The following is a 48,884-nucleotide window of genomic DNA, read 5'->3' as shown; positions in this document are numbered from 1 at the left end:
ATCGACTGCCCGACGACGGGCACGAACGAGCCTCAGCCGGCCCGCTCGTGCCATCCGCGTGCCAGATCACTCCCCGGCACGGCCGTTCCGCCATGCCGGCAGCGTGTCGGCCGTCAGGTCGAGGGCACGAGAGTCGTCAGACAGAACGGGTGCCCCGCCGGATCGAGCAGCACACGCCACCGGTCCGGGGATGGCTGCTCGTCGGCAAGTCGTGCGCCGATGGCAATCGCCTGAGTCTGTGCCGCGTCAAGATCCTCGACCGCGAACTCGATGTGCACCTGCTGCGGGATGCCGCCCGTGGGCCACGTCGGGGGTCGATGGTCCGGGACCCGTTGCGCTGTGATCCAGACGGCCGGCCCCTTGACCGCGACGAAGTCCGCACTGCTGAAGGCGATCTCGCCGCCGGTCAACTCGGCGTAGAACCGGGCCAACGGATGGGGCTCGGAGCAGTCCAGCGAAATCGCTGCCAAGCGTGCGACACCAGCCACCGTCTTTCTCCTCACCGATTGCGACAGGCCGTCGCGTTCAGTGCGACAGGTACGCAAACGCTATCATTAACCACCGACAGTTAACATCGACGGTGGCTGGCCGCCGGCTGGAGCCGGCCCACCCGGTGCGGATTCCGTTGGTGGTGCCGGTAACGTTCGCCTGTGAGCGCCATCCTCGTCGCCAAGGGCCTGGCCGCCGGATACGGCGGGCGGGCGCTGTTCAGCCAACTCGAGCTGGTCGTCAGCCCGGGTGATGTGATCGGGCTGGTCGGGGCGAACGGCGCGGGCAAGTCCACCCTGCTGCGCCTGCTTGCGGGCCTGGCCAGCCCCGAGCACGGTACGGTCGGGCTCACCCCGCCGGGCGCTTCGGTGGGGTACCTGGCGCAGGAACCCGACCGGCATCCCGACGAGAGTGTGCACGCCTTCCTCGCCCGGCGCACCGGCGTGACCGACGCCCAGGACCGGCTGGACGACGCATCCGTTGCCCTGTCCCGACAGGAGCCCGGTTCGGACGACAGCTACGCGACGGCGCTGGACCGCTGGCTGACCCTGGGGGCCGCCGACTTCGACGAGCGCGCGGCGGTGGTGGCGGCCGACATCGGGCTCGCGATCGACCTGACGGTGCCGACAACGGCGCTGTCCGGTGGCCAGGCGGCGCGGGCGGGGCTCGCCGCACTGCTGCTCAGCAGGTTCGACCTCTTCCTGCTCGACGAACCGACCAACGACCTCGACCTTGACGGACTAGCCCGTCTGGAGGAGTTCGTCACGGGGCTGCGGGCCGGAGCCGTGGTGGTCAGCCACGATCGGGAGTTCCTCGCCCGCACCGTCACCGGCGTACTGGAGCTGGATCTCGCACAGCAACAGGTCAGCTTCTTCGGCGGCGGGTATCAGGCATACCTCGACGAACGGGAGGTGGCCCGGCGGCACGCCCGGGACGCCTTTGAGCAGTACGCCGACCGCCGCGGCGCGCTGACCGAACGGGCCCAGACCCAACGGACCTGGATGGACAAGGGTGTGCGAAACGCCCGACGCAAGTCCACCGACAACGACAAGATCGGCCGAAACCTCCGCGGCGAAACGTCGGAGAAGCAGGCCGCCAAGGTCCGCCAGACCGAACGTATGATCGAGCGGCTCGATGCCGTCCCCGAGCCGCGCAAGGAATGGGACCTGCGGATGGAGATCGCGACGGCTCCGCGCTCCGGAGCCGTGGTCGCCGTGCTGATCGACGCGGTCGTGCGTCGCGGCGGCTTCACCCTGGGACCGGTGACCGCCCAGCTCGGCCGTGGCGACCGGGTGGCCATCACCGGACCCAACGGGTCCGGGAAGTCGACGCTGCTGGCCGCGCTGCTCGGCCGGTGCCCGGTTGACAGCGGCCGGGCGTCGCTCGGTTCCGGGGTGCTGGTCGGCGAGGTCGACCAGGCCCGTGGGCTGTTCGCGGTGGACGCTCCGGTTCTCGACGTCTTCGCCCGGTTGCTACCCGACCTGGTCACCGCCGACCTGCGCACCCTGTTGGCCAAGTTCGGCCTGCGGGCGGACCACGTGAAGCGAGCGGCCGCCACTCTGTCGCCCGGCGAACGTACGCGGGCGGCGCTGGCGCTGCTGCAGGCACGCGGGGTCAACCTGCTGGTACTGGACGAGCCGACGAACCATCTCGACCTCCCCGCGATCGAACAGCTGGAGGCTGCGCTGGCCAGCTACACCGGCACTCTGCTTCTGGTCACCCATGACCGCCGGATGCTCCAGGCGGTCCATACCACCCGCCGGTGGCAGGTCAAGGCCGGCCGGGTCATCGACGCGAGCGCCGGTCAGGTCATTGAACCGAACTGAGTGGCGAACTGAGTGGCAACCTGACGTCGCCAGCCGTCGCGCCCCCGACTGGCCGATCCGTCAGGCACCATCGGACCTACCATGACACTCGCCGACCAGCTGCCCGCAACGCCGGAGCCCGACGACATCTTCGACGCGTTCACCGCGTGGGCGCAAGGGCAGGGACTCACCCTGTACCCCGCCCAGTCCGAAGCACTCATCGAAGTCGTGTCCGGTTCCAACGTCATCGTGGCAACCCCGACCGGGTCCGGCAAGAGCCTCGTGGCCACCGGCGCCCATTTCGCGGCCATGGCCGGCAAGCAGCGCAGCTTCTACACCGCGCCCATCAAGGCGCTGGTGTCGGAGAAGTTCTTCGCCCTGTGTGCCACGCTAGGAGCAAGCCGGGTCGGGATGTTGACCGGGGACGCCGGGGTCAACGAGGGCGCGCCGGTCATCTGCTGCACCGCCGAGATCCTGGCGAACATCGCCCTGCGGGATGGAGCCGACGCCGACGTCGGCCAGGTCGTGATGGACGAGTTCCACTTCTACGCCGACCCCGACCGGGGCTGGGCGTGGCAGGTGCCGTTGCTGGAACTACCCCGCACGCAGTTCATCCTGATGTCGGCGACCCTGGGCGACGTGAGCCGGTTCGAAGCGGACCTCACCCGCCGGACCGGCCGTCCGACCGCGGTCGTCCGCTCCGCCGTACGTCCGGTGCCGCTTTATCACCATTACGTGCTCACCCCGCTGCACGAGACGCTCGAAGAGCTTCTCAACACCCATCAGGCACCCGTCTACGTCGTCCACTTCACCCAGGCGGCGGCGTTGGAACGGGCCCAGTCACTGATGAGCATCAACGTGTGCACCCGGGCGGAGAAGGATGCCATCGCCGAGATGATCGGCGGGTTCCGGTTCACGGCCGGGTTCGGTCGGACCCTGTCCCGCCTGGTCCGCCACGGCATCGGCGTCCACCACGCCGGGATGCTCCCCAAGTACCGGCGCCTGGTGGAGCTACTCGCCCAGGCCGGACTCCTGAAGATCATTTGTGGCACCGACACCCTCGGGGTCGGGATCAACGTGCCGATCCGCACGGTCGTGTTCACCGCGCTGTCCAAGTACGACGGAACCCGAACCCGGCACCTGAGTGCCCGGGAGTTCCACCAGATCGCCGGCCGGGCCGGCCGGGCCGGATATGACACGGTCGGCACCGTCGTCGTGCAGGCGCCCGAACACACGGTGGACAACGAGCGCGCCCTGGCCAAGGCCGGTGACGACCCCAAGAAGCGGCGAAAGATCGTCCGTAAGAAGCCGCCGGAGGGGTTCGTCTCCTGGGGTGTGCCGACGTTCGAGCGTCTGGTGGCCGCGGAGCCCGAACCGCTGACGTCGAGCTTCACTGTCAGCCACTCAATGCTACTCAACGTGATCAACCGACCGGGTGACGCTTTCACCGCCATGCGGCATCTGCTCACCGACAACCACGAGAGCCGCCCCGCGCAGCGCCGCCACATCCGCCGGGCCATCGCGATCTACCGGGCGTTGCTCGCCGCCGGCATCGTCGAGAGACTCGCCATCCCGGACGAGACCGGTCGCACCGTGCGGGTCACCGTCGACCTCCAGCTCGACTTCGCCCTCAACCAGCCGCTGTCGCCCTTTGCGCTCGCGTCTCTCGAACTACTCGACCGGGACTCGCCAAGCTATCCGCTGGACGTTCTGTCCATCATCGAGGCCACGCTGGACAACCCACGCCAGGTCCTCTCCGCGCAGCAGTTCAAGGCCCGCGGTGAGGCCGTCGCCCAGATGAAGGCGGACGGCGTCGACTACGAGCGGCGCCTTGAGCTGCTCGACACGGTCACCTACCCCAAGCCGCTGGACGAGCTCCTCGCGGCCGCGTTCGCGATATACCGACGCGGCCATCCCTGGGTCGACGACCACGAGCTCGCACCCAAATCGGTGGCCCGGGACATGTACGAGCGGGCCATGACCTTCGTCGAGTACGTCGGCTTCTACGGCCTGGCCCGATCCGAGGGTCTGCTGCTGCGCTACCTGGCCGACACCTTCAAGGCCCTACGGCAGACGGTGCCCGAGGATGCCCGGACCGAGGAGCTCACCGACCTGACCGAATGGCTCGGCGAACTGGTCCGGCAGGTCGACTCGAGCCTGTTCGACGAGTGGGAGAAGCTGCGCAATCCGACGCCGGAGGCGTCACCCGTTCGGATCGACGAGCGGCCGCCCGCCGTGACGGCCAACATCCGCGCATTCCGGGTACTCGTGCGCAACGCCCTGTTCCGCCGGGTGGAGCTGGCCGCGCTGCGTCGCTACGACGATCTCGGTGCTCTCGATGCCGACGCGGGCTGGGACGGCGACCGGTGGGCGGCGGCCCTGGAGCCGTACTTCGACCTGCACGGCGAGATCGGCACCGGCCCCGACGCCCGCGGACCGGGACTCCTCATCATCACCTCCGAGCCCGGACGCTGGCGGCTCCGGCAGATCTTCGATGATCCGGCCGGCGACCACGACTGGGGCATCAGCGCCGAAGTGGACCTCGTCGCCTCGGACGAAGCCGGGGCGGCCGTCCTGCACGTCACCGCAGTTGATCAAATGTAGGGCGGACTGTAGTACGGATTGTGCGGACTGTCGTACGGATTGCAGGGCGGGCGGATGACCGCGACCGGGCACACAGCGTGCCGGACACACTGATCGCCGACCGAACCGAGGAGCAGTTCGGCGAAGCCGCCATGACCACGGGCGCCCACCACGAGCAACTGCGACGTCGTGGACTCCAGCAACAGCGCGCGGGCGGCGGAGTCGACGACCACCTCGCTGCTGACACACAGTTGCGGTGGAGCGTCCCGCAGTCCCGTGGCCAACGCATCGTCGAGCACATCGTTTGCATGATCGACAAGGGTCCGGCCGACGGACGCGAGAAACTCCGGATAGGGCGTGGACGCGACCGCCAGCGCATGTACCACCCGCAGCGGCACATCGCGGTACGTCGCCTCACGAGCCGCCCACCTGAGTGCAGCCAACGACGATGGCGAACCATCCACCCCTACCGCCACCGGACGGCGATCACCGGGTACGCCGAAACCCCGGCCGCGGACGACGACAGCCGGTACCTCGCCGTGGTCGACGACCGCCCGGCCCACTGTCCCGTCGAGGGAGCGGTGCGCCAGACCGTGCTCGCGCGAGCCTACGACCAGCATCAACGCCTGCTTCGACGCCGCCAACAAGGCGAGCAACGCGGGCTCGTGGACCACCCGCCGGAGGATTCCCGGGGCCGGATCGCAGGCTGGGAGCCGATCAATTGCCGCGTCGAGAACCGCAGCCGCCGCCGCTGTCAACCCATCACGATCTGCAACGTGCGCCTGTCGGTGGACGATCCTGGGCTGGCCGTCCGCGGTCCAGGCCACCAGCGCGGTCACCGACCGTCGATGAATGGCTGCGGTATGCCAGGCCCACCGCAACGCCTCGGCGGAACCCGGCGAGCCGTCCACGCCGGCAACGATCCCTGGCAGCGCCAAGCTACTACCGTCTGTCATCGCCGTCATCCCTGCGTCCTTCCGCAAACCCGTTCTGAGCGCCACTCGTTTTGATCATGAGGCCGAGGGCGGCCGGGTGCCGGAAGCATCCGGACACAGTGACGGAGACGTCGGACGGAGACGTCGGACGGAGACGGGAACCCCTACCAGGGCTCGCGCGACCGGACTGTCGTGCTACCCGGGTGTCGTACTACCCGGTGGTGCTCGGGGTGGAGGCGCGCACCATCGCCCGGACCGCCATGAGCGCGAATCCGAGAAGATTGCGCCCCGGCCAAGCCGACGGAACCCGGGCCAGGGCGTCGTCGGCGGCCAGACCGATCCCCCATACCCGGTCCAATGGACTCGCCTCCACCAGCACCCGCTCGCCGGTGCCGAGCAGATAGTTACGCAACGCCGGATGCTGACTGAACTTCGCGACGTTGCCCTGGACCACGATGTCAAAGGAGCACTCGCTCCACACCGTCTCATCGAAGCCGCGCACCTGCCGGCCGTGCTTCTTCGCGGCGGCCGGCTCGGCGGTGGCGAGAACCGCCCGAGCCGCGGCCACGTCGCCGAACAGCCGGGCCTTGCGTTCCATCATGAAATGCTCAGCCGTCGGATAACGCAGGCCGTCAACAGTGAACGCGGAGGGCCACCACTGGCTCAGGCAGCCCACGCCGACGCCACGGCCGCCGCCACGCGGCGGATGGTGCCCCCAGAAGAACAGAAGATCCAGAGCGTGCCCAGCCTGTTCCAGCAGGACCAGATCCTCAACCGCAGAGGCGCTTGCCGGGATGCTCACGGCCTGATGGTCGCATGAGTTGCCTCACCTCCAACGGCATTCCCACCAGTGCCCCGGCGACTGCGGCCTCCGGGCGCGCGATCTGACGATCGTGGCGCGCCCTTTGGCCCACCAGCCGAACCATCCAGAGCGTCCCCGGGCTGGGACGGCGCTTCATCGGAGCGGACCCCTGGCCGACGATCACGTTGCGTCGCCGACCCTCGCGCCGGCCGTTCGGCGCGAGGGTGCGGTACCGACGGCAGGAACAGGGCCACGATCTGCAAATCACATGACAACTGCATTGATAAGACCTTTGTCAGAAAAACTCTTGCCCACTTGGACGATCTTCGCTGGAAGACCCGTCAGAACAGGTTCTTACGGACTTGTCACCGTGTTACAGCCGACGGGGCCGACGAGCACCGCCACCGCGACCGCCAACCCCGTGATCGGTAAGGACCGGATACGGTTGCGAGCCAAGGTCGGCCTCCCTCCGGGCGGTCGGCACATCGGGCGCAACAGGCACATCGGGTGCGCCGCCTACATCCACCGATACCTGCTGACGCTATCGCCCGTGCCGGCGCATCCGGGCCGACCACGCCGATCCACAACAGTCCGGTTGAGGACACCGCCCCAACCGGTGGGGCCCAGGGGCGGTGCAGTACTCGCTCGGCCGGCCCACACCCCCGGCTGGTGGGGCCGCCTGCTCGGTGTACCGGCTCGAACATGTCCGCTGCCATGTCCAGCCGTGGTGTGGCCTGGTCCGTGGGGGAACGGTCCCGGTGCGGGTCAGGAGGGTGGGATCGGTTCGGTGGTGATGTCCGCGCCGATGGAGCGGAGTTTCCCGACGGGGTCTTCGTAGCCGCGTTCGAGGAAGCGAGTGCCGCTGATGAGGCTGGCGCCCTGGGCGACGAGTGCGGCCATGATGTAGGCGAAACCGGCCCGCAGGTCGGGGATCTCCAGGTCTGCGGCGGCGAGCTGGGTGGGCCCGCTGACGACGGCGGAGTGCTCGAAGTCGCGGGCGGCGAAGCGGCAGCGTCGGCCACCGAGGCAGGCTGTGGACAGGGCGATGGTGGCGCCCATGTCGTTGAGCTGCCGGGTGTACCCGAACCGATCCTCGTAGATCGTCTCGTGGATGACCGATGCGCCGCTGGCCTGGGTGAGCAGCACGACGAGGGGCTGCTGCCAGTCGGTCATGTAGCCGGGGTGCACCCCGGTCTGCACGTGCGCGGCGGTGAGGTCCCGAGCCCGGTAGAAGGTGATGCCCCGGTCGGTGACGGTGAACTCGCCGCCGATTTTGCGGAGTTGGTTGAGGAAGGTGGTGACGTGCTCCTGGCGGGCGCCGAGCACTTCAACGCGTCCATCGGTGGCGACCGCCGCGGCGGCGAAGGAGGCGACCTCGATGCGGTCGGGGATGGGGGCGTGGACGGCGCCTCGCAGGGTGGGTACGCCCTGGATGACGATGGTGCGGTCGACCTCGACGTCGACGAGGGCGCCCATCTGCTGGAGAAACAGGATCAGATTGATGATCTCTGGTTCGACGGCGGCGTTGGAGATGATGGTCGTGCCGTGGGCGAGGACCGCGGCAAGGAGCAGGTTCTCCGTCGCTCCGACGCTGGGGAACGGCAGAGTGACATGGGTGCCGGTCAGTCCGAGGGTCTTGACCTCGACGGAGCGAATCTGTTCGATGATCTCCGCACCCATCGCGCGCAGCCCCGCAAGGTGGAAGTCCACGGGGCGTTTCCCGATCCGGCAGCCGCCGGGGAGAGGGACGACGGCCTGCCCGACGCGGTGCAGGAGCGGTCCCATCATGAGGATCGGGATGCGGTTCACCCCGGAGTACGCCTCGGAGAGCGCCCGGCTGGTGATCTCCGGGGTGGTGACGCGGACGGTGTGGGGGTCGAGCCACTCCACCCGGGTGCCGAGCTCCGCGAGCATGCCGAGCACGACATCGACCTCGACCATGCGGGGTACCCGCGTCAGGGTGCAGGGCTGGTCGGTGAGCAGGGTCGCGACGAGGAGTTTCGTGACCGCGTTCTTCGCTCCGGACACTTCCACGGTGCCGATGAGCGGCTGCCCGCCTGTGATGCGGTACCGCCACCGGTCGCGGGCCACGGGTGTGGCGATGCCAGGGTTCTCAGCCCGCACGAGGCCACCTCCTAGAGTAGTTGATGAGATGCATTGAGTGACGGACGGTCGGTTACTGATTCAACCAGACGCGGATGCGCTCACCCGGGCGGCGTCGGATATCGGCTCGAAGAGCGGATTGCCGCATACCCGGGTGAGATCGCCGGTGAGAAGCGCCCGGTAGAGGGCGATGCGGGCGTTGTCCTCGACGCGGTAGGCGTTGTCCACGGCCTCGTGGATCGTGCGGCCGATGGTCATCAGACCATGCCGGTAGATCAGGAAAGCCAGGCCGTGGCGGGTCAGTTCCTGCGCGCGGGGAAGCAGCGCGTCGAGGACCTGCGGCAGCAACGCCCTGTTGATGACATAGGGGGCGGGGTTGGCCACGATGCCGGCGGGGATCGGTAGCGGCAGGTCGTCGGGGGTGAGCCGCGCCTTGATCGCGGTGTCGTCCACGGCGACGACCGGGACGGCCCCGAGAACATCGTGGCGGTTGACCACGCTGGGCGGAGCGACGCCGAGGGAGGCGAACGTGGTGGCGTACGGGGAGTGTGCGTGGACGATGCCGCCACAGCGGGGCAGGTGGGCGTAGACGGCGAGGTGGAGGACCGTGCCGGCGGCACCGAGTCCACCGGTCTGCTCCACGATCTCTCCGGTCGGGGTGAGGACGATGAAATCCTCGACGGTGATGTGCCGCCACCCTCTGAACGCCAGACCCGTGGTGGACATCAGAATGGTGCCGTCCTCCAGCCGGACACTGAGCGCTCCACCACCGGATTCCAACACCCCGCGGTGGACCAGTTCACCGGCCTGCTCGACCAGCAGGCGTCGTTCGGTCGTAGACCGCATGATGATTCCTTTCGTTAATCGACAGGCCGGCCGGTCCGGATTCGGTCAGACATGGACGGTGGCGTGTGACATGGACAGCGGGCGTCGCGGTTCGATCTGGACACCGATCGCGGTGAGGGGCCGGACGACCGCGTGGGCGGGCAGGACGGTCTGCGATGCGGTCACGCCGCTGTAGAGGAGCGCGTCGGGGCCGATCAGTACACCGGGGCCGACCGCGGTGTTCACCCCGATCCGGACGCGGTCACCGATGACCGCGCCGAACTTCACCGCGCCGCAGTCGTAGCGGTGCCCGCCGGGCGCCCTTATCGTGATTTCCCGGTCGGGGCAGGCCATGTCGGCGTTCCACAGGTGCACCGACGCGACGATCACGCCGGCGGCCAGGTGTGCGTGGGCGCCGACGATGCTGTGCCCGATCACGACACGGTGGGTGAGTATCGCGTGCCACCCGACCAGAGTGTGGATCACTTCACAACCGTGGCCGACGACGGCATGACCCGATACCACCGAGCCGTCGCGGACGGTGGAGAACTCGTGCACGCGGGCGTGCGGGCCGATCAGCACGTCATCCCCGATGATCGCGGCGGGATGGATGATCGCGGTGGGATGGATCCGCTCGACGGTGTGCGTCAGCGCCTGGGCGTGAGCGGATCGGAACGCCGGGGCCAGTCCGGTGATCTCTACATCGGACAGGGTGTGCAACTGCCAGTTGACCGCGACGGGGTCCGCGGCGAGATCGACGAAGGTCCCCACGCGTGGGGAGGTCATCATCCACTCGCTCGCGTGAGCGTGGGCTGGGAGAGCAGTTCGTGGCAGAGCTGCAGGTACTGATCGGCGCAGCGAGCCGGGGTGAAGTAGCCCAGTGCCCGGGCGCGGGCGCACCAGCCCAGCGCCGCCAACTGGACCGGGTCCTCGTTAACGACCCGGTCCAGTACGTCCACCAGCCCGTCCGGGCTGCGCGGATCGAAGGTGAAACCGGTGATACCGTCCAGCACGATTTCCGTGCTTGCTCCGGCGCGGGGCACGACGGCAGGGACTCCCACGACTGCGGCGTCGAGAATCCCCCGGCCAAAGCCCTCCAACTCCGCCACGGAGACCAGGGCGTGCGCGCCGGCGATCCGTCGGGGCAGGTCCTCGACCCAACCGCGGAAGACCACCGGCGCCCCACATGCGGCGATCTGCGCTTCCACCACCGGCTGCGCGGAGCCGAACCCGCCGTAGATGTCCACCGTGACGCGGTCCCGCAGCCGGGGGTCGGCGACCGCGTCGACGAGACGGTCAAGGTTCTTCCAGGGCGCTGCCCGCGCGACCACGACGAGACGCGCCCTTCCCCCCGCCGTGGATGCGGGCGGGGGCGGCCGCCATTCGGGGATCGCGACACCGTTATGAATCATCTGGACGGGTAGCGCGACGGGCGCGCAGCCGCGGATCGACGCCGCGGACGCTTCGCTGATCCCCACCCATCGGGCCACGTCGTCGGCGAGCAGTTCCCACGGCAACCCGTCGGGAATGACATCGGCGAGTTCTCCGGTGGCGGGGTCGACCAGCCGGATCCGGTGGGTGGGATGCAGCACGCCGCGGACCACTGTCACGACCGGCACGGATGCGGCTACCTGCACGTCGACAAGGACGGTCCGATGACTCCCGATGATCACAGTGGCGTCGCTGGTGACACATGCGGTCAATGCGGTGGTATAGCCGGCGAGGTCGTCCACCACATGGGTCACGACCCCCTCCCCTACCGGTGGGCAGGATGGGCCGCCCGCGAGTGTCCACCAGATCAACGTCACGGGGACGTCCAGTTCGGCGGTGGTCTACGCCGCAAAGCAGTCGTCGGACAGCTCAACGAAGTAGTCGACCTCCTCCACGGCACCCACCCGCCCGACGTCCACACCGAGCTGTACCGGGTCACTGCGGATCTCGCCGAAACCGCCGGAAACGTGCTGTGGGACTCCGGACAGCGCGGCCGTGCACAGCATTACTTCACCCTCGGTATCAAAGCCGCCTCCCAGGCGGGGGACCGGCCGCTCGCCGCGCACATCCTCGCGACCATGGCGGTCCAGGCAGTCGAGTCCCGTGACCTCCACGGCGGACTGGACCTCATACAGCTCGCTCAGCACGGCATCCGGCGCACCCCGCTGCCGCGCATGACTGCGATGCTCGCAACCCGCGAAGGCTGGATCTACGCGCAGCTCGGCCGGGTCCAAGACTGCCACCGCGCGATCGGTTACGCCGAAGAGGCATTCGCCGGCACCTGCGACGGCGACGCCCCGACCTGGCTGGACTACTTCACTGCGGCGGAACTCGCCGGTAGCACCGCCTCGGACTACCGCGACCTTGCTGTGCACGACCCCGCGCAGTTCCAGCGTTCCGCCCACCGGTTCGAGCGCGCCCTGACGCTGCGCGGCGACCAGTCCCTGCGCTCCCGGGTGTTCGATCTCACCGAACTCGCCAACGTCCACATCCGCCAGGGCAACGTCGAACAGGGCTGCGTGATCGGGCACCGCGCCGCCGACACCGCACGGTCCCTGAACTCCTACCGGGTCAACCAGCGCCTCACCAACCTCCTGGCGGCCACGGAACCTTACCGCACCCTCACCGTGGTCACGGAGCTACGCGAACACATCGACGCCCTCGTGGAGCCGGCGCTGTAACCCAGGATGGTCACGGCTTGGCACCGTCATGGAGGTACACCGCCCGACCGCACCGGCGCACCGCCATCGCCGCCTCAAGCCGTCGCATCCGGTCCCGTGGCAACAGATCGGCCGCCGCGCCCACCGTGACGAACACGAACGACCGCAGTTCATCGGCCGGCAACCGAATCGAGCTGATCTGCCCGGGGCTCATCACGCCGCCATCAAACAACCAGCGCATCCCCCCGACCCGACCCACGCCAGGAGACGCCCAGTCCGCGACCAGCAGCCGCAACGGTCTCGGCGCAGTCACTCCAAGCTCCTCCTGGACCTCCCGTACGCACGTCTCCCACGGCGACTCGCCGGGCTGCGCCATGCCGCCCGGGAACTCGAACCCCGGCTTGTAGGTCGGTTCCACGAGCAGAACCCGACCCGCGGCGTCGAACAGCAACGCTCCCGACGCTGTCACAGGCCCGGTGGCGGCCACCGGCGCCATCCACGCATCGCTCACACTCAGTCCTCACGCCGGTCAGTGTCACCGTAGGCAGCGGCGACCGCCGGCGCCACTTCGAACACACCTGACCCCGACGGGGGTGCCCGAGAGCTGCGCGAGAATCGGCGCTACCGTCGGATGGTGCGGGTAGCGACGTGGAACATCAACTCGGCGAAGGCGCGGCAGGCTCGTCTGATCGAATGGCTGGACCGGGTCCAGCCGGACGTGGTCTGCCTTCAGGAGACCAAGCTCGCCGATGACGCATTCCTCGAGCTCTTCGATGAAGATCTCTTCCGGCGCGGCTACACCGTCGCACATCACGGAAACGGCCGGTGGAACGGGGTAGCGATCTTCTCGCGGGTCGGCCTGGACGACGTCGAACGCGGGCTCGCCGATGGTCCCGGCTTCCCGGAGCCAGAACCTCGGGCGCTGGCCGCGACCTGTGGTGGCATCCGGGTCTGGTCGCTCTATGTGCCCAACGGCCGGGCGCTCGACGATCCGCACTACGCCTACAAGATCACATGGCTCACCGCGCTGCAGGCATGCCTGGAAAAAGCCCTGACGACCACGCCGGTACTCGCCTGCGGTGACTTCAACATCGCTCCCACCGACGCCGACGTGTGGGACCCGGCCGACTTCGTCGACGCCACCCACGTCACCGACGCCGAACGCCAGGCCCTGCGAGGGCTGACCGACCTCGGTCTGGTGGACGTCACGCGCGCACGGTGGCCGGACGAACAGGTCTTCACCTATTGGGACTACCGGTCGCTGATGTTCCCCAAAAACATGGGTATGCGCATCGATCTCGCCTTTGCCAGCGCTCCGGTTGCCGAACGGGTACGGGCGATCTGGGTGGACCGGGCGGCCCGCAAGGGTGCGGGCACATCGGACCACGCGCCGGTGGTCGTCGACATCGACGAGGCACCCGACGGCGACATCGGCCCGATGGTCCCGCCTCCCTCACCCCGCGCACAGCGCAAGCCGACCGGGGCTGACCGGGGCTGACCAGCTGGCGAGACCCTCGCGGTCGGCCCGCAGGCGGTGAGCAGGCGGTGAGCAGGCCGCGGGTCAGCCCGCCTGTACCCCGCCAGCCGTCCGCGTCTGGGTGGCCACGCGCGGCTCGGCAGCTGATGCTGCCGGCGCGTCCGCCGAGTCGCTGGACCGATCGCGTTGCGGCGCGCCGGCGATGACCGGGATACGCCTGCCGCGACCGACCGTCCTAGAGCGCCCGGCAATAGGGACACGGCGTCGCGGGGCTGGGGCACGCACCTCGCCACGTTGTCGTCGGTCGACACCCAACACCTCCGGTGCCTCCCTCCTCCGCCTCGCGATCTACGCACCCCAACCCCGCTCCTTCATCCACGCCCCTATTGCCGGGCGCTCTTAGCGCCGGCAAGCCGCACCGACAGGACGCCGTTGTCGTAGGTCGCGAAAATCTGGTCCGCGCCGACGCCGTCCGGCAGGTTGAACTCACGCTGGAAGGCGCCATGGCGACGTTCCCGTAGCACGACCGTACGGCCGTCATCGGGATGGCCGTCGCCCGTGCGGGCCTCGGTGCGCTCCCCACGGATGACCAGGCGGCCCCGCTCCAGCTCGACTGCGACGTCCCTGTCAACGTCGACGCCAGGGAGCTCCACCTGCACGACGATGTCATCCCCATCCATGACGACATCGGCCGCGGGGACGAAACCGGTGCGAGCCATCCGCGTCCGGTCAGGCACACCCCAGGTACGACGGACGATCTCGTCGAACTCTCGGTCCAGACGTCCGAACGCGGCGAACGAATCCCACAGGTAGGCGGTCATGACTTCTCCCTTCAAAGTCGGTTCCTGTCACGCTCGATCCCCGCACCGAATCGGGATCGTGTCATGGTTGTTGAGCCTAACAGACTCAGACTTATGAATGATCCAGGAAGCAATCTCGGTCCAGGACCTGTGCTTGTGACCCGCGGCCGCCGACTCAGCGCAGCCGACCCACGGCATCCCGTCCACCGGCTCGACGGTGGACTTTCCGTGGGACCGGCGCGAGGCGGCGCCCGCTCCCGGGAGACGACTCCACCCCCACCAGGCGACGTGACGGCCCGGACGAGCCCGGACAAGCACGGACGAGCACGGCTCGCTACCGTGCGTCCGCGTAACTGACGTTGATCGTCGTGAAACCCAAGGCGCTGAACAGGCCTCGCAGCATCCCGGTGGTATTGCGTTCGGCCAGAGTCAGGACGGAACCATCGGCCTTCGCCGCCTGTGTCATCCTGTCCGCGGCTACCACATAAAGTTCGCGATCATCGCTGGCGCTGCCAGTGAGAAAGCCACCGATCCGGTCCAGCACGCCTTTTTGACGTGCCACGACGTAACTGTGTTCCGGATCAACCCGCGGTTCCGACAACGTCGGCGCGGGCAAGCGGACGGAGACCATCCGCCGGTCTTCGGAGACCGTCACCGCATCCGCACCGAGCTTTCCGAAATCGACCACGGAGTCAACACTGCCGACACCCACGAACAAAGTCCGTTCGCCGCGCAACGTGGCCGGTATGAACCTGGTCTCATCCGCCAGATCGACGACGACTTCAAAATGGGCGCTGGCCGCGTGGTACTCACTGAGATCGGTCAGGGAACGCAGCACCGCGGGCGGACTGCGGTCGATCCTCTCCTGACCGAACGGATTGGTCAGCGACGGCCGCCATCCGCTCACGAACCCGATGCCGGCCAGAACCAGTACGGCGCCGACGACGATGAGCAACAGACGCGCGATACCAAGGCGAACCCGCAGCAGCGCGACGAGACCGGACCTGATACCGGACCCGATGCCGGACCTTTCACTCATGGCAACGTTTGTACCCGCAAACGACCATCTCCGCCCGCCGCACGGCCGCAAGATGCTTCGAAGTCACCTACCCGACCCCGCCCGGACCGCGCCGCTGGGACCGCGTCGGTCGGACTGTGGGCGCGCGGCGGGTACGAGAGCCCCGCCGTCGCCAGCGCTGCTCGCATCCGTCCGCGCAAGAACGATTGCGGTGCGGTCATCGCTGGGACGTCCGGGAGCGTGCGCGCGGACGGCTTCGAAAACCGCGTCAAGCAGTTCCTGCGGGCCCTGCGAAGGGACCCGCAGGATCTCCGCGAGCAGCCGGTCCTCGCCGAACTGCTCACCCCTTTCGTTGCGGGCCTCGGTGAGACCGTCGGTGTAGATGAACAGAGCGTCGCCGGGCTGTAGCCGCAAGCTCGCGGTGGCCCAGGCGCCCGGCGCAGCCAGCAGGCTGGACACCAGCGGCCCGGTGGCGGTGAGCGTGACGACCTCCGCGGTCGGCGATTCCCGCGGCAGAGTCGCCGAGAGCTCCCCTGCTCTGCCGGAGCGACTGCCGGACCGGTGCAGAAGAAGCCCCTGCGGATGGCCGGCGTTGGCATATTCGACCGTCCCGGTCGCCGGGTCGACCACCGCGACCACAGCCGTGGCGAAGACCTCGTCGGTCTCGCCCAGGTTGTCCACGACCCACTCGATGGCGGCTCCGGGGTCGGACACCCCGCCGGTCAGAGCCGCGCCCAGCAGCTGTTTGAGCCGCAGCGCGTACACACCAGCCGCCGACCCGTGGCCGGACACATCGCCCACGACCACCCCGACCCGGCCGCCGGGCAGGTCCACCGAATCGAACCAGTCGCCGGCCAGCTCCCCCTCGGCCGGATCGACCCGACCGCGCACGACCAGCCCGGACGCGTGCAGAGTGGACGGGGTGAGCGCGTCACGCAGGGCGACCACGGCGGGCCCCTCCTGAGCGAGCGCCTCCCAGAGCCGGTCGTTCTGCCGGACGAGGCGTACCAGCTGCGCCCGCATCGCCTCAACGTTGCCGGCAAGATCGACCAGCTCCTTGGGCCCGACCGCGGGGATACGGGTGTCATAACGTCCGGCAGCGACCGCGTTGACCGCCCTACGCAGCGAGGCGATCGGCCGCAGGAGCCAGCGACGTGCGACAACACTCAACGTGACCACGATGACCACAACCAGGAACACCGCCGTACCCAGTGAACTGAGCAACAGGTCCTGGGCGCCGGCGACCCGACCGACGGTGGATGCCTGCTCCCGGGAGATCGCGATCTCAAGGCTGGTCACATCGGCGCGCAGTGCGCCCAGCCGGGTCCGGGCCGTCGAGGACCTCTCGACATCGCGGGCAGCCGCAACAGCACCGTCCTGCATCGCCGCAAGTTCCGGCCGCGCCACGTCCGAGCGCCACGCCTCGTACGCTGCGGCGACGCTGTGCAGTTGGGTGACCAACGTGGTCTGGTCACCCAGGAGCATCTCCAGGCGCGCATAGTGCACCGGGATCAACTTGCCGGCCTCGTCGAACGAATCGAGGAAGGAGCGATCCTCGGTGATCAAATACCCGCGAACGCTGCTCTCCTGATCGACGTAGTCAGCCAGGAGCATGGCCGCGGTGGTCGCGGCGGGATCCAACCGGTTGCCCCGTTCGGCGGTGGCATGGTTGGCCCGGACCGCGGAGTAGACCGCTACCCCGAGGGTGGCGACGCCCACGACCAAGGCCAGTGCCGCCATCGCCCGGATGCCCCGGCGCAGACCCGCCACCTCGGCCACGGTGACTCCCTCCGATCCCCGAAGCCCTTGCCGCATCGATGTCGGGCTCACAGCATTGTCGCCCAACGCGATGACGGCATGGCGCGCAGCCGACCCCTCGGACTCCCCGCCGGAAGCCCTACGCAGAGCGCCCCCAGGATGGGGCGATCACTCAGGGAGCGACGATCCGGCTGCATGGACCATGGATGAAGATCTTTTTCATGGAGAGTTAATGATCATCGCTGCTCACAACGCTTCTCCATCCGTTACGCTCTGTTCGGTCAACGTCCGCCGACCAGGCGGCTGTGCCACACCGAGCCAACACCGGGGCCAACACCGGGGACAACACCGGAGGTCAGCCAGCACCGGGTGTCAGCCGAACACCTGACATCATCCAGCGCCGGAAACCATCCAGCGCAGGCAACCAAGGAGGCAATCACGTAATGACGGCGGAGACTCCGGCGAGGCCACCGCGGATGCGGATACGATCACGACGGCAGACTCGCACGGACCTGCCGCAGCCTCCCCCCGACGCTGCCATCTGGAGCCAGGGGCTCACCAAGCAGTACGGCGCCCGACGTTCAGTGGACCGGCTCAGCCTCCACGTTCCCACCGGGGCGTTGTCAGGTTTCGTCGGGCCCAACGGAGCCGGCAAGACGACCACTCTGCGAATGCTTCTCGGGCTGATCCGGCCGAGCGAGGGCCACGGTTTCGTGCTCGGGCACCCCATCGGAGATCCCGCGGCCTATCTCCCCCGGGTCGGCGCGATGATCGAGGGGCCGACCTTCCACCCCGGCCTCACCGGGCGCGCCAATCTACTCCTGCTGGCCCGCCTGCGCCGGCTCGGTCCGGAGCGGGTCACCGAGACATTGGACTCGGTCGGCCTCACCACCCGGGCCGACGACCGGTTCTCCACCTACTCGCTGGGTATGAAGCAGCGATTGGGAATCGCCGCCGCGCTGTTGCCGAACCCCGAACTCCTGATCCTCGACGAACCGACCAACGGGCTCGACCCAGCGGGCATCCGGGAGATCAGAAGCCTGCTCAAGGACCTCGCTGCGGCGCGGATGACGGTTTTCGTGTCCAGCCACCTGCTGTCCGAGGTCGAACAGATCTGTGACCATCTGGTCATGATCCGTGCCGGCCGGCTACTCTTCCAGGGTCACGTGACCGACCTGCTTGCCGCCGAGGAGCCACGGCTCGTGCTGACCCCAGAACATTCGGGAGACGCCGAACGCCTGGCCGCTCTGCTGCGCGACCACGGCCTGCGGGTCGACCCGCCGCAGGGGTCCTCGATCGGATCGGTAAGCGTACACGCCCCTGAAGCCGTAGCCGCGAACCTCAACAAGATCGCTATGAAAGCGGGGATCACCCTGCGCGCGTTGACCGCCTACCGCCCTACGCTGGAAGAGACTTTCCTGGTCGCAACCGGCGGGATCGACGGCGATCTGATCCCGCGTAGCCGCAGCTCACCGGACGCCTCGCTGGACGCCGCAGTAGCCGCCTCGACAGACGCCTCGGTAGCAGCCTCGGTCGGATTCCGCATCTCCGGCATACCTGCCCCGGACATGCCCGGATGTGCGTCGTGACCCCGATGTTCCGCGCCGAATGGGTCAAGCTCGGTCGCCCACGGTTCTTCTTCGGGACGCTCGCCGCGATCGTCGCCGTCGCGGCGCTCGGCGCTGTGTTGACCATGCTGTCGGTCGGGCATAAGGACTACGACGGTGTGCCGGTCACGGCAGCCGCGGTGGCCGCACCGGACGGGGTCATGCAGGGGTTGGAAGCCGTCAGCATCCTGCTCGGTGTGACGGCCCTCGCAGTCACAGCCGCTGTAATCGGCGGTGACTTCACCCATGGAACGCTGCGTAACCAGCTCATCGCCTACCCCTACCGGCTTCGCCTGCTCGCAGGCAAATGCCTGGCCTTGGCTGCCTTCGTCACCGTGCTGGTTGCCGCAGCCACGGTGGTAGCCGCCGCCGCATCGTTCGCGCTCGCGCCCGTGACGGGCGTGGGTACCGGTGCCTGGTACAGCACAGCCGGTCTGGTCGAGATCGGCAAGGGATACCTGAACGTGCTCGCGGCGTCGCTGGGATACGCGACCATCGGCGTCCTGGTCGGGGTCGTGTTCCGGTCCCCCGCTGCCGCGGTGTCTGTCGGGCTCGCCTACGCCCTACCGCTGGAGATGCTCGTATCGCGTATCTGGAGCCCGGCGGCAGCCTGGCTGCCCGCCCGGCTCATGGACACCTTCGCCGCCGGCGCGCACGGGTATCACATCGCCTACTCCACGGCCGGCATCCGGATCCTTGTCTTCTGCGTGGCCGCGGCGTTGGTCGCCGCCGGGCTGTTCAAGCACCGTGACATGACATCCTGACCAGACTCAGGGCTGACTCAGGGCAGCAGGGCACGCAGGTCGACGCGCATCAGCCACTGGTCGAGCTTGAACGGCGGGTACGGCCACGGGATGGCGTCGAGTACCAACTGGTTGACGGGAAGCCACATCACCCCGCGGTGTGCATCGACGGCGCCCCGCCGGACGCCGATGTAGCGGGTCGACGGGCGTCGTAGTGTACCCAGACCGATGTCCAGCGGCCGGCCCGACGCGAAGGTCATGTCCCGGCCCCGACCCGACGGCCGGACGAGCTGCACCACGCCGTCGAGCCCGGCGAGGACAACCGCCCCGCTGGCCGGGTCGAGAACGATACTGCGGACGAGACCGCCCGTGTCGGTGCCCGCAACGAAGTACTCCGGTGGGTTCAGCACCCCCCAGCTCTGCGCCGGCCAGCCGTCGACCGCCGGCGTCCGACTGACCAGACCCCGCTCGCTACCGATCTTGGGGTAGACGGCGAGCGTCGCGGCGCGCAGTCCGTCCGCCGTGGTGCGGGCGATGTACAGGGTGCCGTTGGCGTCGAAACAGGCGGTCTCCATCCGCGAGCCGTCCGCGGCGGCACGCACCGGGACGCTACGCGGAGTGATCGTCCCAAGCTCTCGGCGCCCGGCACCCGCGGCGTAGGAGAACTCCTGGACGGGGAACGAGACGACCTTGTTGTCCGCTGTCCGACAATCAGTGATCAGCACAAACCGCTCGTCGCCGGCCCGGCTCGTCGGATCGGCGACAACCTCGCGGGGGCTCACCACCACAGGTACGCCGAAGACCCGGACCTCCGGGTACTGCCAGGTGGCGCGCACCCGACCCGCGGTGTCGACGACCAACAGCGCGCCCTGAGCGGTGCCGAGGCTGCTGGCGCCGAAGTACTGCGCGATCACCAGGTGGCCGCTGTCCGGTAGTCTGCTGATCGCCGCCGGGCCGCGTGACCACCTCGGTTCGCCGCTGCCCTCACGCGGGAAGGCGGTCGTGGCCGCGGCGGGCGGCGCGGTCGCGGCGAGCTGGTCGGTCGTCCACGAGCCGGCCGGATCGTAACGCCAGGGTCGTCCCCGCGCCGGGCGGCGGATCTGCCCGAGCGCCGGTAGCTGCCCGTAGACAGCCGTATCCCAGCCGAAGTAGGACACGGACGAGACGAACACCACCCGTTCGTCAGGCCCTGAACCGATCACCGCCACATCGGCCACATCGGCTCCGCCGATACCGCGAAACCCCGGCTCGGCGCGTGGCAGCTCCGTCCGCCCTGTGCTTGACGGTATGACCAGGCGGGTGAAACTCACCGGACCCGGTTCGAACACCGCCAGCTCCATGCCCGACCCGGTCGGCTGAGCCTGGTTGTCCGAGAAGGGTGTGGTGGCGGTGAAGACGGTCCCGTCGGAGGTGACGGTCGACATGTATGCGGCCTGGCCAGGCCCGAAACCCCAGCCTGGAACATCCACTGTGGCGACTCGGATACCCTCGGTGTGGTCCCCGAAACTGTCGGGCGCGCCGAAGAGCACAAGCGCGTCGGACGGTACGGCTCGCCGCGAGCCACCTGCCAGCTTCGCGATTCCCGTGGCGGCGAGAGCGCCGAGACCTGTCGCCGCCGCACCGAGCACGATCCGACGGCGGGTCGTGCCCCGCTGCCTCCCACCGGATGGGCCACGGCCGGTTTCCGGCGGCGCGGGCACGGGTGGCGCCACCGGGGTGGGGGCGGCCCCGGGAACGACAGCCGGGATGACCCCATCGGCAGCAGCCGCGGGAGCAGGCATGGAGCGCGACGAAGTCCGCCCCGGGGACGCCACGACAAGCCCGTGCACGCCCGCCGCCCGATCGCCGCCGCCCTGCCCCGCCGCCAGGCCCGCCGCCTGGCCCGGATCGCCGGATACATCCCCAGCGTGCCCAGGGCCTCGGGGCCCACTGACAGAACCATGATCGAGCGCCGGTTGGCCACTGGGTGCGGGCGGATGGTCCCCCGATACGGATTTCCGACGCATGGCTCCTAGTCTCCGATGACGACCGGGCCATGGATGGTCAGGATGAAAAAACCGCGGGGTGACCTACCGCTCGCGGACAGAACCACCGGACAGGGCCGCAGACCGCGGCGCGCGTTGCGCCGGCGGCTCGGACCCGGCACCCGGCTCGTGGCCGCCGAGCCTGGCCGGCTGCCGCCCCGCGACCGGGATGCGCAGGTCCCGCGCTGCCGGCCGATGAGCCCGCACCACCATGAGGCCGGCCATCGCCGCGGTCACCGCCTGACAGACGAGACCCACAGTGGCCGTGGCGACCAGGTGACCACCGGCGGCAGCCAAGCCCGCGGCGGTGAGCACAGTACCGGCCGCGAGCACGCCCACGACGTCCCGCCGGCCGGCCCCGAGCAGGTAGTTGGTGAACAGCAGCGTCACGGCAAGACAGGTCATGGCCAGTGCCAGGATCCACAGTGTCGAGGCGCCCGCGGCCAGGTGCGGGCCGAACACCACTGACAGCACGGGTCTGGCCGCGACCACGCCTGTCCCCACCAGCAGCAGGCCGGGGGCGGCCACCCAGGCGACCGCCGCGAGCAGGGCCGTGGTGGCGGGACGATCCTGTGCACGGCGCTGAGCCGCCTCCGGGAGCAGGAAGTTCGCCACGGCCAGACCGATGAACACCGGCACCTTGCAGGCCGTCGAAACAGCCGCGTAGGCCCCGACCTCGGTGGGGTTGAGCCAGCCGACGATGACCACGTCCATGTTCTGCAACATCGCGAGTGGCACCAGCGCGCCGAGAGCGGCCGTCGTGTCGTACCACAGCGTGGGCATGGGCCGGGTGTCCGACAATCCCGGCGGGGTCATTCCCCGCGTGGCCGATCCCCGCGTGGCCGATCCCCGCGTGGCCGATCCCCGCGTGGTCTTTCCCCGTGTAGTCCGGGCCGTACGCCGGCGGGCATGTGCGGTGCCGCACAGAACACCGACGATCAGCCCGAGGCCCGCACCGTTGACTCCGAATCCGGCGAATGCCAGACCGATGATGACGACGATGCGACCAGCACCCTCAAGTACAAAGTTATATGCGAGTTCCCGGTAGGCGCGACGCGCCTGCAACAGACCACGCTCGACCGAAAGTGAGACCCAGATCGCAGCTCCCGCGATCGCCTCGGCAATCGCGAATGGATGCGGATAAGACAGGAGCGCCGCCGCCGGGCCGCATACCACCAGACCGACGACACAAGTGACGACAACCACAACTGTGCAGACACCGCGCAGCCGGCGAATCCAGAACCCCCGCGCGTGTCGGGTATCACCGGGGAAAGCGGTGTCCCGCTGTACCACGGCGACCTGCAATGCCGAGCCACCCATCGACAGTATCAGGAAGATCCCGGTCTGAACGACGAGGGCGCCATAGTTCGTAGCATTGAGTACGCGTGCGAGTACAAGGTTGACCAGGAGGTTTCCGCCGTTGACGACAACCCCGGCAACCGCGAGCGACCCGGGGCCGGCGAGGACCCGCACGATCAACTCACGCGCTGCGATCGCCATCCAGCTTCCTCCAGCACGCTATCGCGTCCGACAGCGCGTCGGCGTTTTGCCGCCATTTTCCGGACGTCGTCTGCCCACGGTAGGCCAAGGCCCTACCCGACCCGCATCGGGTGCCCGCGATCTGGCACCATCATCGCGCGGAGCCTGGAACGGCGCGGCGAGACTGCGCCGAAAGCCACAGGGCCGGTTCGGGGTCGAGCTGAAGGGAGCAGACCTGGTGCCCGCAATTGCAGCACCAGCGGGCGATCTGGGCAGGCAACTGGATACGCTCGCTGGCCGTCGTGTGGTGTTTCTCAACTGGCGTGATCTTGAACATCCTCAGGCCGGGGGCGCCGAGCTCTACTGCCAATCGGTCGCAGAGCGGTTTGCCGCGGCTGGCGCGCGGGTGAGTCTGTTCACCTCCCGACCGGCCGACACTCAACGATGGCAGAAAGTAAGGGGCATCGACGTCGAGCGCTCGGGTGGGACATTCGGGGTATACCCGGCCGCGCTGGCCCGTCTCCTACGCGACCGGCACGACATCGACGCCGTGGTGGACTGCCAGAACGGCATCCCGTTCTTCAGCCCGCTGGTGCTGCCCGGTACCCCGGTCGTCCAGGTTGTGCACCACGTCCACCAGCGGCAGTTCCCGCTCTACTTCCCGGCGCCCGTGGCCCGGATCGGACAGCTGCTGGAGGCCCCCGGTAGCCGCTGGGTGTACCGACAGTGTCCCGTGGCCGTCGTGTCACCCTCGACCAGGGACGAAGCGTGGGAGGTCCTGAAGCTGCGCGGGCCACGTTTCATCGTGCCCGGCGGCGTCGATCTTCCGCGGGATGACGGGTCAAGCCGACCGGCGGACCGGCCGACCATCGTCTGTGTGGGCCGCCTCGTCCCGCACAAGCGGCTGCACCTGCTGCTCGACGCGCTTCCCACGCTTCGCGCGGCCCATCCGGGACTGATCCTCGACGTGGTCGGGGACGGACCGGACCGGGAACGGCTCGTTCGGCACGCGGCCGAGCTCGGTCTCGGCGAGGACATTGTGCACTGGCACGGCTACGTGACGGCGATGAAACGGGACCGGCTGCTGTCGACGGCCTGGTTGACCGTGAATCCGTCCCACGGCGAAGGGTGGGGTTTGTCCGTCCTGGAGGCCAATGCCCATGGTGTCCCGGCCGTGGCATTCCGTGTACCCGGGCTACGCGATGCCGTCCGCCATGGCAATACCGGCTGGTTGGCGGATGACACCGATGCGCTCGGATCCACGATCGATGCCGCACTCTGCGCACTCGCAGACCCGGTCACGGCGACCCGCTGGCGCGAACGGGCGCGGGCGTGGGCCGCACGCTTCTCCTGGGACGCCACCGCCGAGCTGCTGGCCCGCATCGTGACCGCCGAGATGGACAGGTTGGGCAACCGCGCGCCGGGCCGCCGCCCGCGGGAATCACGCCGCAGCGACGTCCTTGTCACCCGCGCGGAATTCCTGCTGACGCCGAGGCAGGCGCTGCCAGCCCTGCGCCGTACCGACCTGGTATATCGCAATGTCCCCGAAAGTGACGGGCCTTACCGTGACGGGCCTTACCACGGCGGGCCTTACCACGGCGGGACGGTCCGCGCCGGAGACGATTTCGGCCGCGCGGTCGCGGTGCTCTACGGTGCGGGCCTCGCCGATGCTCGTGCCGCACTCGTCCGGGCCGGTGTCACCGGCCCGATCGAGGTACGGGCCGCGACTGGGGAGGACCTGCTGGTCGCCGCAGTCCGATGTGCCCGGCCCGATGCCGTGGAAGCGAGCAGAACCCCTGCCGCGACCGGTTAGTGCGCCAGGGGTTCCCCATGCCACGGCACCGAAGCCCTCCATCACGGGTTGACCCGGTCGACCGGGTCGACCGGGTCAACCCGGATCAGGTGCGCGGGTCGGGTACGCGGGTCAGATCATCGAGAGCCACCTGGTAGAGCGTGGCGAAGCGCCGCACAGCCGATTGATCAAAAAGGTCACGATGGTAACAGAACGCCAGGTTCAGATCGCCACCATAGCCCGTGGCAGTGATCACAAGTCCCTGTGGCAGACCCGCGAACGCGGCGAAGTACAGCGATGTGATCTGCGGGGTGTCAGCGCCCGACGTAAGCCGGCCAGGCAGCCGTCCGAGGTTGGTCACACTGGCCGTCGGCATCAGTAGCGGTCGCACGACGGTCGCGGCGAAGCGCAGCAGCGCGTGCCGGGCCGGGCCGGGCAGCCAGGCAGTGCAGCGCAGGGCGTTCCCGGTCTCCGCGGGCGGCCCTGCCGCCTTGTTGGCCGCCGTCTGTCGGCACACCGCGGCCAGCAGGGTTTCGGGGTCGCGCCGGTCCAGCGGTGTCATGGCAATCACCGCTTCTCCCGTAAAGTTACCAAGGGCAACCTCCGCATCGCGGTCACGAAGGTTGATCGGCATACGTACCCGCAACCGCCCGGTCTCCCGCCCGGCCGCGGTGTTCCACCGCTCCACCGCCGCGGCGGCGGCCCCCAGCAAAAGATCATTGACGGTGACCGCGCCACCGGTGGCAAGCCGCCCGGCCCTTGGGACGGGAACCGTCATGCAGTACACACCGTAGAGACCGACCTGGCCATCCGGTGATGTGCGGTCGCGCCGGCCGAGGCCGGGCGCGGGGGCGATCCGCCCCCGCATCGGCCGGCGCAGCGCTGTCGAGCCAGGCACGAAGCGGCTGATCCATTCCACGGACGGAGCCGCCCGCCGATGGTGGAGCGAGAGCCCGGCGCCCCCGGAGATGTCGGCCCCGGAGATGTCGCTACCGGCGGTAGCGCTCCGGGGAACACCGCCGTCCACCAGATTGTCAACAGCCGTCCCGGATGGACGACGCGGCATGGTGACGACACGGCGCTCCGGGACGACACAGCTCTCCAGGATCGCGCGCAGCAGCATGGCCACGCTCAATCCGTCGAGAGCGACATGATGCGCGGCAACCGCGAGTGCCTCATCGTCGGGCAACCGCATGTGCAGAACCCGCACCGCAGGCGCCCGGCTCAGGGCAAAGGGGCGGGAGCACAGACCTGCGAACGCATCCCAGAGGTCTCCATCATCATGACCGCTGGCTGTAATGATCGGAATATCGGCGACGTCCGGGAATGACCAACGCCGGCCACGCAGACCGGTGCGCATCCGTGCTCGCGCCATCGAATAGCGGGCCATCGTACCGTGCACCGCTCTGCGCAATGTCCCCGGGTCGATGGCCTCACGGGTACGGGCGATCATGCCAACCGAAACCGGCGCCGACCGGCGATCCGATGCCATGATCATATCTTCCAACACCGAGAAACGCCGTTCACGGGCAGGCCGCACGGGCTCGGGCCCGGCGTGGACCGACCTTGTCGACCGGTGGGGAGCGGATGACCCGGATCGGGGATACGGGACCAGACCGACGAGTGGTTCCGCAACCGGCGTCGGCCGCCACATCTCGCGGGAGTCGATTCTGACACCTTCCTTCCACTTAGTGGTCCCCACGACACACCCCACACGACCCAGTTTCCGTCCCGTCAGGTCAGTTGATGGGATTCGGGCTGGAATAGTGGCGAAGACCTCTTTCATCTCCGGATCCGTCGCACGAGCCGATCACCTGCGGAAGACGCCACCAAATCCGCTTGATGCGACTCTTCTCGAGCGAACCGATCAAACGTGAGAACGGCCGATTCGCAACCGTTCAAGGCCGTAATGACCCAGCGGCAGGCTCAGGCGGCGTCCCCTGTTGCCGGGTGCTCTAAGAATGTGATTTTTGTGCTGTGATACCAGCATCAGAATCACATCGTTGAACCGTTTGAGCGAGAACCGACGCCGATGGGAGATCGACTGGCCGCGCGCCGCGACGAACGGCCGTGGATGTGAGCACGCACGCGAACGCACCTGCGCCGCACAGCTGGACCTGCCAGCCGAAGGCTCCCCGGCCAGAGCCCGGGAGACTGTCAGGCGCCAGCGCCACCGCAGTCGCGGCAGCGCCCACACAACCGGCGGCAAGCCAGGACAGCCCGGTTGACCAACGTCGAGTAACCGTGACCAGCGCCGGGACCACCAGCCCGGCCGGACCTGCGACCAGCGTAACCGCGCACATGCCGCCCGCGATGACACCGTAGCGGAGATGATCTCGCACCTGCTCCGGCTGTTGCCGCCGGACCCACCGACCGGTACCCCACCGACCCGCATCCCACCGACCCGCATCCCACCGAGCGGTACCCCACCGGCCGATGCCCCTCCGACCGGCGCTCCGCCCACGCGATGCCCGGCCGGTCCGCTTGCGCCGGCCGGACGGGAGCACCGCCAGCACGATCAACCCCGCGACCATGATCATTCCGGCACCGAGGTCACGGCGGTAGGTCTGTCCGGGCCGGTTCAGGATTACGATCGTGCCGGCCACCCCGGCCGGAATGATCCATCCCTGCTGCCAGCCATCCACTCGGATCGCCGCCAGCGACACGCCGTTCATGGTCGCGGTCCACGAAGCGTTGGCGTTCTCCCGGACGGCAAGATAGCTACGCTCCCCCGCCGCAATCTCGACCATGCGCCGCTCCGGCGTCCATCCGGCGATCCGGGTCGCCCGAACAGGTACGGCAGGGGCCACTAGCGCGCTGTCGACCAGCGTGAGGGAGCCGACCGCGAACGGCGCCGACCCGGGTTCGGTCGTCAGCAGATGCGGGCCAGCGCTCAAAGTGACCGTTCCACCGTCGGTGCACAGACTCATCGTGACGGACCGCAGCGCTCGGCCGTCATCCGGCAGACCGTCGAGCCGGGTGGAGTAGCGCTGCCCATCAATGATCACCGTTGGACCCGACCCGCAGGGAAGGGCCAACGGCTCCGTGCTCGGCTGCCCGGGATCTGCGGCCACCCACGACGAGTCATCGCCACTGGCGCTCTGGCCGCCGGCACCAATCGGGGCGGGCGCGATCGGCACCGCCTCGCCCCTGACGGTGAACGCGAGGGGGCGCGGTACATCAAAACGCCGACTGAGCTGTCGCTCCTCGTCATCCTCGAACGGCTGGGACGGATCGGCCCGATTCCGCGCGAACGCGTAGACGATCCGCCCGGAGTCCGCGCCGGAGAACCACCGTGCCATGTCGGAGGGTGCCTGCAGATACCGCTGAAACCTGATCCCGGGAATCGTCATTTCACGAATTCCCGCGCCCAGAAAGGGGTCGCCGTCGCCGGTAACCTGCTCGAAACCGACCCGGAACCACCGGGTCGGACCGGCGGGTACCGCGAGCTGTTGTGCGGATTCGATCGGCTTGACCGGGGTGACCACTGAACCGGCCTGGGTAGTCACCCGCAGTGCCCGCACGATCGGACGGGACGGACTCTCCTCCAGCAGCTGCACCGTCAACGTCGGTACCTCGACCATTCGCGCGACGTCGACCTGCAACCACTGCCCCGCCGAGCCCCCGTCGGTCCTGACACTCTGCCATGCGGAACCGGGATCACCGTCCACGGCATTCGCGGGCGCCAGGCTCGGTGCGGCCGCCAACTCAAATCCATAGGACGACGCGATGACCGACATCCCACCGACATAGCCGGCCGTCGTCTGGTGCCCGGCCACCGCCCGATCGGTCCACTGATCGGGCGGCCCCGAGGCACCCGCGACGTCCTCATGCGGTCCGAGGACGTAGGACTGAGCGCCGTGGACGAGCCCGAACCGGTTGTCACGGCGGGTGAATGTGTCAGTCACCACCCATGTGGTCCGTGGGCCGACGACATCGGCAGCAGCCGGATCAGCCGCGGTGGGACCAGCCACAGCCGGCTCGGCGGCAGCCGGCCCAGCCGCGGTAAGGCCAGCCGCGGTGGGACCAGCCGTTCCGGCCAGGTCACTGGCCAACACGGTGGCCTGGTCGGGCAACACCCGCTGGGCCGCCATCGCCACGGTCGCCTCGGCACCACCGGACACGATCAGCGCGGTAGCTGCCGGATACGCCTGCACCAGGCTCGCTCCGCCCGGGACCACCCACACCTCCAAGGCCGGCACCCGCTGCGTCGGATTACGTAGCGCCGGGACAAGCCTGGCCTTCGCCGCGGTACGGGCCGGGACCATCGGGCCGAACCGCGCGGTCTGTCGCAGACCGGATCCGCGCAGCGCGCGGCTGATCTGCGCGGATGACGGCGGCACATCCCAGTCCTTGTTCTGCAGATCATTGCGGACGAGCACCTGTCCGACCCCGGCCCGGGACAGGGCCTCGGCAAGCCCTGGTGCGGATCCGAGCGTGAGCTCGCGTTCGATCCCGTCCATCCACCGCATGACACCGATCCCACCGAGCGGGATCAGACTGCGAACCCCCCAGGGTGTCCGTGCCAACCACTGCATCGGCTCGTCCAGCGGACGACCCCAGTCGTACTCACCGAACGCCGTTCCCGGCAGCACCAAAGTCCGGCCGCCGGTCGGATTCCGCGCCAGCCAGTCCGCAGCCTGCCCCCAGTAGCCCGGAACGTCACGGAACGCGCCGGTGGGGGTTATCCTGCCGGCAAGCGCAGGGGTCATTCCCGCGATCACGGAGGCGACGGTCACGACGACCACGACCACACCCGGCTGCCGCGCGGCGACCCTGCCGCGCCCAACAGGCCGCCCGCGCCGGTCGACCGCGCCACTGCGGTCGCGGCGCCGCCACGCGGCCGCGACGGACAGGGCGTGAGCGAGACCGAGCACCATCGGTAGTCGGACTACCGGCTGGAACTTGTAGACATTGCGCAGAAAACCGAACGGAGCGCCGAACAGATCGCGGACGGTATCCGCAAATGGGCTTGCGGGTTGTCCAGGGTAGGCGGCGCAGATGGCGACGACCCCGACCCCGAACGTGAGCACCAGAAAGCGTCGGGCCGGCAGATCTGCGCGTGCGAGCCCCCAGACTCCCAGCGCCGCCACCAGGCCGGATCCGAGGACCGCGGCGAAGGTGGTGACGTATTCGGACGCCGCGGGCAGCCACGGACTCGGCAGGCGCAGGTAGGCCATCCAGTCGCTGGCGCCCCGCAACGCCTCGCCGACCGACGTCGTGGCGGTCGTGGTGGTGGCTGTCTCGGTGTAGGGAAGAAAATTCAGGCCGTACCGCCGCTGCATTCCCAGCGCCAGGACCCACCATCCGGTCGCGAGCAGCACCGACAGGATCCACCAGCCCCGAAGAGCCCAGGCCCGCCGGTCTGTTCCGGCCAGGACGAGCCAAACAGCCGGACACAGCAGGACGTCCAGGGTGACGCTCGCGTTGACGCCTCCGGTGGCGAAGATCGCGAGCCCGGACAGTGCTGCGGCCCGCCGCGGCGACAACCGCCGCAACGAGCCGACTGCATCCCGCCGCACCGCGAGCACGAGCGGAAGGACCATCCACGGCAGCATCGCGCTCCCCGTCAGCGCGACGGAGGTTGAACCGATCTTGCCCAGGACGAACGGCGATGCGGAGTAGGCGATCCCGCCGATCACTCGCTGCGCTCGGCCACCGACGCGCAACGCGTCGGCGAGCCGGATGACTCCCCACGACGCGACGGTCAGTATCAGAGCCATCCACAACCGCTGAGTAACCCACGGTGGTAGACCCAGCACTTTCCCGCTGACGAAGAACGACCCCATCGGGAACACGTAGCCGACGTACTGGTTCGGGAGTAGGCCGAAGTCCGACGTGGAGCGCCACAGATGGGTGTTAGCGGCAAGAAAGCGTACCGGGTCCACCGCAAGATCGAGCTTGGTGTCCGCGGCAAGCCTGCCAGGCGCCTGGAGCAGACACAGCAGGACGAAACCGGCGGCCATCGCCGCGATGCACCACCGCGGCGCGCGGCCGAGGTGGTCGCGGTGGTCGGAGGCCGCCACCGGCGCGTCACACTGCGGGCCGGGCGACGCCAACCACCGGCCCGCCGAACTGCGTGGTCGAAAGATGATCATACGACCTCGCGCGGAGCCGACGTCAGGCCAGTATCCCGTCCACCTCCGGTCCTGGTCGACCCGGGCATCTGCACCGATCCACCGTCGGTCGCCAGCGCGCTCGTACCCATACTGAGCACGCGGGCAACCGGGGTCCGAGATGCCTCCGCTTCCGGCGCTGGCTGCGTGCCCGTCCCTGCTGCGGCACCCGGGCGCCGTACCTCAGCCAACGGCGTGGGTACCGCCTGCAGGACCACCGACGGTGCTGCCTCGCCGGTCCGCAGGTGCAGCGGTGTGGACAGGACAGGCACCCGCCGCCGGTAACGCCGGGCCCGAATCACGTCGACCAGCATCGCCGGAGTGTGCCTGGTGACCCGAAAGGTCCCGCCGGCCATCTCCGACCAGTGCACTGGAACCTCAGCAATTCGGTAACCCATCGACCGCGCAAGCGAGAGAACCTCGACGTCGAAGCCGAAACCGGTGGACCGCGACAGGCTGAACAGCAGTTTCGCCTCAGCATGCCGAAACGCCTTGAAGCCGCACTGGGTGTCGGCGACGTCCAGTCCCGCGAGGGTCCGGGTGATTCGGTTGAACGCCCAGCTACCCATCCGCCGGCCGCTCGTGCGCAGCGCGTTGTCACCGATCCGGCGCGACCCGAGCGCAACCTCGGCATCGTTGAGCGCCGCGAGCAGCGGCGGGAGATCGTTGAGATCCGACGCCATATCCGCATCCATGAACACGATTGACGCGCCCCGCGCCATCGCGACACCTGCGCGAATTGCCGTACCCTTACCGGAGTTCCACGGAAGGCTCACGACGCGTGCCCGCGGCAGTTCACTCAACAACCGCTCGGCAACCTCGGCGGTGCGGTCGGTGCTGCCGTCGTCAACAAGGATCACCTCCGCGCCGGCAAGCTTGCCCACCACAGCCACCAGACGGGGCAACGCCTCCGGGAGCCGGTGCGCCTCGTTGTAGGCGGGGATGACGATACTGACGGGAACGTGGTCCAAGAGTCACTCCCAAGCTGCGTCGGCAACGACAAGGGCGGTTGCGATCACCTGCCGATCGCGAAGCACCTCGTGACGTCCGAACTGGTCCGGCCGAAGATTCGATACGGCATCGCCGCGCCGGTGAAATCCGATCCGCCAAAGCAGTATTCACCCGGCGAGGACCGACCGACAATCCACCATTACGCTGCCAACAGACTGGCGGCACGTTCTGGGCACGCGGGATGGACGGCAGATATCCGTACATGCGCCCACCGATCCTTCAATGGCCTTCCCCGAGGCCTCCGGCAACACGACACGAACCATGTCCACAGCATGGTCGGGCGATTTGTTGGTACACAGTTTCTCGACTGCTCGGAACCCGGTTGACAGCCGGCATGCCGCCGGAAATCCGCCGCGACATCCGCACTGAACACCGCCATCCCTACCTCACTCTCGGTTACCCTGCGCGCCTCCGGGTGCGCGATCCCGGCTTGGCTCGCACACCCGGAGGCCCGCAGGGATCTCGCGGCGACCGTCGTGCCCAAGACAACGACCCGCGAGCGGGCGCTGCCCACCCGCCGGGCGCTCTAAGAGCGACCGGCAATAGGGGACGCGGCGTCGCGGGGCCGGGGCACGCACCTCGCGTCGTTGTCGTCGGTCGACACCCAACACCTCCGGTGCCTCCCTCCGCCGCCTCGCGATGCACGCACCCCGGCCCCACTCCTTGATCCACGCCCCTATTGCCGGGCGCTCTAACACCTGGGACATCTTCTCGCAGGCGGGGCGCTCCCCTTCGTCCGCCACCCGCATATCACTACGACACACATCCGACAGTGACCCCTTCGTCACACCATGACCACAGTCGGACACCGAAGCATCACCGACCGAGATGGCAGGCCATCCCTCGTCGGACCTTCGGCCGCGCGAAAAACCATGATCGTACGACCTTTAGCCCGACATCCCCCAAAACACCTCCGGCCGACCGTTGTCTGTATGTTGTCAATGAATCGCGTCACCGGGGAGGGCGAGCGCTCACAGGCACGATCGCGCCATGATCGCGTCCTGCCGTTCCCACCGCTGGCCCCTTCAACAGCGTTCGGACGAAAGGCAACCGGAACAGGTCTGCACCCCGTTCATTCACCCGATGGTCGTGCTGTCGCCGCAATACCGAGGCCGGTACCCAGCATAAGGGAATCGCCGCACGAGATCCTCCTTATGTTCCTCCCGGACATCTACCCGAAGCCGGAATCGCAGAACCGCGTGCGCAGTCAGTTCGCCCCCGACCGGGCGCACTTAGAGCCTGTTTTGAATCTTCTGTCCGGGCGATCCACGCCCAGCCGGCCCCCGGCTGCGTTGTCGGCCAAACCGATACAACTCATCCGGTATCGCTTCGGCCTCCCGCCTTGCCGGGAACCACCTGGACGCGGCTCGCTGTCCGAACCCAAGATTCAAAACAGGCTCTGAGGCATTCTGGATCCCGAGGATGTCCGCGCGGGGTGGGCGTCGCGCCGAACAGGAGTGATCGATGACGGAACGTCCTGTGACAGCCCCGGCCCCGGCCCCGGCCCCCGGAGACGACGGTCCGGCCCTACCGAGCCCAGCGGGTTCCGGCAGCGATCCGAACGAAGGATCAGGTCGCCGGCGGGACATGGGCGATCCTGGTCTGCGTGCCCTGGTCGGCGCCGGACGCTCGCGGCTGCCTCCGGGAACGGCCATGCGAGCCCGGGACGTCGCCCGGCCCGACCTCGACGACCTGGCCGAGGCCGAACGCACCGTCGTGCTTCGGCGGCGCCCATGGACCGACCCCGCCACCGCCCCCACGACCGTCCCCCGAACACAGCGCCGGCGGTAACTCAGACCACGCTTGAACCTGCGTCAGCACCTGCGTCAATCCTTGTGTCCGGCTGGGCCGCAGATCGGGACGCCCAGGTCAGGGAGCGAGCGGCGCAGACGTCATCGGCACCACGCCGGATCGCTCGTAGGCCGCGAGCATGGTGATCCGCCGACTGTGACGTTGCTCGGCGCTGAACGGCGTCCCCAGGAACACCTCGATGATGCCGACAGCCTCCGAAACGGTGTGCATCCGCGCACCGACACTCGCGACATTCGCGTCGTTGTGCAGCCGGGCGAGCCGGGCCGTTTCGGTGCTCCAGACCAGGGCGGCGCGCACGCCGGTGACCTTGTTCGCGGCAATGGCCTCGCCGTTACCGGAACCACCGATGACGACGCCCAGACTGCCCGGTTCGCCCGCAACAGCCGCGGCTGCCGCTATCACGTACGGCGGGTAGTCATCATCCGGGTCATAGGCGGCCGGGCCGTGATCAACCGCTGAGTGACCCAGCCCGGCCAGCCGAGTGATCAATGAGGTCTTGAGTTCGAAGCCTGCGTGGTCGGAACCGAGATGGACGCGCATGGAACGAAATGATGCCCGTCGCGGACCGCCGTTACTCCCCCCACTCCCATGATCTAGGAAAGACACACCCGACGGGTGATACCCGCGGGGCATCCGTCCCCGATCCTGTTCACCGGATGGTCCTTGACAGCGACGACCCGGCCACGGCGGCTGGCACCGACAGGGTCCGACCGGTCGGATCAGTCGAACACGGGGCCGCTGTCCCGGGTGCGCTTGAGTTCATAGAAGCCGGGAGTGCCCGCGACCAGCAGCACGCCGTCCCAGAGCCTGCCCGCGGCCTCCCCCTTGGGCGTCGGCGTGACGACCGGGCCGAAGAAGGCTGTGTCCCCCACCGCGATCACCGGCGTGCCGACGTCCATGCCCACGCGGCTGATCCCGTCATGATGGCTCACCCGCAGCGCATCGTCGAACTCCTCGGACGCCGCCGCATCGACAAGATCCGGATCCAGGCCGACCTCGGCCAGCGCCGCCGCAAAGGTGCTGGCGTCCCACTCGGCCTTCTCCAGGTGACGACGCCGGCCCAGCGCCGTGTACAGCGGCAGCAACACGTCATCACCGTGTCGTGCCGCGGCCGCGATGGAGATCCGCACGGGTCCCCACGCGCGCCGCATCTGCTCCCGGTACGGTTCGGCAACCTCCCTGCCCTGGTTGAGCACGGCAAGGCTCATCACATGCCAGCTGAACCGCACCGGCCGGACCTGCTCGACGTTCAGCGCCCAGCGCGAGGCCAGCCATGCCCATGGGCAGCTGGGGTCGAACCAGAACGCGGCCGTGGTGATCGGCGTGACTGTGTCGTGATCCGTGGTGGTGATGGTCGAAACCGACTGTGGTGAAACACTCTGCGTTGTCACAAGCCACTCCTGATCATCAAGCGAGGTGGGCTCGGCGCTGTCCCGTATCCCGCTCAACCATCGGAAGCGGCTGGCTGTTTCCCGGACCGGGCGAGGTAGCTGGCCACCCGGTTGAGCACGGCCACGAACGGCACTGCGGCAATCGCTCCGGGGATGCCGGCCAGTACACCGCCCGCGGACAGGGAGATGACGATCGCGAGCGGGTGCAGGCGCACGGCCCGCCGCATCACCAGGGGCTGCAGCAGGTGACCTTCGATCTGCTGGACCCCGAGCGCAAACCCGAGAATGATCAGTGCAGGCACCCAGCCGTTCGAGACGAGCGTGACCAGGACGGCCGCCCCACCGGCCGCGGTTGCTCCGACAATCGGGATGAACCCGCCCAGAAACGTCACCAGGGCCAGCGGTGCGACGAGCGGAACCCCGACCACCACCAACCCGATCGTGATACCGGCGGCGTCCATGAGCGCTACGAACATGGTGCCGCGGACGTATCCGGTGAGTGTCGACCATGCCTCCCGGCCCGCGCCGCGCACCCTTGCCTCACCGTCGGGCGGGAAGCGGGTGACGATCCAATCCCAGATCCGGTCACCGTCGTGGACGAAGAAGAACGTCGAGAACAGCGTGAGCAGCAGACCCGTGATCACCTCCGCCGCAACTGTGGCCCCGGAGAGCACTCCGGAGACAAGGCGGCCCCGGTTGTTCGCCAACGTCTGGGTGATGTCATTCGTGAGGTCGTCCAACTGCTTCTGCGACAGGTGCAGCGGCCCGTCCTGCAGGTAGTCACGGACCTGTTCCACACCCTTGCTGATCTGGTCAGCCAGCGTCGGAAACTCGTTGGCCGCGTTGAACCCGACGCCGACGCCCACGCCCACCACAATGATCAGAAAACCGAAGATGGTCAGGAAGGACGACGCGAGTCTCGGCACCGCGTGCCGACGCAGAACCAACGCAACCGGGCGGATCAACGCGCTGATGAGCAGGCCCGCGATCACCGGAATCACCACGATGCGGACCCGACCGATGGCCAGCAGGAGTACGTAGATCGCCGCACCGATGATCAGAAGGCGCCAGGACCAGCCGGCGGCCGCCCGCAAAGCCATGGGAACCTGTGGTTCGCCCAGAGCGGCGGGCGTCGGCCCCACCCCGCCGGGCGGGCCAGGCGGATCAAGCGGGCCGGGCGGAGCCGTGTCCCTCCGACGGGATGGACGCCCAAAACCGGTCACACGCCTCACCGATGTTCTCCCTCACCGTCACGGCGCCTGCCGCGCTTGAACCGGCCATGCCGCCCGAACGTTCCAAACCAGCATCAAACTCGACCGCGGGTGCACCGGGTAGCTGTTTGTCCGTACCGGCCACAGATCCGTGCCGGCCACAGATCGCCACCGGCCACAGATCCGTACGGGTATGCCCGATGGAGCGGACGTGCCGGCTGCCCGGGGCGTGGGAGACTGTGGGATCCACGCCCCTATTGCCGGTCGCTCTAAGCCGCCGGACCCGGACGTCCGCCACCCTCGCCCCGGTGCGGGACGCTCATCCGACCTTCCGAAAGGACCTGCGTGTCAGCCAACAACCTCACCCGCGACGAGGCGCGTGAGCGCGCCCGGCTGCTCAACGTGTCTTCCTACGAGGTGAACCTCGATCTGACGGTCGGCGACGCCACGTTCGCGTCCCGGACGACGGTGCGCTTCACCTGTGCCGAGCCGGGCGCTTCCACCTTCATCGAACTGATCGCCCCGGCCGTCCGCTCGGTGACCCTCAATGGTCAGAGCCTGGACCCGGCCGAGGTGTACGACGCGAACCGGATCGCGCTGTCGGATCTGGCGGAGGTCAACGAGCTGGAGGTGGTGGCCGACTGCGCCTACTCGAAGACCGGCGAGGGCCTGCACCGTTTCGTCGACCCCGTCGACGGCGCCGTCTACCTGTACACCCAGTTCGAGACCTACGACGCCCACCGGATGTACGCCTGTTTCGACCAGCCGGACCTCAAGGCGGTCTTCCATCTGTCGGTGGTCGCCCCGGCCGGCTGGACGTGCATCTCCAACGGGCGCCGGCTGGAGTCCACCGACGCAGAGTCGCAGCGGAACTTCTGGCTCTTCGCCGCCACACCGGTCGTCTCGACCTACATCACCGCGCTGGTCGCCGGCCCGTATCACGAGGTCCGTGACCACCACGACGGAATCGACCTGGGCCTGTACTGCCGGCAGTCACTTGCCGAGTTCCTCGACCCGGACGAGCTCCTCACGATCACCAAGGCCGGCTTCGACTTCTATCACCGGGTGTTCGACTACCGGTACCCGTTCGACAAGTATGATCAGCTCTTCGTCCCCGAGTTCAACGCGGGTGCGATGGAGAACGCCGGTTGCGTGACGTTCCTGGAGGAGTACGTCTTCCGCGCGAAGGTCACCGAGGCCCGCCGGGAGCGGCGAGCCGAGACGATCCTGCACGAGATGGCCCACATGTGGTTCGGCGACCTCGTGACGATGCGCTGGTGGGACGACCTGTGGCTGAACGAGTCGTTCGCGACGTTCATGTCGGTGCTCGCCCAGGTCGCCGCGACCCGGTTCACCAACGGCTGGACGACGTTCGCCAACGCCGAGAAGGGCTGGGCCTACCGGCAGGACCAGCTGTCCTCCACCCATCCCATCGTCGCCGACGCGCCCGACATGGACGCGGTACGCACGAACTTCGACGGGATCACCTACGCCAAGGGCGCCTCCGTCCTCAAGCAGCTGGTGGCGTGGGTCGGCCAGGAGGAGTTCCTGGCCGGGCTGCGGTCGTACTTCCGCCGGTACGAGTACGCCAACACCTCGCTGCGGGATCTGCTTGACGAGCTGGAGAACGCAAGCGGCCGGGACCTCTCGGTATGGTCGGCGGACTGGCTGGAGACCACCGGGGCCAACACCCTGCGTGCCCGCTTCGAAACCGACTCATCCGGCCTGTTCACGGCGTTTGACGTAGTGCAGGAACCGGCGTCGTCACCGTCCACGGCGAGCCGGACGCTGCGGCCGCATCGACTGGCGATCGGCCTGTACGACCGTGCCTCCGACGGGTCGCTGCTGCGCCGCGAGCGCATCGAACTGGACGTCGTCGGCGCGCTGACCGAGGTACCGAAGCTCGTCGGCGCCCGCCGGCCCGACCTGATTCTGATCAACGACGACGACCTCACCTACGCCAAGATCCGCCTGGACGACCGGTCCCTGGCGACGCTGATGGACTCGATCGGCGCGATCCGCGACTCGCTCCCGCGGACGCTGTGCTGGGCGGCGGCCTGGGACATGACACGCGACGCCGAACTCGCCGCGCGGGACTACGTCGCCCTCGTGCTCTCCGGTGTGGACGCCGAGGACGACATCGGCGTGGTGCAGTCACTGCTGGCCAAGGCACAGCTCACGATCGACACCTACGGGGATCCGGCGAACCGGTCGGGCGCGTTGCGGGCATTGTCCGCGCGGGCCGAGGAGCTGCTGGCCACCGCCGAACCCGGCAGCGACCTCCAACTGGTCTACGCGACCACCGTCGCCCACGCCGAAGAACCCGACCAGGTCGCGCGCGTCCGCGCCGTCTTCGAGGGCGCCGAGATCATCGACGGGCTCGCCCTCGACACCGAACTGCGCTGGACCCTGCTCATCCAGCTGGTTGCACGCGGTGCGTACGGCGTCACCGAGATCGAGGCCGAGCTTGCCCGCGACCCCACCGCGACCGGCGAGAAGCGGGCCGCCACCGCCCGCTCGGCCCGGCCCACCGCCGAAGCGAAGGCCGCCGCGTGGGCCGCGGTGATGGAGTCCGACAAACTGTCGAACCATCTGCTGGTGGCGACCATGGGCGGCTTCTGGATGCCCGGCCAGGACGAGCTGACCCGGCCGTACGTGGACCGCTACTTCGCCGAGATCGGTCGGATCTGGCGTACCCGGACCTTCGACACCGCCCAGACGATCACGCAGATGCTCTTCCCGGACGCGATCATCGAACCGGAGACGGTCGAGGCGGTGGACGCCTACCTCGCCGATCAGGAGCCGGTGCCCGCGCTGCGCCGGGCGCTGGTCGAGGGCCGCGACGGGCTGGTGCGCGCGCTGCGCGCCCGGGCCAAGGACGTCGAGGCCGCCGCGGCTGCCGCCGGCTCCTGACCACGCCGACAGCAGATCACGCTGGCCCGCGGTCGCGACAGCAACCACGGGCCAGCACGACCGGCCCGAGAAGCATCAGGTACTCGGGCCGCTCCCTGGCCTCAGCCTGGAAGACCGCCGACGCCGAAGTCCGTTACGCGCCGTGGTAGAGGCGGTCGAGGTCGACGAGGACCACGCGGGGGTCGGCCGTGGCGCGGGCGCGCAGATCGTCGCTGAACCCGGCTGCCGAGAAGAACAGCAGCCTGGTCCGCTCGGTGTCGAGATCGCGGGTGGCCGCAATCAGTTCCCGGGCCTGTTCCAGCCGATTCAGGTGCTCGGTGCCGAGCGTCGTCCCCCATTTCGCCTCGCCGAGGGCGACGACGCGGCGACGTCGGCCGTCAGCGGCACCGAGGGCGACGACGTCCAGCTCGTGGGACGCCCGGCCCGCATGGTCGTGGATCGTGCCGTGCCCGACATCGCCGAGCAGGTCGACGCCGAGCGTCGCCGGGGTGGCGAAGTCAGTCACCCACGTACGGCACATCTGCTCGAAATGCGGTCCCAGAACCTGCGAGGTGAACATCGGGCGCAACGCCGGCCAGACCCGCGCCGCCCGGCCCCGCCGTTCGAGCTGCGCGAAAACCGGCCGCATCAGGGCGTAGTAGAAGGCGACCAACGGCTCGGCCACCCGCCACACGGGGCGCCGGTCACGCAGAATGTCGTCCGCGCGCAGGAGAAAACCGGAATCGGTGAGAACGGTGAGCGGATGCGCGAGGTCGGCGCTGGCCCGACCGACATATGAGGCGATCCCGCCCCGGGTGGTGGCGCCACCGGCGACGGCTGCCAGCACCGAGCTGTACAGCGCGCTGTCACGCAGGTCCGGCTCTTCGCTGAGCAGATAGCGGGCCTCCCGGAACAGCGGCGACGACGGATCCAGGACGGCCCGGACAACCCAGTCGTCGAAGCCGTCAACGGTCGCAGGTCGCTCACCCCGCAGGAAGTCACGGTAGGCCGGGGTGCCCCCGACGACCGCGTGCAGCAGTGCCGCGAGGCGCGGATCGTCCACTCCCCAGAACTCGCGCGCGAGACGGAAGTCCAGTGTCGGGACGGCGAGTTCGAGTACGGCCCGTCCCCGCAGCGGCGCGGAACCCGCCAGCAGGCGGCCCATGACGGAAAGTGCCGAACCACAGAGGACCAGGCGCGTCCGAGAGCCGGTCCGCCGCGGTCGCCGTGGCCCGAAGGCAGCCTGGAGCACCGAGGGAAGGCCGGGCGCGACCTTCATCAGATACGGGAACTCGTCGAGCACCACCGTGGCCGGGCCGGCCGCCCCGAGCCGCAGGAGCGCGTCGACCGCCTCGTCCCAACCTGCGAACGCCAGCGGAGCGAGCGCGCCGACATGCTCCGACAGGTGCGCACCGAAGCGCCGGAGCGACTCCGCCGCGGTCGCCTCGGTCGCCTGGAAGTAGAGCCCGCCGGTCTGCTCGCAGACCGCCTCCAGCAGGAAGGACTTGCCCTGCCGGCGGCGGCCGGTGACCACGCCGAGCGTGGCGCCGGGCGTGTCGTCGGTGGCGAACCTCGACAGGCTCGCCCATTCGGCCTCGCGGTCGAACATGTCATCGGGCCGCCGCATGCCACTCCCATTGATCATCCCTGGCATGCTGGGGCCAGGCTAGTGGAACCATACTTATAGTAAGTATGGTTCCACTACGGACCCGGAACCTCGGCCTACGGCTCTGGCTGTGGATGCGGAGTGCCGGCGTGCTGGGAATCCGCTGCCGGCGGACCGGCCACATCCGCCAACTGGTACAGCCCGTTGACGATCCCCCCGACGAGGTCCCCGAGGGTGAAACTGGAGATCATCGTCAGGACGGCGAGCCCGGCGGCCTGGTCGGAGATGCGGCCCTTGGCCGCGTGCGTCGTCATGATGCGGGCAAACCGCTGGCCGGGCGACACCAGGAGCAGAACGGCGGGGTCCCGCGTCGCGTCCACCAGGTTGGCCAATGTCTGTTCAGCGAACAGGTCGGCGTTACAGTCGACCGCGCCTACCCGAACGGTGAACCGGATACCGGTCTGGGCCTCCGCCGCCCTGCGGGCGCCTTCGAGGCGATCAAGTTGGTCGTGAGTGAATGCATCACCACGTGCCACTGGCGCCACCCGAGCCCGGAACCGCCGCATGGGGACGTTCGTCGTCTGCGACCGCGGGCGGCTCGCCGATCCAGACCTCGTCGTGCTGCCACGGGCGTCCCGGGCGATAACGGGACGGACCGCCGCCTCGGCTCGACAGGAAGGTCAGGACGACCGCGATGCCGAAGCCGGCTGCGACCGTCCCGCCGTAGACGAGCCATGCCTCGAGCGGCGTGAGCGGGTCAGGGCTGTAACTGTCTCCGATGTCCTGCGCCAGTGCGGCACCGGAAAGCGCCGGAATTGCAAGGAATGCCAGTGTCGCTACGGTGAGTGCACGGCGAGCGATGTGCCGTGGACGTCGACGAGTCACGTTGCGAAGGTTACCGGGTGATTGGCCCGAGGTCGTCTGGGAGGGCCATCTGCCACTGTGGCGTAGGCCGCTTACCCCCTTCCGATGACGAGCCCGTGCCCACCTGTCAGTCGCCGCCGCATCCTCGGCCGCCGCCGTCGCCTCAGCCGCCGTCGACCTGATCGCGGACACAGGCGAGCAACCGCGCAAGCCGCTGTACCTGTGGGTCCACCCGTAGCCGCTCGACGGTCACGGGCCGACCGTCGGCGTCGGTGACCGCAAACCGCCAGTTCGGGTAGGAGTCCACGGTGCCGGGCAGGTTCGGCTGGCGCAGGTCACCGACGGCATCGCCTGGTGCCGCGAGCACGATCCGTGACGATGATCGGGCCAGGAGACCGTGCAGGGCAAAAGCGACCTCGCGGGTCGCGGCAAGACCCAGAGCGGACATCGAGCCATCCGGGCCATCCGGGCCATCCGAGCCACCGGCCGCACCGAGCCCGGATGCCGGCGGGGCACCCTGGTCGAGCGTGGCGAGGTCGACGGCAAGCAGCCCTTCACTGCGCAGCAGCACGATCAGCCCATCCCGTTCCCGTTGCCAGGCGGCGAGTTCAGCCTCCGGCGACTGGCGCAGGAGGCCGCGGCGGGCACGTACCCGCACATGCTCGCCGGTGAGGTAGCCGGCGACGGTAGGAAGATCATGTGTGGTGACGCTCGCCATCGCAGGTTCCCGCCACCTGCGCGGCGCAACCGGATCACCGTGTGCGTCGCGTTCGAACCATGCGACGGTCGACCCGAGCAGTCCGGTCCGGGCCAGTGTCGCCGCCACCGACGGTTCGACCGTGCCCAGGTCCTCACCGACGACGAGCGCGCCGGCCCGGGTCGCCTCGAGGGCGAGGAGCCCGAGCATGGCATCGGCGTCATAACGAACATAAGTACCGGCCGAGGCCGGGTTACCGGCCGGGATCCACCACAACCGGAAGAGTCCCAGGATGTGGTCGACCCGCAGGCCACCACCCCGGCGGAGCACGGCGGCAACCATCGCCCGGAACGGCGCGTAGCCGGCCTCGGCCAACCGGTCGGGCCGCCACGGCGGCAGCGCCCAGTCCTGACCCTGCTGGCTGAAACCATCGGGCGGTGCGCCGATGGTCGCGCCGGTCGCGAAGACGTCCTGGCAGGCCCAGGCATCCGCGCCACCGGGATCAACGCCGACCGCAAGATCATGAACGATACCGACAGCCATTCCGCTATCACGGGCGGCTGCCTGGGCGGCCATGAGCTGGGCATCACAGCACCGTTGCAACCAGCAGTGGAAGGCGATCCGCGTACGCAGTTCAACCCGCGCGCTAGCCACCGAGTGCCCATGCGGATCATGCAGCTCCACGGGCCACCGCCGCCAGTCCCGACCGTGGCGTTCGGCAAGTGCGCACCAGGTGGCGAAGTCGGTGAGGCCCTCCTCGCCCGCCCGTTCCTCGCCCGCCCGTTCCTCGCAGGCCCGGTCGTCACCCGGCTCGACCGTGGCGGTGAACAGGAGCTCCAACGCGGCGCTCTTGGCCCGCCACACCCCATCCCGGTCAAGCAGGTCGGGGTCGGCCCCCGCGCGGGCCGCGGCGGCGAGCTGATCGACCCGCGCCCGGGTGGCGGCGTCCACCTGCGCGTATTCAGGGAGGTCCTCGGGACGCAGATACAGCGCCGAGGCGAACCGCCGACTGGCCGGATAGTACGGGGACGGCTCGACCGGAGCCGTCGGCGCGACCGCGTGCACCGGATTGACCAGCAAGACGTCAGCGCGCCGACCGTCGGCCGACCCGGACCACGCGGCGATCGCGGCAAGGTCGGCGTAGTCGCCCATCCCCCAGGATGCCGCCGACCGCAACGCGTACAGCTGGATCATCCATCCCCAGGCACGGGCGCGGGTCACACCCGCTGGAGCCCGAAGAGTGTCCGGCACGACGACGACCTTTGCCGTAATCGAGGTCGCGCCGGCCGTGACCCGCAACTCATGATCGCCGAGCGGCAGACCAGCGGGCAGGTTCAGCGGGATACCGAGCAGGTCCAGACCGTCGACCGTGCGACGTTCGACCGTCTCGCCCCAGTCCGTCAGCTGGCGGCTCCCACCGCCTTCGAACGCGAGCTCCGCGGTACGGACCGAGCCGGGCGGCACCCGCAGGACCACCGGCGTGACCGCGGACCGCCGCACCACGACGCATGCCGGCAGCGCGCGTCGCCACGGCGCGTCACGCGCCTGGGCAAGAGCTGCAACCGGGTGCGCGACGTCGACATCGAGCAGGCCGAGCACGGTCCGCACGACGTCCGGCGCAACGGTCACGTCCCGGCCGTCCGCGTCGACGTAACGGGTGGCGACGCCATGCGCGGCCGCCAGTGCGGCCAGGATCTCACCAGGGCCGGCGGCCAGACCGCCAACCTCGAGGCCGGATTCACGACCGGCGTTGTCAGAGAGCACGACCGGATCCTCTCGCCCGCCAGGATCGGCGGTAGGCAGGCCGGGTGGACGACGATGCCGGTGACGATGCCGGTGACGAGGTCTCCTCCCACCCGTGGGGGACGCGACCGGGTTCCTGTTCCAGGGCCGCGCCCGGCCAGACACCGGGCGGCACACCTGAGGAGGACGGCGACGCCACGTCCCGGGGAACCGGGAGCGACAGGCGCAGCAGTGCCCCACCGCCCGGGCCTTCCTCAGCCCGTACCTGGCCGCCGTGCACGGCCGCGGCATCGGCCACGATGGCCAGGCCGAGCCCGGATCCGGGTAGCCCACGCGCGGACGTCGCCCGATAAAACCGGTCGAAGACCCGGGAGCGGTCCGCCGGCGCGATCCCCGGGCCCTCGTCGGTGACGATAACCTCGCCGGGACCCACCTGCACGTGCACCTCGCCCTGGTTCGGGGAGAACTTCACCGCGTTGTCCAGCAGGTTGGTCACCGCCCGTTCCAACATATGCGGACGTCCGTCCACCGGCGACGCAACGGCGCTCACCACGATCTGGACGTCCTTGGCCTTGGCGCGCCTACGCACCCGGTCGGCCGCATCATGGACGATCTCGGTCAGATCGACGCGCTCGACATCCTCGGTAGGCGCCTCGTCACGGGCAAGTTCGACGAGTTCGCTGACCAGTCCGCTCAGTTCGCGGATCTGGGCGTCCACGTCCCGCAACAGCGCGTCCCGATCGCTCGCGGGCAACGCGCGATCCGGGTTGGCCTCAGCCCGCAGCAACAGTTCGATATTGGTCCGCAGGCTGGTCAACGGGGTGCGCAGCTCGTGGCTGGCATCGTCGACGAGCTCACGCTGGCGCGCGCGGGATGCCTCCAGTGCCCGGAGCATGCTGTTGAGACTGTTGGCCATCCGAGCGATCTCATCACTACCAGTAACTGGAATCAGCGCGGACAGGTCCTGCGTGCGGGCGACCTCCTCGGCTGCGGCCGCCGCTGCGTCCACCGGTTTGAGGGATGCTCGCGCGATCAGCAGGCCGAGCAGCACCGACCCGGCTACCCCCGCCACCCCCACGCCGAGCAGGATCAGGCCGAGGTCACGCAGGGTCTGGTCGACGTCCGACATGTCCCGAGCCAACTGCAGCGCAGCCGGACCGACGCCGGGAAAATACATGGGGACGGTCGCCACTCGATAGCGAACGCCGTCAATCGTGACAGTACGCAGTTGGTGACTGGCCAACCGCTGGGCCACCGCGACGTCGGTGGCGTCCACCGGCAGTCTGGCCGCCTGGGCAGCGGGCGCCAGCGACCGGCCGTCAGGCAAAATGATGTTCACAGGTAGGCCGAAGTCGAACCAGACAAGGCTCCAGTCCTTACCCGGATGGACCGTGGAAGCCGCCGCGTCGGCCTGTTCGGTCAGTTGGCCGTCGATGGACCGGCCGAGCACGATGCTGGTGGCGCCGAGTGCCACGCCCGCCACGACGGCCACGGCCGTGGTCACCGCGAGGCCGATGAGCAGCGCCATCCGGTTGCGCAACGACAGATGAGCGAGTGACAAACGGTGATGGCGGGGCCGCGCGCTCATCCGGGGGCTCTCATAACGGGACCTGCACCCGCCCGTGCTCCGATACGTGGTCCGACCCGCCCGCGCCGACTCTCATGATCATTCCTGTCACGATCGGGCTGGTCACGGTCGGGCTGGTCACGATGCCGCGTCCCGCAGGACATAACCCACCCCGCGAACCGTGTGCAGCAAGCGCGGCTCGCCGCCGGCCTCCAGTTTGCGGCGCAGGTAGCTGACGAACACTTCGAGCGAGTTCGACGACGGCCCGAAGTCGTACCCCCAGACCCTCTCCATGATCGTGGAACGGGACAGGACCTGGCGCTGGTGGACGAGAAACAGCTCCAGCAGGTCGAACTCGGTCTTGGTGAGCGTCAGTTCCCGCTCGCCACGAGTCACCTGCCGGCTACTCTGATCGAGACGGACGTCCGCGAAGAGCAGCGCCGGGGGGACGCCGAAGGGCGCCGTCGAGGGATCCGCGGCCGCGCCAGCCGATGCCGCGGCCCGGGCGGACAGCGATGCCCGGCGGGTCAGCGCGCGCAGCCGGGCGAACAGTTCCTCGAGGGCGAACGGTTTGACCAGATAGTCATCAGCCCCCACGTCCAGGCCGCTGACCCGGTCAGCCAGCCCATCACGGGCAGTGAGCATCAATACCGGCAGGTCATCGCCACGGCCACGGAGCCGGCGACACGTTTCCAGGCCGTCCACCCGGGGCATCATCACGTCCAGCACGACGATGTCCGGGCGGTCACGAGTAACCGCGTCCAGCGCCTCGGCACCGTCGCGGGCCGAGCTGACCTCGTAACCTTCGAACCGCAGCGACCGCTCAAGAGACTCCCGGACCGCCGGCTCGTCATCAACCACCAGTACGCGCACACCCCACAGTCTGCCCCCCGGGTCAGGCTCTACGAGCCCTCCCGAAGGCATCTCAGCATCGCCTACCGAGATCCTTATGCACCGTTCAGTTAGCCCGGCCGAAGGCCGCGCGACCATGCCCTCTCCGCGCGGCCGGAGGCCCGAGGTAGCCCAGCGGCTAGTGGGCTAGTGGGCTAGTGGGCCACCGACGCCGGGCCGGTGGATCGACCCACCGGCGACGGTGCGGGTCCATCGAGCTCGGGGAGCGGGCCGCTGTCGATCGCGCCGGTGGAACCCGGGCCGGCGGTTTCCTCCTCGTCCTCGCGATCCTGCAGTGTCGCGTCATCATCACCATCATCGATCATGACAACCTCGCTGCGCTGGACACTGCCGAGTTCGATGCCCTCGGCGTCAAGCGCCGCCCGGACGCGCTCGCGCAGTGCGCGCGCGACATCCCACTGCTTGAGCGGCTGGGTCTTGGCAACCACCCGCAACGCGTAACCGTCCGCGGTCATCGATTCCATCCCCCATACTTCGGGTTCGGCGATGATGACGGAGGTGAACTCCGGCTCCGCCCAGAGCTTGTCCGCGGTCATCTTGAGAATCCGCTTGGCCTTGGCCACGTCGGTGTCGTAGTCCAGCGGGACGTCGAGCACCATGCGTGCCCATTGCTGGCCCTTGTTCCCCACCCGCGCGATCTCACCGTTGCGGACATACCAGACCGTACCCTCGATGTCCCGCAGTCGCGTGACTCGCAGGCTGACCGCCTCGACGTTCCCGCTGACCGGCCCGACATCGATGACGTCGCCCACGCCGTACTGGTCCTCAAGGAGCATGAAGATGCCGGACAGGAAGTCCCGGACAAGATTCTGCGCGCCGAAGCCGACGGCCACGCCGACCACTCCGGCGCTGGCCACGATGGGTGCGAGGTTGATGGCCAGCTCGCCGAGAACGGTCACGAACGCGATCCCGAACACGATCACCGAGGTGATACTGCGCAGTAGGGAACCGACCGTCTCCGCGCGCTGGCGGCGCCGTTCCACCAGGACGCTGGCATCACCGAAGGCACCGAGAAGGATCGCGCGCCCGGACCGGAACAGCCCGCTGGCTCCACCGGCGGCGGCCCGGCGGGTGGTCCGGACGATGAAGCGGTGCAGCATCGACCGGATGAGAAAGGCGATCAGCAAGATCAGTAAAATTTTCAGCGGTGTTCCGAGAAAGACGTTGGCACCGCCGGCGAGATACTCACTGTGAGTCAGATCAAAAACCGTCCGACACAGGACACCGGGCTTTTGGCCACATGCGTTCTGGACCGCACCGAAGATCTGGTCGAGAGTGGGAGTGATCGGGAGGTCGGACGGGCTCGGGCTCTGGGTCGGCACGGCGGCTGCAGGCGAGCTCGACGCCTCGGCCGCCTGATTCAGTAGCGACCCGAACGGCTGGGCAAACACGGACAGGGAGTCGGCCACGGCCGGATTCAGCTCCTCACAGACAATCGATCTTCTTGAGCCTCGGGCAGTGCGACACCCGAGGGCACCACACGGTGCCCAGTCTTACCGATGGGCGGCAGCCGCGGAGCGATGGGTTGATGCCAGGTAATGACGTATAGTCAACGAACAGGCGCATAAAGTGGCTCGTACGTGAGCAAAGTTGCACGGTGTGTCAACGATTACCCGACGACAATCGCAAACCCGCTCGCGTTCGAGCCCTGAAGGCGGTTGACTGTCTCAGTGTCACCGGTGGCGAGCTTGTGACGGCCGCCACCCGGTAGGGCGAGGAGGTCGGCGCGTGACAGAAGCGCTGGTTCTCAATGCCACGTATGAACCGTTATGCGTGGTCTCACAGAGGCGTGCGCTGGTGCTCGTGCTCACCGAGAAGGCAGTCATGGTCGAGGCCGGAGATCGGGTTCTCCACTCGGCGACGTATGCGGTCGAAGTACCAGTGGTTGTACGGTTGGCCCGATTCGTCCGCGTACCGTACCGGTCTCAGGTGCCACTCACCCGCAAGGGAGTGCTGGCGCGCGACCATCACCGCTGCGTCTACTGCGGTGCGCCGGCGACGTCGCTGGATCACGTCATCCCCCGCTCCCGCGGGGGCGCTCATGTTTGGGAGAACGTGGTGGCGGCCTGCGGCCGCTGCAATCATTTGAAAGCCGACCGGGCTGTGGCCGATCTTGGCTGGCGGCTTCGCACGGCTCCCAGAGCGCCGAGCGGAGCCGCTTGGCGCATTCT

The 48,884-nt window shown here is 68.7% G+C and carries 36 protein-coding genes (1 of these 36 only partly in view); 10 read left to right on the top strand and 26 right to left on the bottom strand.

Annotated elements, in window-relative coordinates; translation table 11 throughout:
* Positions 1 to 113: 113 nt before the first annotated feature.
* The gene (locus tag U9978_RS04810; RefSeq protein WP_322759813.1) at positions 114 to 488 is read right to left on the bottom strand and encodes a VOC family protein; all 375 of its coding nucleotides are present in this window, start codon (positions 486 to 488) and stop codon (positions 114 to 116) included.
* A 162-nt stretch (positions 489 to 650) separates the two neighbouring features.
* Between U9978_RS04810 and U9978_RS04805 the strand changes: the two genes are divergently transcribed.
* Positions 651 to 2,315: an ABC-F family ATP-binding cassette domain-containing protein gene (locus U9978_RS04805; RefSeq protein ID WP_322759812.1), complete on the top strand. Its 1,665-nt coding sequence runs from the start codon at positions 651 to 653 to the stop codon at positions 2,313 to 2,315.
* 81 nt (positions 2,316 to 2,396) lie between these two features.
* Positions 2,397 to 4,898, top strand: a complete 2,502-nt coding sequence (locus tag U9978_RS04800) for a DEAD/DEAH box helicase (protein WP_322759811.1) — start codon at positions 2,397 to 2,399, stop codon at positions 4,896 to 4,898.
* Here U9978_RS04800 and U9978_RS04795 read toward each other — a convergent pair.
* From U9978_RS04795 to U9978_RS04770, 6 genes are all read right to left on the bottom strand, one after another.
* Complete coding sequence (locus U9978_RS04795) at positions 4,889 to 5,842, bottom strand: universal stress protein (RefSeq protein WP_322759810.1); 954 nt, start codon at positions 5,840 to 5,842, stop codon at positions 4,889 to 4,891. The two genes, U9978_RS04800 and U9978_RS04795, sit on opposite strands and share 10 nt — an antisense overlap.
* A gap of 181 nt (positions 5,843 to 6,023) precedes the next feature.
* Positions 6,024 to 6,608 carry an NADAR family protein gene (locus tag U9978_RS04790; RefSeq protein WP_416210854.1) on the bottom strand — a complete coding sequence of 195 codons (585 nt, stop codon included), beginning with the start codon at positions 6,606 to 6,608 and terminating at the stop codon, positions 6,024 to 6,026.
* A gap of 771 nt (positions 6,609 to 7,379) precedes the next feature.
* Positions 7,380 to 8,738 (bottom strand): UDP-N-acetylglucosamine 1-carboxyvinyltransferase, encoded by a 1,359-nt coding sequence (gene murA, locus U9978_RS04785; protein ID WP_322759808.1) that lies wholly within the window; start codon positions 8,736 to 8,738, stop codon positions 7,380 to 7,382.
* A gap of 60 nt (positions 8,739 to 8,798) precedes the next feature.
* Positions 8,799 to 9,563 carry a class II aldolase/adducin family protein gene (locus tag U9978_RS04780; protein WP_322759807.1) on the bottom strand — a complete coding sequence of 255 codons (765 nt, stop codon included), beginning with the start codon at positions 9,561 to 9,563 and terminating at the stop codon, positions 8,799 to 8,801.
* Between the two features lie 45 nt (positions 9,564 to 9,608).
* The gene (locus tag U9978_RS04775; protein WP_322759806.1) at positions 9,609 to 10,328 is read right to left on the bottom strand and encodes a hypothetical protein; all 720 of its coding nucleotides are present in this window, start codon (positions 10,326 to 10,328) and stop codon (positions 9,609 to 9,611) included.
* On the bottom strand, positions 10,328 to 11,287 hold the full coding sequence (locus tag U9978_RS04770) for a glycosyltransferase family 4 protein (RefSeq protein ID WP_322759805.1): 960 nt from the start codon (positions 11,285 to 11,287) through the stop codon (positions 10,328 to 10,330). Before U9978_RS04770 ends, U9978_RS04775 begins: the two co-directional genes overlap by 1 nt.
* Between U9978_RS04770 and U9978_RS04765 the strand changes: the two genes are divergently transcribed.
* A complete protein-coding gene (locus tag U9978_RS04765) occupies positions 11,279 to 12,214 on the top strand; it encodes a hypothetical protein (RefSeq protein ID WP_322759804.1) in 936 nt (311 codons plus the stop codon). The two genes, U9978_RS04770 and U9978_RS04765, sit on opposite strands and share 9 nt — an antisense overlap.
* A gap of 10 nt (positions 12,215 to 12,224) precedes the next feature.
* Here the strand turns inward: U9978_RS04765 and U9978_RS04760 are convergent, their stop codons facing one another.
* Entirely contained in the window at positions 12,225 to 12,704 is a 480-nt protein-coding gene (locus U9978_RS04760; RefSeq protein ID WP_322759803.1) for an NUDIX hydrolase, read from the bottom strand.
* A 123-nt stretch (positions 12,705 to 12,827) separates the two neighbouring features.
* On the opposite strand from U9978_RS04760, the gene U9978_RS04755 reads away from it, so the two are divergent.
* On the top strand, positions 12,828 to 13,691 hold the full coding sequence (locus U9978_RS04755) for an exodeoxyribonuclease III (RefSeq protein ID WP_322759802.1): 864 nt from the start codon (positions 12,828 to 12,830) through the stop codon (positions 13,689 to 13,691).
* 362 nt (positions 13,692 to 14,053) lie between these two features.
* Here U9978_RS04755 and U9978_RS04750 read toward each other — a convergent pair whose 3' ends face one another.
* From U9978_RS04750 to U9978_RS04740, 3 genes are all read right to left on the bottom strand, one after another.
* Positions 14,054 to 14,491, bottom strand: coding sequence for an Hsp20/alpha crystallin family protein (locus U9978_RS04750; protein WP_322759801.1), 438 nt, complete (start codon positions 14,489 to 14,491; stop codon positions 14,054 to 14,056).
* 313 nt (positions 14,492 to 14,804) lie between these two features.
* A complete protein-coding gene (locus U9978_RS04745; RefSeq protein WP_322759800.1) occupies positions 14,805 to 15,509 on the bottom strand; it encodes a DUF4230 domain-containing protein in 705 nt (234 codons plus the stop codon).
* 63 nt (positions 15,510 to 15,572) lie between these two features.
* Positions 15,573 to 17,267, bottom strand: coding sequence for a SpoIIE family protein phosphatase (locus tag U9978_RS04740; RefSeq protein ID WP_322759799.1), 1,695 nt, complete (start codon positions 17,265 to 17,267; stop codon positions 15,573 to 15,575).
* 422 nt (positions 17,268 to 17,689) lie between these two features.
* On the opposite strand from U9978_RS04740, the gene U9978_RS04735 reads away from it, so the two are divergent.
* Complete coding sequence (locus tag U9978_RS04735) at positions 17,690 to 18,835, top strand: ABC transporter ATP-binding protein (protein WP_322759798.1); 1,146 nt, start codon at positions 17,690 to 17,692, stop codon at positions 18,833 to 18,835.
* A 5-nt stretch (positions 18,836 to 18,840) separates the two neighbouring features.
* Positions 18,841 to 19,617 (top strand): ABC transporter permease subunit, encoded by a 777-nt coding sequence (locus U9978_RS04730; RefSeq protein WP_322759845.1) that lies wholly within the window; start codon positions 18,841 to 18,843, stop codon positions 19,615 to 19,617.
* A gap of 17 nt (positions 19,618 to 19,634) precedes the next feature.
* Here U9978_RS04730 and U9978_RS04725 read toward each other — a convergent pair whose 3' ends face one another.
* Positions 19,635 to 21,377: a hypothetical protein gene (locus U9978_RS04725; RefSeq protein ID WP_322759797.1), complete on the bottom strand. Its 1,743-nt coding sequence runs from the start codon at positions 21,375 to 21,377 to the stop codon at positions 19,635 to 19,637.
* A 288-nt stretch (positions 21,378 to 21,665) separates the two neighbouring features.
* Positions 21,666 to 23,120: a polysaccharide biosynthesis protein gene (locus U9978_RS04720; protein ID WP_322759796.1), complete on the bottom strand. Its 1,455-nt coding sequence runs from the start codon at positions 23,118 to 23,120 to the stop codon at positions 21,666 to 21,668.
* A gap of 217 nt (positions 23,121 to 23,337) precedes the next feature.
* Here U9978_RS04720 and U9978_RS04715 point away from each other — a divergent pair, with 217 nt between their 5' ends.
* Complete coding sequence (locus tag U9978_RS04715) at positions 23,338 to 24,912, top strand: glycosyltransferase family 4 protein (RefSeq protein ID WP_322759795.1); 1,575 nt, start codon at positions 23,338 to 23,340, stop codon at positions 24,910 to 24,912.
* A gap of 85 nt (positions 24,913 to 24,997) precedes the next feature.
* Here the strand turns inward: U9978_RS04715 and U9978_RS04710 are convergent, their stop codons facing one another.
* The 3 genes from U9978_RS04710 to U9978_RS04700 form a co-directional block, all read right to left on the bottom strand.
* The gene (locus tag U9978_RS04710) at positions 24,998 to 26,383 is read right to left on the bottom strand and encodes a hypothetical protein (RefSeq protein ID WP_322759794.1); all 1,386 of its coding nucleotides are present in this window, start codon (positions 26,381 to 26,383) and stop codon (positions 24,998 to 25,000) included.
* Between the two features lie 463 nt (positions 26,384 to 26,846).
* Positions 26,847 to 30,989 carry an alpha-(1->3)-arabinofuranosyltransferase domain-containing protein gene (locus U9978_RS04705; protein WP_322759793.1) on the bottom strand — a complete coding sequence of 1,381 codons (4,143 nt, stop codon included), beginning with the start codon at positions 30,987 to 30,989 and terminating at the stop codon, positions 26,847 to 26,849.
* A complete protein-coding gene (locus U9978_RS04700) occupies positions 30,986 to 31,978 on the bottom strand; it encodes a dolichyl-phosphate beta-glucosyltransferase (RefSeq protein ID WP_322759792.1) in 993 nt (330 codons plus the stop codon). The genes U9978_RS04705 and U9978_RS04700 overlap by 4 nt, the downstream gene beginning before the upstream one ends.
* A 1,504-nt stretch (positions 31,979 to 33,482) precedes the next feature.
* Here U9978_RS04700 and U9978_RS04695 point away from each other — a divergent pair.
* Positions 33,483 to 33,809 (top strand): hypothetical protein, encoded by a 327-nt coding sequence (locus U9978_RS04695; RefSeq protein ID WP_322759791.1) that lies wholly within the window; start codon positions 33,483 to 33,485, stop codon positions 33,807 to 33,809.
* A gap of 78 nt (positions 33,810 to 33,887) precedes the next feature.
* Here U9978_RS04695 and U9978_RS04690 read toward each other — a convergent pair whose 3' ends face one another.
* From U9978_RS04690 to U9978_RS04680, 3 genes are all read right to left on the bottom strand, one after another.
* Entirely contained in the window at positions 33,888 to 34,370 is a 483-nt protein-coding gene (locus U9978_RS04690; protein WP_322759790.1) for a ribose-5-phosphate isomerase, read from the bottom strand.
* A 179-nt stretch (positions 34,371 to 34,549) separates the two neighbouring features.
* Positions 34,550 to 35,182: a disulfide bond formation protein DsbA gene (locus U9978_RS04685; protein WP_322759844.1), complete on the bottom strand. Its 633-nt coding sequence runs from the start codon at positions 35,180 to 35,182 to the stop codon at positions 34,550 to 34,552.
* Between the two features lie 92 nt (positions 35,183 to 35,274).
* Positions 35,275 to 36,321 carry an AI-2E family transporter gene (locus U9978_RS04680; protein WP_322759789.1) on the bottom strand — a complete coding sequence of 349 codons (1,047 nt, stop codon included), beginning with the start codon at positions 36,319 to 36,321 and terminating at the stop codon, positions 35,275 to 35,277.
* A 456-nt stretch (positions 36,322 to 36,777) separates the two neighbouring features.
* On the opposite strand from U9978_RS04680, the gene pepN reads away from it, so the two are divergent.
* On the top strand, positions 36,778 to 39,345 hold the full coding sequence (pepN, locus tag U9978_RS04675) for an aminopeptidase N (protein WP_322759788.1): 2,568 nt from the start codon (positions 36,778 to 36,780) through the stop codon (positions 39,343 to 39,345).
* A gap of 133 nt (positions 39,346 to 39,478) precedes the next feature.
* Here pepN and U9978_RS04670 read toward each other — a convergent pair whose 3' ends face one another.
* The 7 genes from U9978_RS04670 to U9978_RS04640 form a co-directional block, all read right to left on the bottom strand.
* Positions 39,479 to 40,951 carry an AAA family ATPase gene (locus U9978_RS04670; RefSeq protein ID WP_416210853.1) on the bottom strand — a complete coding sequence of 491 codons (1,473 nt, stop codon included), beginning with the start codon at positions 40,949 to 40,951 and terminating at the stop codon, positions 39,479 to 39,481.
* A gap of 95 nt (positions 40,952 to 41,046) precedes the next feature.
* Positions 41,047 to 41,466: a DUF5130 family protein gene (locus tag U9978_RS04665; RefSeq protein ID WP_322759786.1), complete on the bottom strand. Its 420-nt coding sequence runs from the start codon at positions 41,464 to 41,466 to the stop codon at positions 41,047 to 41,049.
* Positions 41,453 to 41,815, bottom strand: coding sequence for a hypothetical protein (locus U9978_RS04660; RefSeq protein ID WP_322759785.1), 363 nt, complete (start codon positions 41,813 to 41,815; stop codon positions 41,453 to 41,455). The genes U9978_RS04665 and U9978_RS04660 overlap by 14 nt, the downstream gene beginning before the upstream one ends.
* A 142-nt stretch (positions 41,816 to 41,957) precedes the next feature.
* Positions 41,958 to 44,255, bottom strand: coding sequence for a 4-alpha-glucanotransferase (malQ, locus tag U9978_RS04655; RefSeq protein ID WP_416210848.1), 2,298 nt, complete (start codon positions 44,253 to 44,255; stop codon positions 41,958 to 41,960).
* Positions 44,245 to 45,822, bottom strand: coding sequence for a HAMP domain-containing sensor histidine kinase (locus U9978_RS04650; protein ID WP_322759784.1), 1,578 nt, complete (start codon positions 45,820 to 45,822; stop codon positions 44,245 to 44,247). Before U9978_RS04650 ends, malQ begins: the two co-directional genes overlap by 11 nt.
* Before the next feature lie 117 nt (positions 45,823 to 45,939).
* The gene (locus U9978_RS04645; protein WP_416210847.1) at positions 45,940 to 46,725 is read right to left on the bottom strand and encodes a response regulator transcription factor; all 786 of its coding nucleotides are present in this window, start codon (positions 46,723 to 46,725) and stop codon (positions 45,940 to 45,942) included.
* A 122-nt stretch (positions 46,726 to 46,847) separates the two neighbouring features.
* The gene (locus tag U9978_RS04640; RefSeq protein WP_322759783.1) at positions 46,848 to 48,122 is read right to left on the bottom strand and encodes a mechanosensitive ion channel family protein; all 1,275 of its coding nucleotides are present in this window, start codon (positions 48,120 to 48,122) and stop codon (positions 46,848 to 46,850) included.
* A 319-nt stretch (positions 48,123 to 48,441) separates the two neighbouring features.
* Between U9978_RS04640 and U9978_RS04635 the strand changes: the two genes are divergently transcribed.
* A protein-coding gene (locus U9978_RS04635) for an HNH endonuclease (RefSeq protein ID WP_322759782.1) crosses the window boundary here: on the top strand, positions 48,442 to 48,884 show its 5' portion. 73 nt of this gene lie beyond the right edge of the window; the window shows 443 of its 516 coding nt (coding positions 1-443); its start codon is at positions 48,442 to 48,444; its stop codon lies off the right edge, out of view.

Source organism: Protofrankia sp. Cr2 (assembly GCF_963555885.1).
In the GTDB taxonomy this organism is placed as follows: Bacteria; Actinomycetota; Actinomycetes; order Frankiales; family Frankiaceae; genus Protofrankia.
Note: the sequence above shows the minus strand (reverse complement) of the source record. Positions and strands in the feature narration are given on the sequence as shown.

Excerpts from the sequence above, each read along its gene's own strand:
- U9978_RS04775 (WP_322759806.1), bottom strand. The coding sequence starts at position 10,328 with ATGACCTCCCCACGCGTGGGGACCTTCGTCGATCTCGCCGCGGACCCC.
- U9978_RS04690 (WP_322759790.1), bottom strand. The coding sequence starts at position 34,370 with ATGCGCGTCCATCTCGGTTCCGACCACGCAGGCTTCGAACTCAAGACC.
- U9978_RS04680 (WP_322759789.1), bottom strand. The coding sequence starts at position 36,321 with ATGGCTTTGCGGGCGGCCGCCGGCTGGTCCTGGCGCCTTCTGATCATC.
- U9978_RS04710 (WP_322759794.1), bottom strand. The coding sequence starts at position 26,383 with ATGGCATCGGATCGCCGGTCGGCGCCGGTTTCGGTTGGCATGATCGCC.
- U9978_RS04730 (WP_322759845.1), top strand. The coding sequence starts at position 18,841 with ATGTTCCGCGCCGAATGGGTCAAGCTCGGTCGCCCACGGTTCTTCTTC.
- U9978_RS04670 (WP_416210853.1), bottom strand. The coding sequence starts at position 40,951 with ATGCGGCGGCCCGATGACATGTTCGACCGCGAGGCCGAATGGGCGAGC.
- U9978_RS04650 (WP_322759784.1), bottom strand. The coding sequence starts at position 45,822 with ATGAGCGCGCGGCCCCGCCATCACCGTTTGTCACTCGCTCATCTGTCG.
- U9978_RS04795 (WP_322759810.1), bottom strand. The coding sequence starts at position 5,842 with ATGACGGCGATGACAGACGGTAGTAGCTTGGCGCTGCCAGGGATCGTT.
- U9978_RS04780 (WP_322759807.1), bottom strand. The coding sequence starts at position 9,563 with ATGCGGTCTACGACCGAACGACGCCTGCTGGTCGAGCAGGCCGGTGAA.
- U9978_RS04765 (WP_322759804.1), top strand. The coding sequence starts at position 11,279 with ATGGGTCACGACCCCCTCCCCTACCGGTGGGCAGGATGGGCCGCCCGC.
- U9978_RS04750 (WP_322759801.1), bottom strand. The coding sequence starts at position 14,491 with ATGACCGCCTACCTGTGGGATTCGTTCGCCGCGTTCGGACGTCTGGAC.
- U9978_RS04645 (WP_416210847.1), bottom strand. The coding sequence starts at position 46,725 with ATGCCTTCGGGAGGGCTCGTAGAGCCTGACCCGGGGGGCAGACTGTGG.
- U9978_RS04720 (WP_322759796.1), bottom strand. The coding sequence starts at position 23,120 with ATGGCGATCGCAGCGCGTGAGTTGATCGTGCGGGTCCTCGCCGGCCCC.
- U9978_RS04705 (WP_322759793.1), bottom strand. The coding sequence starts at position 30,989 with ATGATCATCTTTCGACCACGCAGTTCGGCGGGCCGGTGGTTGGCGTCG.
- U9978_RS04745 (WP_322759800.1), bottom strand. The coding sequence starts at position 15,509 with ATGAGTGAAAGGTCCGGCATCGGGTCCGGTATCAGGTCCGGTCTCGTC.
- U9978_RS04725 (WP_322759797.1), bottom strand. The coding sequence starts at position 21,377 with ATGCCTGCTCCCGCGGCTGCTGCCGATGGGGTCATCCCGGCTGTCGTT.
- U9978_RS04695 (WP_322759791.1), top strand. The coding sequence starts at position 33,483 with ATGACGGAACGTCCTGTGACAGCCCCGGCCCCGGCCCCGGCCCCCGGA.
- U9978_RS04735 (WP_322759798.1), top strand. The coding sequence starts at position 17,690 with ATGACGGCGGAGACTCCGGCGAGGCCACCGCGGATGCGGATACGATCA.
- U9978_RS04800 (WP_322759811.1), top strand. The coding sequence starts at position 2,397 with ATGACACTCGCCGACCAGCTGCCCGCAACGCCGGAGCCCGACGACATC.